The organism is Janthinobacterium sp. TPC_1 (assembly GCF_056037845.1).
Map to the genome: position 1 here is coordinate 3711457 of NZ_CP195157.1, position 57671 is coordinate 3769127.

At 63.9% G+C, this 57671-nt stretch carries 46 protein-coding genes, 4 tRNA genes and 7 pseudogenes (2 of these 57 only partly in view); 34 read left to right on the forward strand and 23 right to left on the reverse strand.

The window, feature by feature from the left end; genetic code table 11:
* Positions 1–882, forward strand: partial view of a bifunctional acetate--CoA ligase family protein/GNAT family N-acetyltransferase gene (locus ACQVLG_RS18225; protein ID WP_474290521.1) — the end only. It extends 1377 nt beyond the left edge of the window; only the last 882 of its 2259 coding nucleotides appear in the window; the start codon falls outside the window, past its left edge; the stop codon is at positions 880–882.
* Positions 883–998: 116 nt separating this feature from the next.
* Positions 999–1640 (forward strand): hemerythrin domain-containing protein, encoded by a 642-nt coding sequence (locus tag ACQVLG_RS18230; RefSeq protein WP_230541005.1) that lies wholly within the window; start codon positions 999–1001, stop codon positions 1638–1640.
* 108 nt (positions 1641–1748) lie between these two features.
* On the opposite strand, the gene ACQVLG_RS18235 is transcribed toward ACQVLG_RS18230, so the two are convergent.
* Positions 1749–2249: a hypothetical protein gene (locus ACQVLG_RS18235; protein ID WP_474290522.1), complete on the reverse strand. Its 501-nt coding sequence runs from the start codon at positions 2247–2249 to the stop codon at positions 1749–1751.
* 835 nt (positions 2250–3084) lie between these two features.
* Between ACQVLG_RS18235 and ACQVLG_RS18240 the strand changes: the two are divergent.
* The 6 genes and pseudogenes from ACQVLG_RS18240 to ACQVLG_RS18265 form a co-directional block, all read left to right on the forward strand.
* Positions 3085–3333 (forward strand): annotated as a pseudogene (locus ACQVLG_RS18240) (DUF349 domain-containing protein); the annotation flags it as partial.
* Between the two features lie 319 nt (positions 3334–3652).
* Positions 3653–3790: pseudogene (locus ACQVLG_RS18245) on the forward strand (hypothetical protein); the annotation flags it as partial.
* Between the two features lie 384 nt (positions 3791–4174).
* Positions 4175–4414, forward strand: coding sequence for a hypothetical protein (locus ACQVLG_RS18250; protein ID WP_474290523.1), 240 nt, complete (start codon positions 4175–4177; stop codon positions 4412–4414).
* Positions 4411–4884 carry a molybdopterin synthase catalytic subunit MoaE gene (gene moaE / locus ACQVLG_RS18255; protein ID WP_230541003.1) on the forward strand — a complete coding sequence of 158 codons (474 nt, stop codon included), beginning with the start codon at positions 4411–4413 and terminating at the stop codon, positions 4882–4884. The genes ACQVLG_RS18250 and moaE overlap by 4 nt, the downstream gene beginning before the upstream one ends.
* A 121-nt stretch (positions 4885–5005) precedes the next feature.
* Positions 5006–7681, forward strand: coding sequence for an ATP-dependent chaperone ClpB (clpB, locus tag ACQVLG_RS18260; protein ID WP_474290524.1), 2676 nt, complete (start codon positions 5006–5008; stop codon positions 7679–7681).
* Between the two features lie 98 nt (positions 7682–7779).
* The gene (locus ACQVLG_RS18265; RefSeq protein WP_474290525.1) at positions 7780–8895 is read left to right on the forward strand and encodes a polyamine ABC transporter substrate-binding protein; all 1116 of its coding nucleotides are present in this window, start codon (positions 7780–7782) and stop codon (positions 8893–8895) included.
* 83 nt (positions 8896–8978) lie between these two features.
* Here ACQVLG_RS18265 and ACQVLG_RS18270 read toward each other — a convergent pair whose 3' ends face one another.
* The 3 genes and pseudogenes from ACQVLG_RS18270 to ppk1 form a co-directional block, all read right to left on the reverse strand.
* Entirely contained in the window at positions 8979–9104 is a 126-nt protein-coding gene (locus tag ACQVLG_RS18270; protein ID WP_254926692.1) for a hypothetical protein, read from the reverse strand.
* Positions 9105–9302: 198 nt separating this feature from the next.
* Positions 9303–9761 (reverse strand): phosphohistidine phosphatase SixA, encoded by a 459-nt coding sequence (sixA, locus tag ACQVLG_RS18275; RefSeq protein WP_230541001.1) that lies wholly within the window; start codon positions 9759–9761, stop codon positions 9303–9305.
* Between the two features lie 34 nt (positions 9762–9795).
* A pseudogene (gene ppk1, locus ACQVLG_RS18280) lies at positions 9796–11891 on the reverse strand (polyphosphate kinase 1).
* A gap of 271 nt (positions 11892–12162) precedes the next feature.
* Between ppk1 and pstS the strand changes: the two are divergent.
* The 14 genes and pseudogenes from pstS (at position 12163) to ACQVLG_RS18350 (ending at position 26530) form a co-directional block, all read left to right on the forward strand.
* Entirely contained in the window at positions 12163–13212 is a 1050-nt protein-coding gene (gene pstS / locus ACQVLG_RS18285; protein ID WP_230540999.1) for a phosphate ABC transporter substrate-binding protein PstS, read from the forward strand.
* A 207-nt stretch (positions 13213–13419) separates the two neighbouring features.
* Positions 13420–14391 (forward strand): phosphate ABC transporter permease subunit PstC, encoded by a 972-nt coding sequence (pstC, locus tag ACQVLG_RS18290; RefSeq protein ID WP_230540998.1) that lies wholly within the window; start codon positions 13420–13422, stop codon positions 14389–14391.
* Positions 14388–15287, forward strand: coding sequence for a phosphate ABC transporter permease PstA (gene pstA / locus ACQVLG_RS18295; protein WP_474290526.1), 900 nt, complete (start codon positions 14388–14390; stop codon positions 15285–15287). Before pstC ends, pstA begins: the two co-directional genes overlap by 4 nt.
* Before the next feature lie 38 nt (positions 15288–15325).
* Positions 15326–16110 (forward strand): annotated as a pseudogene (gene pstB, locus ACQVLG_RS18300) (phosphate ABC transporter ATP-binding protein PstB).
* Positions 16111–16158: 48 nt separating this feature from the next.
* Positions 16159–16869 (forward strand): phosphate signaling complex protein PhoU, encoded by a 711-nt coding sequence (gene phoU / locus ACQVLG_RS18305; protein WP_076570862.1) that lies wholly within the window; start codon positions 16159–16161, stop codon positions 16867–16869.
* A 5-nt stretch (positions 16870–16874) separates the two neighbouring features.
* Positions 16875–17564 carry a response regulator gene (locus ACQVLG_RS18310; RefSeq protein ID WP_034755074.1) on the forward strand — a complete coding sequence of 230 codons (690 nt, stop codon included), beginning with the start codon at positions 16875–16877 and terminating at the stop codon, positions 17562–17564.
* Positions 17565–17575: 11 nt separating this feature from the next.
* Positions 17576–18895, forward strand: coding sequence for a phosphate regulon sensor histidine kinase PhoR (gene phoR / locus ACQVLG_RS18315; RefSeq protein WP_474290527.1), 1320 nt, complete (start codon positions 17576–17578; stop codon positions 18893–18895).
* A 69-nt stretch (positions 18896–18964) separates the two neighbouring features.
* A complete protein-coding gene (gene senA / locus ACQVLG_RS18320) occupies positions 18965–20161 on the forward strand; it encodes a selenoneine synthase SenA (RefSeq protein WP_474290528.1) in 1197 nt (398 codons plus the stop codon).
* A gap of 33 nt (positions 20162–20194) precedes the next feature.
* On the forward strand, positions 20195–22135 hold the full coding sequence (locus ACQVLG_RS18325; protein WP_474290529.1) for a UvrD-helicase domain-containing protein: 1941 nt from the start codon (positions 20195–20197) through the stop codon (positions 22133–22135).
* Positions 22136–22227: 92 nt separating this feature from the next.
* Positions 22228–23142 carry an NAD-dependent epimerase/dehydratase family protein gene (locus ACQVLG_RS18330; RefSeq protein ID WP_474290530.1) on the forward strand — a complete coding sequence of 305 codons (915 nt, stop codon included), beginning with the start codon at positions 22228–22230 and terminating at the stop codon, positions 23140–23142.
* Between the two features lie 382 nt (positions 23143–23524).
* Complete coding sequence (locus ACQVLG_RS18335; RefSeq protein WP_230540992.1) at positions 23525–23908, forward strand: LiaF transmembrane domain-containing protein; 384 nt, start codon at positions 23525–23527, stop codon at positions 23906–23908.
* The gene (locus ACQVLG_RS18340; protein ID WP_474290531.1) at positions 23898–24707 is read left to right on the forward strand and encodes a LiaI-LiaF-like domain-containing protein; all 810 of its coding nucleotides are present in this window, start codon (positions 23898–23900) and stop codon (positions 24705–24707) included. Before ACQVLG_RS18335 ends, ACQVLG_RS18340 begins: the two co-directional genes overlap by 11 nt.
* Positions 24708–24713: 6 nt before the next feature.
* Positions 24714–25790 (forward strand): sensor histidine kinase, encoded by a 1077-nt coding sequence (locus ACQVLG_RS18345; protein ID WP_474290532.1) that lies wholly within the window; start codon positions 24714–24716, stop codon positions 25788–25790.
* A gap of 11 nt (positions 25791–25801) precedes the next feature.
* Positions 25802–26530, forward strand: coding sequence for a LytR/AlgR family response regulator transcription factor (locus ACQVLG_RS18350; protein WP_474295708.1), 729 nt, complete (start codon positions 25802–25804; stop codon positions 26528–26530).
* Here the strand turns inward: ACQVLG_RS18350 and ACQVLG_RS18355 are convergent.
* From ACQVLG_RS18355 to ACQVLG_RS18365, 3 genes and pseudogenes are all read right to left on the reverse strand, one after another.
* Positions 26516–28773: pseudogene (locus ACQVLG_RS18355) on the reverse strand (ATP-dependent DNA helicase). The gene ACQVLG_RS18350 and the pseudogene ACQVLG_RS18355 overlap by 15 nt on opposite strands.
* Positions 28770–30420: pseudogene (locus tag ACQVLG_RS18360) on the reverse strand (VRR-NUC domain-containing protein). The pseudogenes ACQVLG_RS18355 and ACQVLG_RS18360 overlap by 4 nt, the downstream one beginning before the upstream one ends.
* A 95-nt stretch (positions 30421–30515) precedes the next feature.
* Entirely contained in the window at positions 30516–31220 is a 705-nt protein-coding gene (locus ACQVLG_RS18365) for an SMI1/KNR4 family protein (protein ID WP_474290533.1), read from the reverse strand.
* Positions 31221–31372: 152 nt separating this feature from the next.
* Between ACQVLG_RS18365 and ACQVLG_RS18370 the strand changes: the two genes are divergently transcribed.
* Positions 31373–32590, forward strand: coding sequence for an MFS transporter (locus tag ACQVLG_RS18370; RefSeq protein ID WP_474290534.1), 1218 nt, complete (start codon positions 31373–31375; stop codon positions 32588–32590).
* Between the two features lie 116 nt (positions 32591–32706).
* On the opposite strand, the gene ACQVLG_RS18375 is transcribed toward ACQVLG_RS18370, so the two are convergent.
* The 6 genes and pseudogenes from ACQVLG_RS18375 to ACQVLG_RS18400 form a co-directional block, all read right to left on the reverse strand.
* A complete protein-coding gene (locus ACQVLG_RS18375; protein ID WP_474290535.1) occupies positions 32707–33051 on the reverse strand; it encodes a hypothetical protein in 345 nt (114 codons plus the stop codon).
* 222 nt (positions 33052–33273) lie between these two features.
* Positions 33274–33886 (reverse strand): annotated as a pseudogene (gene phaP, locus ACQVLG_RS18380) (TIGR01841 family phasin).
* A gap of 107 nt (positions 33887–33993) precedes the next feature.
* Positions 33994–34188: a hypothetical protein gene (locus ACQVLG_RS18385; RefSeq protein WP_230540983.1), complete on the reverse strand. Its 195-nt coding sequence runs from the start codon at positions 34186–34188 to the stop codon at positions 33994–33996.
* A 47-nt stretch (positions 34189–34235) separates the two neighbouring features.
* Complete coding sequence (locus ACQVLG_RS18390) at positions 34236–35540, reverse strand: sensor histidine kinase (protein ID WP_474290536.1); 1305 nt, start codon at positions 35538–35540, stop codon at positions 34236–34238.
* A 38-nt stretch (positions 35541–35578) separates the two neighbouring features.
* Positions 35579–36487: an ATP-binding response regulator gene (locus tag ACQVLG_RS18395; RefSeq protein WP_474290537.1), complete on the reverse strand. Its 909-nt coding sequence runs from the start codon at positions 36485–36487 to the stop codon at positions 35579–35581.
* Positions 36488–36578: 91 nt separating this feature from the next.
* Positions 36579–37007, reverse strand: a complete 429-nt coding sequence (locus tag ACQVLG_RS18400; RefSeq protein ID WP_474290538.1) for a winged helix-turn-helix transcriptional regulator — start codon at positions 37005–37007, stop codon at positions 36579–36581.
* A gap of 112 nt (positions 37008–37119) precedes the next feature.
* Here ACQVLG_RS18400 and ACQVLG_RS18405 point away from each other — a divergent pair, with 112 nt between their 5' ends.
* Positions 37120–37971 carry an SDR family oxidoreductase gene (locus ACQVLG_RS18405; protein ID WP_474290539.1) on the forward strand — a complete coding sequence of 284 codons (852 nt, stop codon included), beginning with the start codon at positions 37120–37122 and terminating at the stop codon, positions 37969–37971.
* 97 nt (positions 37972–38068) lie between these two features.
* Here ACQVLG_RS18405 and ACQVLG_RS18410 read toward each other — a convergent pair.
* The 4 genes from ACQVLG_RS18410 to ACQVLG_RS18425 all read right to left on the reverse strand — a co-directional run bounded on the left by ACQVLG_RS18410 (position 38069) and on the right by ACQVLG_RS18425 (position 38895).
* Positions 38069–38152: transfer RNA gene (locus ACQVLG_RS18410), tRNA-Leu, on the reverse strand.
* Positions 38153–38234: 82 nt separating this feature from the next.
* A tRNA-Leu gene (locus tag ACQVLG_RS18415) sits at positions 38235–38319 on the reverse strand.
* 77 nt (positions 38320–38396) lie between these two features.
* Positions 38397–38481, reverse strand: a tRNA-Leu gene (locus ACQVLG_RS18420).
* A 329-nt stretch (positions 38482–38810) separates the two neighbouring features.
* Positions 38811–38895, reverse strand: a tRNA-Leu gene (locus ACQVLG_RS18425).
* Here ACQVLG_RS18425 and ACQVLG_RS18430 point away from each other — a divergent pair.
* From ACQVLG_RS18430 to ACQVLG_RS18450, 5 genes are all read left to right on the forward strand, one after another.
* Positions 38866–39318, forward strand: a complete 453-nt coding sequence (locus tag ACQVLG_RS18430) for a hypothetical protein (RefSeq protein WP_474290540.1) — start codon at positions 38866–38868, stop codon at positions 39316–39318. The two genes, ACQVLG_RS18425 and ACQVLG_RS18430, sit on opposite strands and share 30 nt — an antisense overlap.
* Complete coding sequence (gene rnr, locus ACQVLG_RS18435) at positions 39305–41866, forward strand: ribonuclease R (RefSeq protein ID WP_474290541.1); 2562 nt, start codon at positions 39305–39307, stop codon at positions 41864–41866. The genes ACQVLG_RS18430 and rnr overlap by 14 nt, the downstream gene beginning before the upstream one ends.
* A 3-nt stretch (positions 41867–41869) precedes the next feature.
* Positions 41870–42616, forward strand: coding sequence for a 23S rRNA (guanosine(2251)-2'-O)-methyltransferase RlmB (gene rlmB / locus ACQVLG_RS18440; protein WP_474290542.1), 747 nt, complete (start codon positions 41870–41872; stop codon positions 42614–42616).
* A 216-nt stretch (positions 42617–42832) separates the two neighbouring features.
* Complete coding sequence (cysE, locus tag ACQVLG_RS18445; protein WP_099380115.1) at positions 42833–43582, forward strand: serine O-acetyltransferase; 750 nt, start codon at positions 42833–42835, stop codon at positions 43580–43582.
* A gap of 9 nt (positions 43583–43591) precedes the next feature.
* Positions 43592–44290 (forward strand): YceH family protein, encoded by a 699-nt coding sequence (locus tag ACQVLG_RS18450; protein ID WP_474290543.1) that lies wholly within the window; start codon positions 43592–43594, stop codon positions 44288–44290.
* A 16-nt stretch (positions 44291–44306) separates the two neighbouring features.
* Here ACQVLG_RS18450 and ACQVLG_RS18455 read toward each other — a convergent pair whose 3' ends face one another.
* Positions 44307–44675, reverse strand: coding sequence for a tetratricopeptide repeat protein (locus ACQVLG_RS18455; protein ID WP_474290544.1), 369 nt, complete (start codon positions 44673–44675; stop codon positions 44307–44309).
* Between the two features lie 7 nt (positions 44676–44682).
* Complete coding sequence (locus ACQVLG_RS18460; protein WP_230540975.1) at positions 44683–45132, reverse strand: DUF4240 domain-containing protein; 450 nt, start codon at positions 45130–45132, stop codon at positions 44683–44685.
* Between the two features lie 193 nt (positions 45133–45325).
* Here ACQVLG_RS18460 and ACQVLG_RS18465 point away from each other — a divergent pair, with 193 nt between their 5' ends.
* The 5 genes from ACQVLG_RS18465 to udk all read left to right on the forward strand — a co-directional run bounded on the left by ACQVLG_RS18465 (position 45326) and on the right by udk (position 48841).
* Positions 45326–45829 carry a DUF2199 domain-containing protein gene (locus tag ACQVLG_RS18465; protein WP_230540974.1) on the forward strand — a complete coding sequence of 168 codons (504 nt, stop codon included), beginning with the start codon at positions 45326–45328 and terminating at the stop codon, positions 45827–45829.
* Between the two features lie 215 nt (positions 45830–46044).
* Positions 46045–46293, forward strand: coding sequence for a hypothetical protein (locus tag ACQVLG_RS18470; protein WP_474290545.1), 249 nt, complete (start codon positions 46045–46047; stop codon positions 46291–46293).
* Positions 46294–46636: 343 nt separating this feature from the next.
* The gene (locus ACQVLG_RS18475; RefSeq protein WP_474290546.1) at positions 46637–47188 is read left to right on the forward strand and encodes a serine hydrolase domain-containing protein; all 552 of its coding nucleotides are present in this window, start codon (positions 46637–46639) and stop codon (positions 47186–47188) included.
* The gene (locus tag ACQVLG_RS18480) at positions 47146–48087 is read left to right on the forward strand and encodes a serine hydrolase domain-containing protein (RefSeq protein WP_474295710.1); all 942 of its coding nucleotides are present in this window, start codon (positions 47146–47148) and stop codon (positions 48085–48087) included. Before ACQVLG_RS18475 ends, ACQVLG_RS18480 begins: the two co-directional genes overlap by 43 nt.
* Before the next feature lie 109 nt (positions 48088–48196).
* Positions 48197–48841, forward strand: a complete 645-nt coding sequence (gene udk, locus ACQVLG_RS18485) for a uridine kinase (RefSeq protein WP_230540971.1) — start codon at positions 48197–48199, stop codon at positions 48839–48841.
* 28 nt (positions 48842–48869) lie between these two features.
* Here udk and ACQVLG_RS18490 read toward each other — a convergent pair whose 3' ends face one another.
* The 4 genes from ACQVLG_RS18490 to ACQVLG_RS18505 all read right to left on the reverse strand — a co-directional run.
* Positions 48870–50042: an HlyD family type I secretion periplasmic adaptor subunit gene (locus ACQVLG_RS18490; protein WP_474290547.1), complete on the reverse strand. Its 1173-nt coding sequence runs from the start codon at positions 50040–50042 to the stop codon at positions 48870–48872.
* Complete coding sequence (locus ACQVLG_RS18495; protein WP_474290548.1) at positions 50039–52171, reverse strand: ATP-binding cassette domain-containing protein; 2133 nt, start codon at positions 52169–52171, stop codon at positions 50039–50041. Before ACQVLG_RS18495 ends, ACQVLG_RS18490 begins: the two co-directional genes overlap by 4 nt.
* Before the next feature lie 28 nt (positions 52172–52199).
* A complete protein-coding gene (locus ACQVLG_RS18500) occupies positions 52200–53423 on the reverse strand; it encodes a TolC family protein (RefSeq protein ID WP_474290549.1) in 1224 nt (407 codons plus the stop codon).
* A 180-nt stretch (positions 53424–53603) separates the two neighbouring features.
* Positions 53604–57671: the 3' portion of a hypothetical protein gene (locus ACQVLG_RS18505; protein ID WP_474290550.1), read on the reverse strand. The gene runs 2955 nt beyond the window's last position; only the last 4068 of its 7023 coding nucleotides appear in the window; its start codon lies off the right edge, out of view; the stop codon is at positions 53604–53606.

The window sequence follows — 57671 nt, forward strand, 5'->3', positions numbered from 1 at the left end:
GTCACCACGGACGCCGCCTTCGGCCCCGTGATCCTGGTGGGGCAGGGCGGCATCGCCGTGGAAGTGACGGCCGATCACGCCATCGGCCTGCCGCCATTGAACATGGTGCTGGCGCGCGACATGCTGGCGCGCACGCGCGTGTCGAAATTGCTGGCAGGCTACCGCAACCAGCCGCCGGCCGACATCGACGCCATCTGCTACACGCTGATCCAGGTGGCCGAACTGGTGGCCGACATCGGCGAGCTGGCCGAACTCGACATCAACCCGCTGGTGGCCGACGCGGACGGCGTGATCGCGCTCGACGCGCGCATCCGCTTGCAGCCGGGCCAGCAGCGCGACCGCCTGGCCATCCGCCCGTATCCGCAGGAGCTGGAAGAGCAGGTGACGTGGATGGGGCAATCGATTCTGCTGCGCCCCATCCGCCCCGAGGACGCGCCGCAGCACATGGACCTGTTCCACGCGCTGGACCCGGACGACGTGCGCCTGCGCTTTTTTACCTCGATGCGCGAACTGCCCGTGTCGCAGCTGGCGCGCCTGACGCAGATCGATTACGACCGCGCCATGGCCTTCATCGCCACGCACACGGGGCCGGACGGCAAGCCGGAAACCCTGGGCGTGGTGCGCGCCGTGGCCGACCCGGACAATATCCACGCCGATTTCGCCATCGCCGTGCGCTCGGCCCTGAAGGGCAAGGGACTCGGGCACATCCTGTTCGAGAAGCTCGTCGACTACTTCCGCAGCCGCGGCACGGAAGCGCTGGTGGGCGAGGCCATGGCGCGCAACAAGGGCATGCAGCGGCTGGTGAAAAGCTTTGGCGGCGAGGTCACGCCGTCGGAAGAGCCTGGCGTCGTCAACTTGCATATCGGCTTGCGCGCGCCGTAAAAAAAGCGCGGGGGGGCTCGCTGCGGGTTTGTGCAGGATCAAACCCATCCCTGTCGGTAGTCTTTACACTTTCACTTCCAGGATCAGATATCCAGCGTATTTTCGGGAGTGAGTGCATGCTTACGGCAACATATATATTGGTTTCCCTGTCGGTGGAACAGGCCAGCATCCGCATGAGCTTGCTGGCTTTTCAGAAATACATGCATGTGCAGTTGCGCCAGCAGAGCAGGCTCAGCATGGCGCAGCTGCAGTACGCGGGCGACTGGCTGAACCGGCTGTACCAGGGCGGCTACTGGCGCAAGGTCGAGATGTATCTGATTCCCGCCATCCGCCAGGCCGCACCGCATGCGGATGGCTTGCTCGATGAGCTCAACGGCTTGAACCACGCGGCGCTGGAAAGCATCAATGTGGTGCAGCAGGGCGCGGGCGCCGCCATCGACCATTCCGAATTGCAGGCCGAGCAGCTGTGCGCCGCCATCGACGCCTTTTGCGCGGCCCTGCTGCAGCGCCTGGAAAAAGAAGAGCGCGAACTGTTCGCGCTGGCGCGCAAGGTCATCGTGGGCGAAGCGTGGTTTGCCATCGCCTACCAGTTCCTCGCCCACGATGCGCGCGCGCAGGAAGCGCGCCGTGGCAAGGCGCAGGTGCTGCCCTTTGTTTTGCCAGCGCCTTTGCCGGCCACCGGCGGCGCTGAAACGGCAGCCGATGAGGCCGCATCCGCGTTGCCCGTGCCGCCACAGCCGCTGCGTGCGCAGGCTTGAACGGGTAGCGAGCGCACACCCCGTCAGGCGGAGTCTGCCGGCGTCGTTTTTGTAATGGTGACTGGCGAGCTGTCATAGGGAAAGATATAGGGAAAAGATTCGTTTTATTCATTTGATAACTTGTTCGGCCCTGTCCGATGCAATACCCCGGGCTTTGTTATGATGGTGGTTTTGATCCACGCGAAACCCGTCATGTTCGAATTTCTCTTCAAGCGTTCTGCCAGCAAGACTGCCGTCCCCGATCCTGTCGTGGCAGAACAGGCCGCCGCCTCGGCGCAGAGCGCATCGCGCCGTGCCGAACAGGTTGCGCGTGCCCATGCCGTGGCGGGCGACGAAGCCGCCGCCTGTGAGTTCATCCTGTCCAGCGAATTTGCCGATGCCCGCCTGATCGCGGCCGAACACGTCCATAGCTTGCCCCTGCTGGAAAAAGTCCACCATGCCATGCGCAACACGGACCGCCGCGTTGCAAAGCTGATGCAGGGCCGTATCGACCTGATCCGTCATCAGGCTGCCGAGACGCAACGCGCCCAGGCCAGCATCGATACGGCCCAGCGCCTGATGAATGATGACAAGCTGAGCCCCAACCAGGTAGCCGAGCTGGACCGCCAATGGCAGGTCATCAAGTCCACGCCCGAGCTGGCGGCCGCCTTTGCCGCGCGCGCGCGCCGCGCTGGCCGCCCGCCTGGAAGCGCAAGTGGTGCTGCAGCGCGCCGTAATCGACGCCGTGGGTGCCATGCGCGCGCTGGCCAGCAATGGCCAGTCCGCAGAAGAACTGGCCCAGTCGCTGGCCCGCCTGGACGCGGAACATGCGCAGCATGCACAGTCGCCCGAGCGCGGCTCGCTGCCGAAACACCTGGAACTTGACTTTGCGCAAGCACGCGAACAGGCGCAGTCCGTCTTGCAGGCGCTGCAGCAGCACCAGGCCGTGTTTGACGCGCGCCAGGCTGCGCTGGCTGAATGGCAGGCGCAGGATGCCGCCACCCTGGACGCCGACGCCTTGAAGCGCGCCTGGCAAGCCTTGCCGCGCCTGCCCGAATCGCCACTGTCGGACAGCTTGCAGCAGCAATTTGCGGCCCTGCTGGCCAGTGCCCCAGCGCCTGTCGTTCCTGCTGCAGACGTGGCTGCGCCAGCGCATGCGGAACCGGCGCCGCGCAAGCCGCGCCAGGAACACGCCCCCGTGTCGAAGGAAGCAACGGAGCAGTTCATCAAGACCCTCGACGCCATGGACGCGGCCTTGCAGGAAGGCTTGCTGCACGTGGCGTCCGAGCACGATAAAACCTTGCGCGATAGCAAGCATGGCCGCTTGACGCCGGCCCAGTCCGACCGCCTGGCCCATGTGCGCGCGCAATTCAAGCAATTGGCCGACTGGGCGCGCTGGGGCGGCAACGTGTCGCGCGAGGAACTGGTCAAGGCGGGCGAAGAATTGCCGGCGCAGCAATTGCCAATGGCCGAGCTGGCCAAGAAAGTGGGCAGCCTGCGCGAGCGCTGGAAGTCGCTCGACACCTTGTCCGGCCCCGCGCCGAAGTCCCTGTGGGAGCGTTTCGACGCCGCCTGCAGCGTGGCGTACGCACCGGCGGCCCAGCATTTCAAGCAGCTGGCGGAAGAGCGCCACGGCAATGCGGCCAAGGCCCAGGAACTGATCGCGGAAACGGCGGCCCTGGCGGCCGAAGAGAGTACCGACTGGAAACATGTTGCTTCCGCTTCGCAGCGCTTGCGCCAGGCGTGGACGCGCCTGGGCACCATCGACCGCAAGGAAAAGAAACGCCTCGATGCGGAATTTGGCGCCGCGCTGGACGCCCTGTCGAAGCCGCTGGATACGCAGCGCCAGATCGAGACGGCGCGCCGCGAGCAATTGATCGTCGAAGTGGGCCTGCTCAAGCCATCGGAGCGCAACACGGTCGACATGCTGAAAGCCTTGCAGGATAAATGGCAGGAACTGGCGAAAGCCCTGCCGCTGGAACGCCGCGCGGAACAGGGCGCTGTGGCAGCGTTTCCGCGCCGCCTGCGACGATATCTTCGCCCGGCGCAAGGAAACGGCCCACGCGGCCGACCACGAGCGCCGCGAACACCTGCATGCGCGCGAAGCCCTGTGCGCCAGCCTGGAAACGGCCGTCGTGCCCGAGGGCGACGACAAGGCCCGCAGCGCCTTCATCAATCACTTGCTGCGCGACACGCGCGCCGCCTGGAACGCCACGGGCCCCGTGCCGCGCGCCAGCGAAGCGAAGATCGAGCAGCGCTACCAGGCGGCTGTTGCCGGCGTGCAAGCGCAGGCGGACGCCATCGCCGAGCGTGCCGGCGCGGCCCAGGCCAACGCCTTGCGCGACAAGCTGCGCCTGGTGCAGGCGCTGGAAGCCGCACTGGCGGACGGCGGCGACGGCGCCAACGCGCAAGCCTGGTCCGAGCGCTGGAGCGCCTTGCCGCCGCTCGACGCCCAGTACGAACGCAGCCTGCAGCAGCGCTTTGCCGCCGCCCAGGCCGCCTTGGGCGAGGGCGCTGCCGCCTACGTGCGGCAATTGCAGGCCAACCAGGAGCGCTTGCTCGCTGAAGTCTTGCGCCTGGAAATCGTCGCCGGCGTCGACAGCGGCGCCGAATTTGCCCGCGACCGCCTGAAAATGCAGGTGGAAGTGCTGCAATCGTCGCTCAAATCGGGCCAGAAGCCGCTCACGCAAGTGTCGCAGCTGATGCAGCTGTGCGCGATTGCCGCCGCTACCGATGCGCGCACGGCCAGCCGCATCGAAACCCTGCTGCGCCGCATCGGAGGCCACGCCAAATGAGTACATCCGTCCGCGTCCAGCACGCTGATTTTGACTTGAGTCAAGAAATCGCACAATTGCGTGCAGGCAACCCCAAGGTAGGCGCCGTCGTCGGCTTCGTCGGCACGGTGCGCGACATGAATGAAGGGCTGGACGTGGCCGCCATGGAGCTCGAGCACTATCCGGGCATGACGGAGAAATCCATCGAAGCCATCGTGGAGCAGGCGCGGGGCCGCTGGCCCCTGTCCGGCGCGCTGGTGATCCACCGCGTGGGGCCCTTGCTGCCGCAGGAGCAGATCGTGCTGGTGGCCGTCTCTTCCGCTCACCGGGGCGAGGCGTTTGCCGCCTGCGAATTCATCATCGATTACCTGAAGACGGAAGCGCCGTTCTGGAAGAAGGAAGACACGCCCGAAGGGGCGCGCTGGGTCGATGCGCGCGACAGCGACGAGACGGCCCTGGACAAGTGGGCCGTAAAAGCAAGCGCCATTTGAAGCGAACGCGCCCCGCACCGTAGCATTTGCCAAAATGCATCAGTTTTCTGCTTTGTGTATGCTTGAAAAGTACTGCCTCACCCCAATTTGGTTAACAACTAATTAACCGGGAGCGCTTTTCATGCGACAAGACAAACTCACTACCAAATTACAGGAAGCCCTGGCCGATGCGCAAAGCTTGGCCGTGGGCAACGACAATCCCTATATTGAACCAGTCCACCTGCTGACGGCCCTGTTGAACCAGGACGACGGCGGCGCCCGTTCGCTGTTGCAGCGGGCCGGCGTCAACGTGGGCGGCCTGTCGAAGGCCCTGGGCGCGTCGATCGAACGCCTGCCGAAGGTATCGGGCACGGGCGGCGATGTGCAGGTCAGCCGCGAATTCGTGGCCCTGCTGAACCTGGCCGACAAGGAATCGCAAAAGGCGGGCGACCAGTTCGTTTCCAGCGAAATGGTCTTGCTGGCCATGACGGACGACAAGTCCGACTGCGGCAAGCTGGCGCGCGAAAACGGCCTGACCCGCAAGGCCCTGGAAGCGGCCATCGACGCCGTGCGTGGCGGCAACAAGGTCGATTCGCAAGAGGCCGAAGGCCAGCGCGAAGCCTTGAAAAAATACACCTTGGACCTGACGGAGCGGGCGCGCAAGGGCAAGCTCGACCCCGTGATCGGCCGCGACGATGAAATCCGCCGCACCATCCAGATCCTGCAGCGCCGCAGCAAGAACAATCCCGTGCTGATCGGCGAACCGGGCGTGGGCAAGACGGCCATCGTCGAAGGCCTGGCGCAGCGCATCGTCAACGGCGAAGTGCCCGAGTCGCTGAAAGGCAAGCGCGTGCTGGCGCTGGACATGGCCGCCCTGGTTGCCGGTGCCAAGTTCCGCGGCGAGTTCGAGGAGCGCCTGAAGTCCGTGCTGAAGGAACTGGCCATGGATGAAGGGCAAACCATCGTCTTCATCGACGAGATGCACACCATGGTGGGCGCGGGCAAGGCCGACGGCGCGATGGATGCCGGCAATATGCTGAAACCGGCCCTGGCGCGGGGCGAACTGCACTGCGTGGGCGCCACCACGCTCGACGAGTACCGCAAGTACATCGAGAAGGATGCCGCGCTGGAACGCCGCTTCCAGAAAGTGCTCGTCGACGAACCGACCGTGGAAGCGACGATCGCCATCCTGCGCGGCTTGCAGGATAAATATGCGCTGCACCACAAGGTGGAAATCACGGACGCGGCCATCATCGCCGCAGCGGAATTGTCGCACCGCTACATCACGGATCGTTTCCTGCCCGACAAGGCGATCGACCTGATCGACGAGGCGGCGGCGAAGATCAAGATCGAGATCGATTCCAAGCCGGAAGTGATGGACAAGCTGGAACGCCGTTTGATCCAGCTCAAGATCGAACGCGAAGCCGTCAAGAAGGAAAAAGACGAAGCATCGCTGCGCCGCCTGGGCCTGATCGAGGAAGAGATCGTCAAGCTGCAGCGTGAATACAATGACTTCGAGGAAATCCTGAAGGCGGAAAAAGCCGTGGTGCAGGGCAGCACGCACATCAAGGAAGAGATCGAGCAAGTCAAGCTGCAGATGGAGCAGGCCACGCGCGAGAGCAACTGGCAGAAAGTGTCGGAATTGCAATACGGCAAGCTGCCGCAGCTGGAAGCCCAGCTCAAGCAAGCCGACAGCGGCATCCCGAAACTCGATCCTGACCAGCCGAAACTGCTGCGCACGGAAGTGGGCGCCGAGGAAATCGCCGAAGTGGTGTCGCGCGCGACGGGCATTCCCGTGTCGCGCATGATGCAGGGCGAACGCGACAAGCTGCTGCACATCGAAGAGAAGCTGCATGAGCGCGTCGTGGGCCAGGATGAAGCGATCACGGCCGTGGCAGACGCCATCCGCCGCTCGCGCGCCGGCCTCTCCGACCCGAACCGGCCGTATGGTTCCTTCATGTTCCTGGGACCGACGGGCGTCGGCAAGACCGAGCTGAGCAAGGCGCTGGCGACTTTCCTGTTCGATACGGAAGAATCGATGATCCGCATCGACATGAGCGAGTTCATGGAGAAACATTCCGTGGCCCGCCTGATCGGCGCGCCGCCAGGCTATGTGGGCTACGACGAGGGCGGCTACCTGACGGAAGCCGTGCGCCGCAAGCCGTACAGCGTGATCCTGCTCGACGAAGTGGAAAAGGCGCATGCCGACGTCTTCAACGTGCTGCTGCAAGTGCTCGACGATGGACGCATGACGGACGGCCAGGGCCGCACGGTGGACTTCAAGAATACCGTCATCATCATGACCTCGAACCTGGGTTCGCACAAGATCCAGGCCATGGAAAGCGATGATCCCGGTGTCGTGAAGCTGGCCGTGATGGCCGAGGTACGCTCGCACTTCCGTCCCGAATTCGTCAACCGCATCGACGAAATCGTCGTGTTCCACGGCCTCGACGAGAAGAATATCGGCGCGATCGCGAAGATCCAGCTGAAGATCCTCGAAGAACGCCTGGCGCGCATGGACATGGCGCTGAGCTTGACGGACGCGGCCTTGCAGCAAATCGCCGAGGCGGGCTACGACCCGGTGTATGGCGCCCGTCCGTTGAAACGGGCAATCCAGCAGCAGATCGAAAATCCGCTGTCGAAGCTGATCCTCGAAGGCCGCTTCGGCCCGAAAGACGAGATCCGCATCGACGCCCAGAACGGCAACCTGGTGTTTACGGGGGCGCAGGTGGGGCTGGACAAGGTTAATTTACCCCAAAGGCGAAAGGCTGGGGTCGGACCCTCAGGGTCCGACCCCGGTGTTTGCGGTGGGGGTTGATTTAGCAGTAATAAGCAGGGCGGTATCAGGCTAGACCTGATGCCGCCCTTCTTGCTATCATCGTCACTATTTTCTGACTAATTTTCGGAGGCGGTACGATGGCAAACACATGGCAAGCAGGGCGGCGCATTGGAGTGGGACTGGCCTTGGCGGCGGCCGTGCTGGCATTGCCTGCGCACGCCCAGGAAGAGAAGGTCCTGAACATCTATAACTGGTCGGACTATATCGGTGACGATACGATCAAGAATTTTGAGAAGGAAACGGGCATCAAGGTGCGCTATGACGTTTTCGATAATAACGAAATCCTCAACGCGAAACTGGTGGCGGGCAAGTCCGGCTACGACATCGTCGTGCCGACGGCCCAGTGGGCGCGGTTGCAGATCGATGCGGGCCTGTTGCGCAAGCTCGACAAGAGCAAGCTGACGAACCTGGGCAACCTGGACCCGAACCTGCAGGCGAAATTGTCGAAGATCGACCCGAACAACGATTACCTGGTCGACTGGCTGTGGGGCTACACGACGGTGGGCATCAACGTCAACAAGGTCAAGGCCGCGCTGGGCGGCATGCCCATGCCCGACAACGCCTGGGATTTGATCTTCGACCCGAAATATGCGGCGAAGCTGAAATCGTGCGGCGTGTCCTTCCTCGACTCGCCGTCGGAAGTGCTGCCGGCAGCCCTGCAATACCTGGGCAAGCCCGCGTACTCGAAAACGGCTGCCGATTACCAGGAAGCGGGCAAGGTGCTGCAGGCGATCCGCCCCTACGTGACCCTGTTCAGCTCGTCAGGCTACATCAATGACATGGCCAACGGCTCCGTCTGCGTGGCGCTGGGCTGGTCGGGCGACATCAATATCGCGCGCCAGCGCGCCATCGACGCGAAGAATGGCAATGTGATTCAGGTGCTGGTGCCGAAGACGGCCGCCCTGATGTTCGACACCATGGCCATTCCCGCCGACGCGCCGCACCCGAACAATGCGCACCTGTTCATCAATTACATTTTGCGTCCGCAAGTGCATGCCAGCCTGAGCAACAAGGTGTTCTACGCGAATCCGAATCCGGCCAGCATCAAATATGTGCGCAAGGACATCGGTGAAAACAAGGCCATCTTCCTGTCCGACGCCGACAAGCAGCGCATGGCCGCGCCAGAAGCGACCACGGCCGATATCCGCCGCCTGATGACGCGCATTTATACGAAGTTCAAGACGGGAGTGTAATACGGGAGCGTAAAAACAAGGATGGCGCGAGGGACGGGCCTGTAGGCCGTCGCTGGCGCCATGCGATATTGCCGAGGTGAACACTACTCGTGGTAGCGGTCCATCAGCTTGTGGTGACTGCCGCGCATTTCTTCGATCAGTTCAAAGGCGACGAAGCCGATGATGGCGGCGAAGATGGCGATGAAGAGAAAAACGAGGAAGGTTAACATGGTCTTTCAGCCGCCGTTGGACGGCTGTCCGCTGGGTTGCTCAATGTGCCAGAGCAGCGCTCCAACACGTAGTTGATGCAATTAAACTCTAGCAGATCGGCAGCGCTTTGCAAGGCTGCCGAGTTGTAATTCTTACTAGCATTTGTCCCAGCGCACTTTTTGCGCATTTTCTGCTTCAGCTCCCTTATTTCACCACCCTTATTTCACCACTAGGTCATGCGCCATCACGGCCTTTAAATAGACGCTGATGGGGTCGCCCGGTTCGCGCTGGGAAAACCACCACGCGCTGGCCTTGCGCATTTCCCATTCCTGCTCTTCACCCGTCAGCAGCAGGGCGGCCGCCTGGCCCAGGGTGGGCTGGTGGCCGACGATGAGCACGCTTTCCTTGCCTCCGGGCCAGTTCGCCGCCTTCAGGATGTCTTCCGCCTCGGCGCCCGGTGCCAGTTCCGGCATCAGCTTGAACTTGCGGCCCAGCGCTTCGGCCGTTTGCAGGGTGCGCAGGGCGGGGCTGACGAGGATACGGCAATTTTCCGGTAGTTGCGAGGCCAGCCATTCGCCCATGCGGCGCGCCTGTTTCTGCCCTTTGACGGTCAGGGCGCGTTCCAGGTCGGGGACGCCCGGCTCCGCTTCTGCGTGCCGCCACAAGATGAGATCCATGCTGTGCTCCTCTGTGTTGAAAGTCGAAAGCTGTCTATTCGCCGACCTCCGCGCCCGGCGTGCCCAGTGTGTGCATCAGGTATTGCTGGGCGCTGAACGGCGTTTGCTTGCCGCGCGGCTTGCGGCGCGCGTAATGGCCCGTCGGCTCCAGTTCCCATGCATTCGTATTATCCTTCAAATACGGATTCAGGCCCTCGGCGATCACGCGCCGCTTCAGCGCCCGGTCCAGCACGGGGAAGGCCACTTCCACCCTGCGGAACAGGTTGCGGCTCATCCAGTCGGCGCTGGCCAGGTAGACATCGTGCGCCAGATCATTGCGGAAGTAGTAAATACGGCTGTGTTCGAGGAAACGCCCGATCACGGAGCGCACCTTGATGTTTTCCGACAAGCCCGGCACGCCCGGCTTCAGGGTGCAGGCGCCGCGCACGATCAGGTCGATCTTCACGCCATCGGTCGAGGCCGCATACAGGGCGCGGATCACGGATTCATCGACCAGCGCATTGACTTTCACGATGATGCGTCCGCGCCGGCCGGAGCGGGCGATCTTCGCCTCGTTGCGGATCGCCTTGATGATCTCGCTTTGCAGGCCGAACGGCGCCAGCCACAAATGGTTCAGGTTGTGCGGCTTGGTCAGGCTGGTGAGATGAATGAACACCTCATTGACTTCCACGGCCAGGTCCTGGTTGGCCGTCAGCAAGCCGAAATCCGTGTACAGCTTGGTTGTCGTGGGGTGGTAGTTGCCGGTGCCCAAGTGGGCGTAGAAGCGCAGCGCGCCTTCTTCGCGGCGGATGACGAGCGCCACCTTGGCATGGGTTTTCAGGCCCACCACGCCGTACACGACTTGCGCGCCGCCCGCCTGCTCCAGCTTGTCGGCCCAGTTGATATTGGCTTCTTCGTCGAAACGCGCCATCAATTCCACGATGACCGTCACTTCCTTGCCCATCTTCGCCGCCGTGATCAAGGATTCCATCAGGTCGGAGTTCATGCCGGTGCGGTAGATCGTCTGCTTGATGGCCACGACGGACGGATCGTAGGCGGCGCTGCGGATGAAGTCGATGACCGTCTGGAACGATTGATACGGGTGGTGCAGCAGGATGTCGTGCTTGGTCAGCGCGGCAAAGATGTCGTTGCCGATGGCTTTATGGGCCAGGCCGGGGAAGAACGGCGGGAAGCGCAGCTCGGGCTGCTTGACGTGGTCGATCATCTCCGACAGGCGCACCAGGTTGACGGGGCCGTTGACGCGGTAGAGGCGGCTTTGATCCAGATTAAACTGGTCGAGCAGGAATTGCGACAATTCTGGTGGGCAATTGCGCGCCACTTCCAGGCGCACGGAGGTGCCGAACTGGCGGCCCACGAGTTCGCCTTTTAACGCCTGGCGCAGATTCTTGACTTCGTCTTCATCGACCCACAGGTCGCTGTCGCGCGTGACGCGGAATTGCGAATAGGCAATCACCTCGCGCCCGGCGAACAGGTCCGAGATGTGCGCATGGATGACGGACGACAATAAACAGAAGGAGACGCCGTCGCCCGATATGTCGTCCGGCAACTTGATGACGCGCGGCAAGACGCGGGGCGCCTTGACGATGGCGATCGCCGTGCCGCGCCCGAACGCATCCTTGCCGCTCAGCGAAACGATGAAATTGAGGCTTTTATTCACCACTTGCGGGAACGGATGGGCCGGGTCGAGGCCGATCGGGGTCAGCAGGGGGCGCACTTCGCGGTCGAAATACTGCTTGACCCAGGCGCGCTGCGCCTCGTTGCGGTCGCTGTCGCGCAGCAAATGCACGCCCGCTTCACGCAGGGCCGGCAAGACTTCGCTATTTAATATCTCGTACTGGCGTTCCCCAGTGCATGGCATTCCTTGCCGATGCGCTCCAGGTTGGCCGCCAGGGCAGGGTGGCCGGCCAGCGAACCGCCGATGCTGCCGGCCGCCAGCAGGCTGGCCACGCGCACCTCGAAGAACTCATCCATGTTACTGCTGACGATGCACAGGTAGCGCAGGCGCTCGAGCAGCGGAATGTTCGGGTCTTCCGCCTGCGCCATCACGCGCCGGTTGAAAGTCAGTTGCGACAGCTCGCGGTCAAGCAGGATGCCCGATTTGGTCACTTCCGTGTGCAGTTCAGGTTTCATATTCTTTTGTCTTTGCAGATAGTTAATTCTAGCCGTATTTCATCATGTATGACGCGTTGTGAGTGTAATCATGAAATATGACGTAAGCGTGACATAAGCTGTCATAAAGCGTCGCCCGTCCTGTCATTTTTCGCGCCAAAAAGGGCGATTCCCCGGGCGTAGCCAATTATTTCAGGATTTTTTACCCATGTCATAAAGCTGTCATATTCGCTTGCTAGACTGCGCAGCATTCAACCGGGACTTTGAGCCCTAACAACCCTGAGGACTTGATATGCAAATGAAGCAAATGTTCAAATTTATCGTCGTGGGTGCTTCGGCAGCGATGGCATTTTCTTCCGCTTCCGTCATGGCGGCAGATATGACAGGTGCTGGTGCAACCTTCCCGTACCCGATCTACGCCAAATGGGCTGAGACGTACAAAGCCAACACGGGCAACGGCCTGAACTACCAGTCCGTCGGTTCCGGCGCCGGCATCAAGCAAATCAAGGCCAAGACTGTTGAATTCGGCGCTTCGGACATGCCTTTGAAGGCGGAAGAGCTGGAAGAAGCGGGCCTGATGCAGTTCCCGGCCATCATGGGCGGCGTGGTCACCATCGTCAACCTGGACGGCGTGACCCCAGGCCAGCTGAAAATGACGGGCAAGGTCGTTGGCGACATCTACCTGGGCAAGATCACCAAGTGGAGCGCTCCCGAGATCGCCGCACTGAACAGTGGCGTCAAGCTGCCGGACACGGAAATCACCGTGGTGCACCGCGCCGACGGTTCGGGCACGTCCTTCCTGTTCACCGACTTCCTGTCGAAAACCAACCCGGAATTCAAATCGAAAATCGGCGCTGGCTCGGCTGTGAAATGGGCTGTCGGCGTGGGCGGCAAGGGTAACGAAGGCGTCGCCGCCAACGTACAGCGTATCAAGGGTTCGATCGGCTACGTCGAGTGGGCTTACGCCAAGAAAAACAAGATGTCGCACACCCAGCTGCAAAACAAGGACGGCAACTTCCTGCAGCCTGACGACGAAAACTTCAAGGCAGCTGCCGCTTCGGCACCCTGGACGCAAACCCCAGGCTTCGGCGTGGTTCTGACCGACCAGGCTGGCAAGAACAGCTGGCCGATCACGGGCGTGTCGTTCATCCTGATGCATAAAGTCCAGGCTGACGCAGCCAAGGCAAAAGAAGTCCTGAAATTCTTCGACTGGGCCTACAAGAACGGCGGCCCTGCTGCCGTCGAACTGGACTACGTGCCGATGCCGGCATCGGTCGTGAAACTGGTGCAGGAATCGTGGAAAGCCAATTTGAAAGATGCATCGGGCAAGTCGATCTATTAATCCGATAGTCTGAATACAGCAATATCCATCCTTGTCTCCGCCAGCAGCACGGCGGGGCAGGGAGTTAGCCAGGACCGCCCGCAAGCCCTTGCAGGCGTTCCCGGCTAAAAGAGCAAAATAAAAATAGCAGTACCTGCAGTACCACCCACATGGCACATTATGAGCGCACAATCTACCTCCTCCACGATCCCCATGCCAGGCGGCACCATGACCGATTCCATCAGTCACGCGCAAATGCTTTCCACCATGCGCAAGCAGCGCATCCAGGATTTCATGTTCCACAAGGTGACGATGCTGTTCGCCCTGTCGGTGCTGATCGTCCTGGTCGGCATCATCATTTCGCTGATCATGGAATCGATACCGGCCTTCAAGACCTTCGGCCTGCACTTCATCGTCTCGGCCGAGTGGGACCCCGTCAATGACCAGTACGGCGCCCTGATTCCCATCATCGGCACCCTGGTGACGTCCGTCATCGCCTTGCTGATCGCCTTTCCCGTCAGCTTCGGCATCGCCCTGTTCCTCACGGAAATCTGCCCGGCCTGGCTGCGCCGCCCGCTGGGCACGGCTGTCGAGCTGCTGGCCGGCGTGCCATCGATCATCTACGGCATCTGGGGCCTGTTCGTATTTGCCCCCCTGTTTGCCGACCACGTCCAGCCTATCCTGAAAGCCACGCTGGGCAACGTGCCCGTCATCGGCCAGCTGTTCAGCGGCCCCATGATGGGCATCGGCTTGCTGACGGCCGGCCTGGTGCTGGCCATCATGATCATCCCCTTCATCGCTTCCGTGATGCGCGACGTGTTCGAAATCGTCCCTGCCGTGCTGAAGGAATCCGCATACGGCCTCGGCTGCACGCGCTGGGAAGTGGTGCGCAAGATTGTCTTGCCGTACACCAAGACCGGCGTCGTCGGCGGCGTCATGCTGGGCCTGGGCCGCGCGCTGGGCGAGACCATGGCCGTGACCTTCGTCATCGGCAATGCGAATAAACTGTCGTGGTCGCTGTTTGCCGCCGGTAACAGCATCACCTCGCTGCTGGCGAACGAATTCGGCGAAGCGCAATCCGAACTGCACGTGGCGTCGCTGTTCTCGCTGGCCCTGATCCTGTTTGTCATCACCTTTATCGTCTTATCCGCCGCCAAGCTGATGCTGGCTGGCATGTCCCGCAAGGAAGGCACGAAATGAGCCAGCTCAGCCAAGTTAGTACCCACGACGCTCCGGCCAAGCCGGCCATGAACCCCGTCTACCGCAAGCGCCTGCTGATGCACCGCATCGGCATCGCCCTGTCGGTGGCCGCCATGGCCCTGGGCCTGGCCGTGCTCGTGTGGATCCTGTTCACCCTGGTGATCAAGGGTTTCGGCGCCTTGTCCGTCGACCTGTTCACGCAAACGACGCGGCCGGCCCCCGGCAGCGAAGGCGGCGGCCTGATCAATGCCATCGTCGGCAGCGCCCTGATGGTGGGCCTGGCGACGGTCGTCAGCACCCCGATCGGCATTCTGGCCGGCATCTACCTGGCCGAATACGGCGAAGAAAACAAGCTGGCGCAAGTGACGCGCTTCGTCACCGACATCATGCTGTCGGCCCCATCGATCGTCATCGGCCTGTTCGTGTATGCGCTGTACGTGGCGCACGTCAAACATTTCTCCGGTTATGCGGGCGCCATCGCCCTGTCGCTGATCGCCGTGCCGGTGGTGGTGCGCACGACGGACAATATGCTGCGCCTGGTGCCGAACAGCCTGCTGGAAGCCGCATTTGCCCTCGGTGCGCCGCGCTGGAAGGTGGCGACACTCGTGCGCTTGCGCGCCGTCAAGGCGGGCGTCATCACCGGCGTACTGCTGGCCTTGGCCCGCATCGCCGGCGAAACGGCGCCGCTGCTGTTCACGGCCCTGAATAACCAGTTCCAAAGCTTCAACATGAATGCGCCGATGGCCAACTTGCCGTCCGTCATCGCATCGTTTGCGATGAGCCCGTACGACAACTGGCGCTCGCTGGCCTGGGGCGGCGCACTGCTGATCACCTTCAGCGTGCTGGCCTTAAATATCCTGTCGCGTACCGTGTTCAGCCAAAAAGTCCCACATTAAACAGATACCGAGCGAAGCGAACCCATATGAATACGCAAATGAATCCAGCCCAAGACCTGGCACCAAAGAAAAAAACCATCGAGATTTCGGGCCTGAACTTTTTTTACGGCAAAACGCAAAGCTTGCATAACGTCAACCTGGACATCCACGAGAAGAAGGTTACCGCCTTCATCGGCCCGTCCGGTTGCGGCAAATCAACCCTGCTGCGCACCCTGAACCGCATGTATGACCTGTATCCGGGCCAGCGCGCGGAAGGCTCGATCCTGTACCGCGGCCGCAACGTGCTCGACGCGGACCAGGACGTCAACATGCTGCGCGCGCCAAGGTCGGCATGGTGTTCCAGAAGCCGACGCCGTTCCCCATGTCCGTGTACGACAACATCGCCTTCGGCGTGCGCCTGTATGAAGACCTGTCGAAGGGCGAGATGGATGAGCGCGTCGAGTGGGCCCTGAAAAAGGCGGCGCTGTGGGGCGAAGTCAAGGACAAGCTGACGAAGAGCGGCCTGTCGCTGTCGGGCGGCCAGCAGCAGCGCCTGTGCATCGCGCGCGGCGTGGCCGTGAAGCCGGACGTCTTGCTGCTCGATGAGCCGACCTCGGCGCTGGACCCGATCTCGACGTCGAAGGTGGAAGAGCTGATCAGCGAACTGAAACAGGATTACACGATCGCCATCGTGACGCACAATATGCAACAGGCGGCGCGTTGCTCCGACTACACGGCGTACATGTATCTGGGCGAACTGGTGGAATTCGGCGAAACGGACCAGATTTTCATGAATCCGGCCCGCAAGGAAACGCAGGATTACATCACGGGCCGCTTCGGCTGATCCGAACAGAATAACGATATACAAGATAACTGAATACGGAGAGACAGCATGTTAGGCGAACATTCATCCAAGCAATACGATAACGAACTCGAAGCGATCCGCTCGAAAGTGCTCCTGATGGGCGGCATCGTTGAAACCCAGTTCCTCGACGCGATGACGTGCTTTCGCATCGGCAATGCCGAGCGTGCCGACCGCGTGATGCGCGAAGACGACGTCGTCAACCAGCTGGAAGTGTCGCTCGACGACGCCTGCAGCCATCTGATCGTGCGCCGCCAGCCGGCCGCCAACGATTTGCGCACCATCATGGCCACCATCAAGGTGATTACCGACCTCGAACGCGTAGGCGACGAGGCGACTAAAATCGCCCGCGTGGCGAAGAACCTGCACAAGCGGGGCAACGGCGTCGTCAACCATTACGAGATGGTGCGCGGCATCGCCAACACGGCCACCGACATGCTGCACGACGCGCTCGACGCCTTCGCCCGCAACGATGGCAAGCTGGCCTTACAATTAATTGCACAAGATGCCATCATCGACCATGAGTTTCGGTCTATCATGCGCAACTTGATTACCTTTATGATGGAAGACCCGCGCACGATTTCGGCGGCGCTCGATACCCTGTGGGTGGCCAAGGCCATCGAACGGATCGGCGACCATGCGAAAAACATCGCCGAATACGTGATTTACGTGGTTGAAGGCAAGGACATCCGCCACACCAAGGTGGCTGCTCCCGCCATTTCCGAGGAGCTCCCTGAGTAAGCTTTATGGCATCTGATAAAACCACGGTATTGATTGTTGAAGATGAGCCGGCCATCGTTGAACTGGTGACCTATTCGCTGCGCGAATCCGGCTGGAATTGCTGTTCCGTACAAAACGTCGCCGATGCCTGGGAATTCATCCAGCACCGCACGCCGCATCTGATCCTGCTGGACTGGATGTTGCCGGACCAGACGGGCTTGCGCCTGCTGTCGCGCATCCGCGCCGACCGCAATTTCGCCGCCATCCCCGTCATCATGCTCACCGCCAAGAGCATGGAAGAAGACAAGCTGGCCGGCCTGAACAGCGGGGCCGACGATTACGTCACCAAGCCGTTCTCGCCGCGCGAGCTGCTGGCCCGCGCCAAAGCCTTGCTGCGACGCAAGAGTCCGGAACATGCGCAGGCGCCCATGCGCGCCGGCAACGTGGCCCTGGACCCCGTCAGCTGCACCGTCATGATGGATGAACAGAAGATCGATATCGGCCATGCCGAATACAAGCTGCTGAAATTCCTGCTGGCCCATCCGGAACGCGTGTTTTCGCGCAGCCAGCTGCTCGACAAGGTGTGGGGCGACCATGTGGTGATCGAGGAACGCACGGTCGATGTCCACGTATTGCGCTTGCGCAAAGCCTTGAAAGAGGCGGAAAGCCTGATCAAGACGGTGCGCAGCGTCGGCTACATGTTGTCTGAAAAGTAAAGCTTGCCTCTATGAATCCGAAATTGCTGTTCTGGGTACCGGCCGCCGCCTTGCGCATGGTGCTGGCGCTGCTGGGCGTGGCCGTCGTCTGGTATCTGTTCGGCGCCACGTATGCGCTGGGCATCGCCTTCGTGCTGATGGCCATGATGGTGTTCGTGCAGCTGTCGTATCTGTTCCAGCTGAGCAACTGGCTGGACAATCCGCAAAGCGCCAGGCTGCCCGACGGCTGGGGCGCCTGGACCAGCATTTTCGCGCGTTTGTACCGCATGCGCCGCGACGACGAGAAAAACCAGGCCGAGCTGACGGAATGGCTGGCGCGTTTCCGCCAGGCCATGCACCTGTTGCCGGACGGCGTCGTCATCATGGACGACGTGCTCTTCCTCGAATGGTGCAATCCTGCCGCCGAGAAACACCTGGGCCTCACCCACGAGCGCGACAAGGGCATGCGCGTGACCAACCTGATCCGCAGCCCCGAGTTCATGGATTACATCATCCTGGGCCGCTACGACCAGCCGCTGACGATCACCTTCCGCAACCGCAAGCTGATCGTGCAAATCATTCCGTTTGAAAACCGCCGCCAGATCCTCGTCACGCACGACGTGACGGAGACGGAGCGCATCGAAATGATGCGCCGCGACTTCATCGCCAACGCCTCGCACGAATTGCGCACGCCGCTGACGGTCATCGTCGGCTTCCTGGAAATCGCTTCCGCCGAGCTGGACCTGGACGCCGCCACGCGCGCCGCCCACCTCAAGCTGATGACGGAGCAGGGCCACCGCATGCAGCATCTGATCGAGGACATGCTGACCCTGTCGCGCCTGGAATCGGTCGATTATCCGCTGCGTCCCGAGCCCGTGGATGTCAAAAAGCTCATGCAGCAAGTCTTGCGTGACGCCAAGGGCTTGTCGGCAGGCAAGCATGAAGTGACCATGGAATGCAACGGCCCCGACGTGCTGGGCAGCTACGACGAGCTGTATAGCGCGTTCGGCAACCTGGCCTCGAATGCCGTGCGCTACACCCCGGCCGGCGGCACCATCACCTTGCGCTGGCAGGATGGCCCGGCCGGACCGCAATTTATCGCGCAAGATACGGGCATCGGCATCAGCCAGGAGCATATTTCGCGCCTGACGGAACGTTTTTACCGCGTTGACAAGAGCCGTTCGCGCGAAACCCAGGGCACGGGCCTGGGCCTGGCCATCGTCAAGCACGTGCTGCTGCGCCACGGCGGGACGTTGGCGATCCAGTCCGTGGCCGACAAGGGCAGCAGCTTTATCGTCAGCATGCCCAAGTCCGTCGTCACGCCGCTGCAGGGCGAATTGCTCGTCAAGTAAGCGGGGGAGGCAGCTCCCTGTTTCCCCGGCGACTGGTGCAAGCTTGGCATAAGTCGTTACAATCAGGCCATGACTTTAATCAACGCCTCTTTTCGCCATGCCGGCGCGCAGCAACTGGCCCAGTCGCTGCAAGCCGCGCGCCAGGATACCCTTTCCCTGTTCGACTGTTATGTCAGTGCCGGCCTGGACGTGGTGGCGGGCCTGCCCCGTCATCCGCGCCTCACGCCGCCCTTGTGGCAACTGGCGCAGATCGCCTGGTTTGCCGAGTGGTACATCCTGCGCGAAGCGGCATCGAGCCACCCGGCCGACGCCATTTATAATTCCCTGCTGACGCGCGGCGACGACTTGTTCGACGCCAATATGGTCGAGCACCGCGCGCGCTGGGAGCTGGAACTGCCCAGTCCCGGCGCCGTCAAAACGTATTGCCGCGAAGTACTTGACCGCGTGCTTGACAAGCTCTCGCGCGAAGCCAATGTCGACAGCGCCCTGGCGCCGTACCGTCTGGCCCTGGCGCATGAAGACCTGTGTGGCGAGGAAATGCTGGCAGGCTTGCAATGGCTGGGCCTGGAAGCGCCGGAATCGCTCGCTGCCAGCCCGGCCTTGCCGCCCGGCGCGGGGGAGATCGCTTTTCCTGGCGGCACCATCGCACTGGGCTCGCCGCGCGGGGACGGGTTTGCCTTCGACAATGAATCGCCGCCTCATAGCTGCTACGTGGCGCCGTTTTCCATCGATGCTTGCGCCGTATCAAACGCCCAGTTTGCCGACTTCGTCGCCGATGGCGGCTACCAGAACCGCCAGTTCTGGAGCGCGGCCGGCAGCGCCTGGCTGATGCGGCAGGAGCGCTCGTCGCCTTTATATTGGCTGCGCGAAGCGACGCAGTGGCGCACCATGCGTTTCGGCCGGCGCACGACCTTGCCGCCGAATGAAGCCGTGCGCCACATCAATCTGTATGAAGCGCAGGCGTACTGCGCCTGGGCGGGCCGCCGCCTGGCGACCGAGGCGGAATGGGAGTATGCTGCGCTGTCCGGCCACCCGCGCTTTCACTGGGGCCAGGTATGGGAGTGGACGGCGACGCCGTTCGAGCCGTATCCGGGCTTTGCGGTGGATGCCTGGCGCGAATATTCGGCGCCGTATTTCATGCAGCACCAGGTGCTGCGCGGCGCCGCCTTTGCCACGCCGCCGCGCCTGCATTCGCCCCGCATGCGCGCCTTCCACGCGCCCGAACGGGGCGACATCTTTGCCGGCCTGCGCACCTGCGCCTGGTAGCGCGCCGAAAACAGACATCATTTCAGGATACCCTTGAGTACAGATAACGCCCCGCAGTTCATTCCCAAACGCATCACGCCCACGCCGGAACAGGTCGCCATCCAGACGGCGCAAAAGAAAGTGGTCTTGATCGACGCCAATGCCGGCGCGGCCAAGACGACGACCCTGGCCCTGCGCCTGGCCGAGGCGCTGCACCGGGGCCGCGCGCCCGAGCGCATGCTGGCCCTCGTGTTCACCGAGGCGGCGCGCGTGGCCCTGCGCCAGCGCCTGCTGGAAGTGGGCGTGCCGCTGGGCGTCGTCAAGCGCCTGACGATCGACACCTTCGACGCCTTTGCCGCCAAGGTGCTGTTGCAGCTGGAAAATATGCAAGTGGCATCCATGCGCAGCGATGAAGAGCTGCGCCCGATTGCCTGGGAAGCGCTGGAAGTGGTGTCTGAGAAATATGCTCACCGCTACCCGCTGGAAATCAATACGACCAACGGCGCCATCGCCGAATTCCTGAAATTGCAGTTGCGCACCAAGGCGCGCCTGGATTTCCAAAATCCCGACTTCGAGAGCAATTCCCTCGACGACAACCTGGAGCTGCTGGGCATGTCGCGCACACACTATCTGTGGCTGCGCGAATACGAAGGCTTGCGCGGCGCCGACACGGGCGATATCCAGTTCCGCGCCCCGTTCGACGCCACCTACGACCTCGTGCGCATGCTCGACGGCGACGAGCCGCTGCGCCAGCAATTGCCGGCCTTCCAGATCATCGTGGCCGATGAATTGCACGACTTGAACGAAGCGTCGTTCCGCCTGCTGACCATGCTGATACGTCGCGGCAATGCGTTTTTCTGCGGCGCCGGCGACAAGGATCAAGTGATTTACACGTGGTCGGGCGCCGACCACCGCTTCCTGCGCCAGCGTTTCGAGCAGGAATTTCCCGCCTTGCAGCGCCTGCCGCTGACGGCGTCCTACCGCTACGGCCCGCAGCTGGCGCAGGCCGTGGGCGTGCTGAAAAACAAGGCCAGCGTGTCGGCCCTGTCGCGCGCCACCCACATCGAACTGCTCGAGTACGACCATGCGCAGCCGCAAGCGTGCAGCGCGCAGCTGATCGCCGCGCTCGAACACGCGCATGCGGGCACGACGGCCATCTTGCTGCGCGACCGCGACCAGGCCATCCGCGTGGAAACGGCGCTGTTCCAGAGCGGCATCGCGTATGGCCTGGTGGATATGAACAGTTATCTGCTGAGCCTGGAAGTATTGATGCTGCGCGGCATGGTCGCCATCGCCCGCAAGGATTTGCACGCGATCAAGAGCGGCCCGCGCCGCGGCGAGATACTCGAAGCCCTGGTGGCCTTCGCGGAAATCCCGTTTACGCGCGCGGAGTTGCAGCAAGCCAAGGCCGACGTGGCCAACTATCCCGACTTGCTGGAAGGCTTCTTGACGAACCAGCTGGCCAAGTCGCAGAACCAGGACAAGGCGGCGCTGACCCTGGCCGCCGTCGACTACCTGCGCGCGCTGCCCCCGGACGCCCTGGCGGGTGATGCGCTGCAGCACATCTTTGGCCTGATGCAGCTGGAACAGACGGCGCGCCGCATCTATGTCGACCCGGCCCAGGCGCGGGTCGTGGCCCGGTCCCTGCACGGTTTTATCGACGTGTGCCGCGAAGCGGGCGTGGCGCTGGGCGGCTTTGCCGGCTGGCTGGGCGAGATGGAAGACGCCGTGACGGTGTCGACCGGCAAGGCCAGACTCGTCATCGCCTGCATCGACCAGATCAAGGGCCTCGAATACAACCACGTGATCTTGCCTTACCTGGCCGTTGATGAGTTCCCGCGCAGCAAGACCGATCCGCTGGAAGAAGAGAACCGTTTTTATGTCGCCGCCACGCGCGCGCGCGACAGGCTCACCTTGCTCACGCCACAAGATCCCGCCTGGCGGAGCCGCTACATCGCCGCCCTGCAGCTCAAGATTGTTGCGTCCAAGTCATAGATCTTTTGCCGTGCGGCCGCTTTCTGCGAAAGACGAAAGCGGGCATACTGGGCTGGTGTGATTGACAGCAATCTAACCAGACAGGAGCAACTATGAAAGTGTTTTTAACGGGCGCAGCAGGTTTCATCGGCAGTTCCATCGCGGCGGGCCTCGTGCGCGCCGGCCACCAGGTGACGGGCCTCGTGCGCAAGCCGGAGCAGGTGGCCGAGCTGACTACCATCGGCGTGCAAGGCATCGTCGGCACCTTGAACGACCGCGAGCTGATCATCGAGCAGGCGAAGGCGGCCGATGCCGTCATCAATGCGGCCAGCAGCGACCACCGGGGCGCCGTCGAAGCCATTATTGAGGCGCTGGCAGGCAGCAACAAAGTGTTTCTGCATACCAGCGGCTCGTCCATCGTGGGCGACGCTTCGGGCGGCGAGGGCACGGAACAGATTTATGTCGAAGACAAGCTGCCGGCGCCCACGGCCGACAAGGCGGCCCGGGTCGCCATCGATGATTTGATCCTGGCCAGCGCCGCGCAAGGCGTGCGCGCCAGCGTGTTGTGCAACACCTTGATCTATGGCCATGGCGCCTTGCCGCGCGACAGCGTGCAATTGCCCCGCTTATTGAAACAGGCGCGCAAGAGCGGCATCGTGCGCCACGTGGGTCCGGGCCGCAATATCTGGTCGAACGTGCATATCGACGATGTCGTCAGCCTGTATTTGCTGGCGCTGGAAAAGTCGCCCGCCGGCACCTTTTACTTTGTCGAGTCGGGCGAGGCGGCTTTCCGCGACATGACGGCCGCCATCGCCCAGGCGCTTGACCTGGGGCCTGCACAGGACTGGCCGCTGCCCGAGGCGATTGCCGAATGGGGCTACGAGATGGCGTCGTATGGCCTCGGTTCCAACAGCCGCGTGCGCGGCGAACGGTCGCGCAAGTTGCTGGGCTGGCAGCCGCAGGGGCCGTCCGTGCTGGCATGGATCAAGCACGACATGCTGCAGCCGCCGCACGCCACGACTGCTTGATGCACCTCAGCAAAACCGCATCTGTGTGCGCTAGCGAACGGTGCTTTTGCCTGATCGGGAGTATGATGGCTTTGCTTGGTTGAGACGCACTGCCGTGAAGTTGGCGGCATGTTCGATCTTCCAGCAGGTCAGCCGGTCGCCTCAAGGATCGGCACCAGATTTCCGCCGCTGGCGCGCTTGCGCCAGGCGGCTGTGCACTGCAACTCCAGGTCGCGGTGTGAACTGCGAACCCCTTCAAGGCCGGCGCTAGCCGGTCTTTTTTTTGCCTGTCGTTTCCGCCGCCGCGCCATTCACCGCCACCTGTCCGCCATTCGCCGAAGCGCCGTTTGCGCGCGGCCCAAATCCGCGTATCTTTACGATCAACCAACTTCAAGGGGTGACCGTGAAACCTGAACCAGCTTATTGCCGCCGTACCCAGCTGCTGTGGGGCGTGCTGCTGATCGCCATCGGCGCCGTCATCCTGCTGGACCGGCTCGATGTGATCTATCTCCACGATTACTATGCACTATGGCATTATTGGCCGCTGATACTGGCCGTCTTCGGCCTCAACAAGCTGCTCACGCCCGTGTCCGCCAAGCAGGTACTGAGCGGCCTGTGGCTGATCTTCTTTGCCGCCTGGTGGTATGTGTCGTATGAAGAACTGTGGAACTTGAATTTCTACAATAGCTGGCCAGCCTTGCTGATCGCCTGGGGCGTGGGCCTCGTGCTGGAACCGCTGTTGAACAAACATTTTATTGCCTACCGGGAGTCCGAGCATGAAAAATAAACCGCCGCTGCACTCGCCATCGCAGATCGTGCTGGGCGTCATCGTTATCGGCCTGGGGCTGCTGTTCCTGCTCGATAACCTCGGTTTCATCAGCGTGCGCTACACCTTCCGCTTCTGGCCCACCATCCTCATCATTTTCGGCTTGCTGAAAATTTCGCAAAGCCATACCCGCTCCGGCTACATTCTCGGCGGCGTGATGGTCTTGCTGGGCTTGAGCTGGACCCTGAAAGCCATGGGCTTGTTCTATATCAATTGGAGCATGCTGTGGCCGCTGCTCATCATCGCCGCCGGCGTGGCCGTGGTGTCGAAATCCTTGCCCGGCGCGCAGCAGCGCCAGCGCCGCCGGCATTTTGCCGCGCCACCCGACGGCACCGCTGCGCCCGACGCATTCGGCCAGCCCAGGAATGGCGCCGTTTCCCTCGACAAGGAAGCAGTATCGGCAGCGCCCGGCGCCAGCGGCCAGGCGGACGACGACAGCATCATCGAAGTGACGGCCATCCTGGGCGGCTACGTGCGGCGCGTGTCGTCGCAGCGCTTCAGGGGCGGCGATATCAATGTCATCATGGCCGGCTGCGAAATCGACTTGCGCCAGGCATCGATCGAAGGCGAAGCCGTGCTCAACGTATTTGCCCTGTGCGGCGGCGTCACCATCAAGATTCCGCCCGACTGGAGCGTTGTGCTGCAGGGCACGCCCATTCTCGGCGGCTTCGAAGAAAAGACCATCGTGCCGCCGAACCAGGCCAAGCGTCTGTACGTGACGGGTTACGCCATCATGGGCGGCCTGGAAATCCGCAACTAGGCGCGCATGTCCGGGTCCTTGTCGAAGCGGCGCGGCGCCGTGGTGGTGTTCCTGGTGTGCATCGCGCTGGGCCTGGCCCTGGCCTGTATTTTGGCCAGGGTGGCCCACGCACCGTGGCTCAACGCCATCGTGCTGGTGGTGCCCGCCACGCTCGTGTATGCGATCGGTTCGGGCTTTTCCGCGTTTTACCTGTGCCGCGCCTACCCCTTGCACGCCCGCCATCCGCTCGCCATCGCCGGCGTGATGGGCGTGGCGGCCCTGTTCGCGGGCTTGCTGTGGGCTACTTTGCTGCAGTTTTTGAACAGCATCAGCCTGTTGCCGGATGTGCGCTGGCTGGGCGTGAACCTGACGCAGTCGCTGCTGGCCCTGTTCTTCGGCCTGGGCGCGCTGCTGTATTGCCTGGCTGCCGCCGTGCATTATTTGTTGCTGGAATTCGTGCGTGCCAGGATGGCCGAACAGCGGGGGCTGGAAGCGCAACTGACGGCGCAGGAAGCGCAATTGCGCATGCTGCGCACGCAAATCGATCCGCATTTCCTGTTCAACAGCCTGAACTCCATCAGCGCCTTGACGTCCATCAATGCGGCGGGCGCGCGCCAGATGACGGTGCAGCTGGCCAGCTTCTTTCGCCAGAGCCTGAGCCTGGAAGCGCACAAGCACATTACCGTGGAGCAGGAACTGGTGCTGATCCGCCACTTTCTCGCCATCGAGCAAGTGCGTTTCGGCGAACGCCTGCAAGTGGCGGAAGCCATCGACGCCGCCGCGCTGGCGTGTTTGCTGCCACCGATGCTGATACAGCCGCTGGTGGAAAATGCCGTCAAGCATGGTATCTGCGGCTTGACGGAGGGCGGGCTGATCGCCATCGAGGCCCGGCGCGTGGGCAGCCTGCTGCAGATTGCCGTGCGCAACCCGATTGATGCGGATCAAGGAACGGCCCGCGGCAATGGCGTAGGCCTGGGGAATGTGCGCCAGCGTCTGGCCGGCGCCTATGGCCACGAGGCCAGCGTGCACTGGGGCCGGCGCGACGGCCATTTCGAAGTGACGATTTCCATGCCGGCGCAGACCGGCGACACGGAGGAAGCATGATGCAGGCAAGAATGCGGGTCGCCATCGTCGATGATGAATTGCTGGCGCGCAGCGTGCTGCGCGAATACCTGGCGCGCCATGACGATATCGACATCGTGGCCGAGTGCGCCAACGGCTTCGACGCCGTCAAGGCCATCGCGGAACTGGAACCGGAACTGGTGTTCCTCGATATCCAGATGCCGCGCCTGGACGGCTTCGAAGTGGCCGAGCTGATCGGCGCGAAGACAAAGTTGATCTTTGTCACGGCCTACGACCAGTACGCCTTGAAAGCGTTCGAATGCCATGCCCTCGATTATCTGCTCAAACCGTTCAGCGAACAGCGCTTCGAGCAGGCGCTGGCCCATGCGCGCGCCAACCGCAGCTTGCCCGAAACTGTGCAAACGCTGGCGCGCGAGGCGGCCACCCGCGCGGCGCCCCTGGACCGCGTGCTGATACGCGACGGCGCCAAGGTCCACGTGATCGCCAGCGCCCGGATCGACTATATCGAAGCGCAGGACGATTACATCAGTATCCGTTCCGAGGGCAAGTCCTACCTGAAAAGCCAAAGCTTATCGGAACTGGAAACCCAGCTCGACCCCGCCAAGTTCCTGCGCGTGCACCGCTCGTACCTGCTCAATATCGACGGCATCCGCCGCATCGAGGCGGCGACGAAAGACAGCCACGTGGCCATCTTGCGCGACGATACGAGGATACCCGTGAGCAAGGCGGGGTATCAGAAGCTGAAGTTACTGGTTGGCTAGCTGCACATCCCACCACGTGGGCAAGAGTTGCCGGATTTCCGGGCGTGAAAAACGGTCGTCGATCAGATACCGACGACGCCCTTGTCCGACTGTGTGCGGATGACCCTGCCGGCGGCCTGCACCACCTTTTGCATGCCCGGATACAGATACGTGTAGTCGTAGCCGGAACCGAAGAGCTCGCCCATGCGCTGGCGGATCTGTTCGTTGACAGGGTTGATCTGCGGCAAACCGAGGGTGGCGATGAAGGCGCCGATCAGGCGCGCGCCGGGCAAGTCGATGCCTTCGCCGAAGGCGCCGCCGAGCACGGCAAAGCCGATGCCGCGCGTGTCCAGGCCGAAACGGCCCAGGAATTGCGCGCGGGCAGCATCGTCCATGCGGCGCGGCTGTTGCCAGAGTGGCACGTCCGGGTAATGCTGGGCGAACAAATGGGCCGTCTTTTCCATGTAGTCGAAGCTGCTGAAGAAGGCCAGGTAGTTGCCCGGCGTTTCTGCGTATTGCTTCGCCATCAATTGTGCGATGGGCAGCAGCGAGGCGGCGCGGTGCTGGTAGCGCGTGGAAATGCTGTCGGCCACGCGCACGGACAGTTGTTCCGCCTGGAATGGCGATTCCACGTCGACCCAGGCCGTGTCGGCCGGCATGCCCAGCGTGTCGCTGTAGTAATTCCACGGACTCAGGGTGGCGGAAAACAGGGCCGTGCTGTGGCTGGCCGCGAAGCGTTCTTTCAAGAACGGCGCCGGGACGATGTTGCGGATGCAGACGGTGGAACCCGTGTCCGTTTTGCTGACGTCGAACAGCGAATGCGCGCCGAAACTCTCCGCCAGGCGGTTGATCAGCAGCACGTCAAAATAAAAGCGCTGCAAGTCCTCGTCCAGCGCGGCAGCGTGCTCGGCCATGTAGTCGCCGATGGCCGTGGCCACGCCTTGCAGGGCGCCAAAGAATTTATCGGGCAAGGCCGCATGCACGTGGTAGTCGCCATCCTGCTCTTTTAATAACGCCGTCCACTGGCGCGAGAGGCGGTCCAGCGGCTTTTTCAAGCCCTCGGGCGCGAATTTGCGCAGCATTTTCAGGTCGGTCTGCGCCAGCTCGGCCGAATACATGCTGCGCGCGCGCGACACCATATTGTGCGCTTCGTCGACCAGCACGTTGACTTTCCAGTCGTGGGCCAATGTCATGCCGTACAGCATGGCGCTGAGGTCGAAATAATAATTGTAGTCGCCGATGACGACGTCGCTCCAGCGCGCCAGTTCCATGCCCAGGTAATAGGGGCAGATACCCTGCTGCAAGGCGATGGCGCGCACGGCTTCCTTGTCCAATATCAAACCGCTGGCCAGCGCCACCTCGCGCGCCAGCGGCAAACGGTCGTAAAAACCCTTGGCCAGCGGACACGATTCGCCGTGGCAGGCTTTGTCGGGATGTTCGCAGGCGCTGGTCTTGGCGCTCAGTTCCAGCACGCGCAAGGGCAGCAGCGGCGCGCTCTCCTTGAGGATGGCGCAGGCGTCGAGCGCCATCTGGCGGCCCGGCACCTTGGCAGCCAGGAAAAACAGTTTGTCGAGGCCATGCGCGGCCGTCGCTTTCAACATGGGGAACAGGCTGCCCACCGTCTTGCCGATGCCGGTCGGCGCCTGCGCCAGCAAGCCGCAGCCGCGGCTGCTGGCCTTGTACATGGCTTCGGCCAGCTGGCGCTGGCCCGGGCGGAAGTCCGCGTGGGGAAAGGCCATGGCCGTGAGCTGCGCGTCGCGGCTGGCCCGGTGCGCCATTTCCTGTTCGGCCCAGTCGAGGAACAGCGCGCAATGCTGCTCGAAGAACAGGCACAGCGCCTCGGCCGTGCATTCCTCGTGCATCACCGTTTCCTTCTGGCTCACGATATCGAAATACACGAGCGCCACGCGCAGCATGGGCAGGTTCAGCTGCTGGCACAGCAAATGGCCGTAGATGCGCGCCTGTGCCCAGTGCAGCTGGCGGTGGTTGGCGGGCATGGCATCGAGCTCGCCGCGGTAGGTCTTGATCTCTTCCAGCTGCCGGCGCGCCGGATCGTAGCCATCGGCGCGGCCGCGCACATGCAGGGGGCCGAAGTCGCCGCACAGGCTGATTTCGCGCTGGTAATCGTCGTCGCGCCGGCTCGTGACGGTGGCGTGGCCGGCCATGCCTTCCTGCGCCGTGGGCGAAGGGGTGAAGCGCAAGTCCAGGTCGCCCACCTTGGCCGTGAATTCGCACAGGGCGCGCACGGCGATCGTGTATTTCATGCCCCCTCCCATTGCAGGTAGCACACGCTGACGGGCATGGCATGCTGGGCGCAATAGGCGATCCAGCGCAGCTGGTTGTCTTGCAGGCGGTCGCCCGGACCCTTGACTTCGATCATGCGGTAGCGCCGTTCCGCCGGCCAGAACTGGATCAGATCGGGCAAGCCGCTGCGGTTGCTTTTGATATCGAGCAAGATGCGTTCGAACGCCTTTTTCAGGTGCGCGGCCGGCATGCAGGCCAGCGCCAGATCCAGCAAGCCGTCGCCCAGCACATCCCAGCTGACGAACGGCGAGACGATGCCGTGCTTGGCGGCAAGCGTGGCGCGTATCGTCGCTTGATAGGTGCCGTCGTCCAGCTGCGCCAGGCAGGCGGCGAAGTCGCTGCTGCGGCGCTGGTAGAAATCGGCGCTGTGCAAGTCGGCCGGGCCACGGTGAAACGGGTGGAAGAAGGCGCCCGGCATGGCCTTGAAGATGGCGGGCCAGCACAGCAGGCCGAACAGCGAGTTGATCAGGGTGTTTTCCACGTAGTACACGGGAGAGTCGTCTTGCATCAGGTGTTGCTGCACCACCCCTTCCACGTAGCACGCTTCGCCCGGATGCGGCAGCAGCAGGTCGATGCGGTCGACGGCGGCGGGGGCGCTGGCCGCCTGCTTCGCATGGCCCAGCTTGCGCCGCAAACGGGGGGCCATGCGCAGCAGCAATTGCTGTTCCGCCTCGCTTTCCGGCGCGGCCAGCGCGTTCGTCAGCCGGTCGTAGGCTGCTTGCGGCTGTTCATCTTTTTCCAGCACGCGGATGGCGCGGCCCCGCGCGCCCGGGTAGCGGCAATCGGGTAGGCGCGGTAGGCGGCGGGCCAGTCCTGGCATTTCTCCAGGTGCTGGGCGATCTGGAAACGCAGCTTGTCGCGTCGGCTGGCCAGCCAGGTATTGTCCTCGGGCAATGGCAGGGCGGCCAGTTCCTGCAGCACTTCGTCCGCCGGCGCGCTGTCGTTGTAGCGTTCGCGGCACTGGTGCAGTACTGCATAGTGTTCGATATCCTGGCGCGTGCGAAAACCGCGCGATTCGGGCGAAAATTCCACCTTTTCGTATTGATATACGCCCAGGTCGGACAGCACGAATTCCGACCAGTCCTGGTGATAGTTGCCAAAGTAAATCAGGCGCAGGCGGTCGCACAGCGCTTGCAGGCCGATGCGGTACAGCACGTCGCCGGAGGCCGGATGCCAGGCGGAAAACGGCTTATTTTCCCCATGCTGCCCGCGCAAGGCTTCGAACTGCTCGGCCTTGCGCGCCGCCTTCAGGGGAGCGGCGAGGTCGAAGGCCTGGGCGATTTCCCCTTTTTCAGCAGTTGCTCGAACAGTTCATCGAGCGCAATGACGGGATCGGCTTCCACCCAGCCCGTGTCCAGCAAGGGCAGGGCGGCCGCGCGCGTGTCGCCGATTTCCGGGTAATTGAGCTTGCTGGCGCGAAACAGACAGCCCTTGCGCATGACGAGGCGCACGAACAGGGCGCGCGAAGGCTGCGGCAGTGCGCCGAAGTCCGTGATGAATTGCGTTTCTTCAGGACTCAGCAGATCGGCGTAACGCGTGCTGATCCAGCTCAGCACGTCCTGGAAATTATCCAGATAGTACAGGGGATTTTCCAGGACTCTCAACATGGGGATGGCAATAGGGCAAGTTGCAAGGTGATGGCTTTTACTGTGTTTATATACAGTTTAAACCTTCAGCTGCCGCTTGCCCAGCGATTTTATGTTCAGTCAGCCGCGCTGTAGGCAAAACCGCTGTCGAACTTTTCGTAGGGAATGAATCTCCCGCGCAGGCTGGCCATTTCCACATCGGTCAGCAAGCCCCGGTGCGCTTCCGTGCGTCCTTTCGGCAGCGCCACCTCGTAATCGATGATGTCCCTGGCCAGCAGCGTGTGCAGGACCTGCGCCTGTTCCGGCGTCAGGTAGCGCGCATGCGTGCCCAGGGTGTTGGCCAGCTGCTCCCTGAATTCCTCGTCGCTGACCTCGTTGTAGGTATCCAGGTCGGCCATGCTGTTCAACAACATGTGGAACAGGAAATCCTGCAGGTTCTTTGCCAGGTATTGGGCTTCATTCTCGTCATGCCACAGCAGCACGACGGGCATGTCGCCGTTCTGTTCGCCTGATGCGAAAAAGCAGTAGTGGTCGCCCGCGCCCGTTTGCGCGAACGGGATGAAGCGCAAGGCGGGGTCGATCTGCCGGTAATCGTCCCCGTCCAGCAAGGTTGCCGCTTCTTCGGCAACGACATTGATATTGAGCAATTCGAAATCATCGGCATGCAGCAGCAGGGTGGGCTTGTCCTTCAATGTGGGATAGACCAGCTTGTACCAGTCGGGACCATATTCGCCCACGGCCAGCATGCCGTCGCGTTCCAGCTGCCGGTACAGCGGGGGATAGGTGAAGCCGTGTTGCTGTTCAATTTCTGACAGTGTCATATTTAACCTGTTAAATAAGATTCATGCGGCAATGATAGCCGAGGCGATGGCTTGCACGTTTCATTGTGACAATGCCCAGCATTAATAAACTTTTTTGTTTACTTATGCAGTATGACCACGTAGCCTTGCCAGACACTATTGATCGAGTCCGCATGAAAAACATCATCCTGATTTCCGCCGCCTGCCTGCTGGCGCTGTTGTCGACCATCGGCGCCTCGCTGCCCTACCCGATCCTGCCGCCCCTGTTCGCGGCCGAAGCGCCGAATGCCTTCAACAATTTCCTCGGCTTGCCGTCGAAATTGCTGTTCGGCCTGGCGCTGACCATCAACCCGCTGGGCTTGCTGATCGGCTCGGCCCTGCTGGGGCCCTTGTCCGACCGCTACGGCCGCCGTCCCTTGCTGATGCGCACGGCCGTGGGCGCCGCCATCGGCCACGCGATCACAGCCTGGGCGCTGGTGATCCAGTCCTACCCCCTGTTCATCGTCGCCCGTTTCATCACCGGTTTGCTTGAAGGCAATGGCGCCGTGGCGCGCGCCATGCTGGCCGACCAGCTGACGGGGCCGTTGCGCCTGCGCGCCATGTCGTGGCTGAACGGCGCGTTTTACCTGGGCTGGCTGGTGGGGCCGATCTTGGCGGGCGCGACCCTGGGCTGGGGCGTGACGGTGCCGTTCTGGATCGCCGCCGCCGCGCTGATGCTCGTCGCCGTGCTGGTGGCCGCGGGCTTGCCGCGCGAAACGCCATCGCTGTTGACGACGTCGTGGTGGCAGGTGGCGCGCGACCGCCATTCGCTGAACCTGCTGCGCCATGAGGAGCTGCGCACCCTGTTCATCGTGCAGCTGGCGCTCACCTGCGGCGTGGCAAGTTTTTATGAGTTCTACCCGCTGTGGCTGGTCGAGACGGCCAATTACCATGCGCAGGAGATTGCCTGGGTAAACGTGGGCCTGTGCGGCACGATGACGGTCACTTCCTTGCTGGCGGGCGGTCCCAGCCGCCATGCGCCGCTGCTGCGCGCCAGCTGGTATGCGTGTGGCGTGGCGCTGGCCGTCGGGATTTTGGCGCTGGGTAACATCTGGGTGGGCATCGCCGCCATCGTGCTGTTCGGCATTCCGAATGCACTGTACAACACGGTGATACAGGGCTGGTGCGCCGAGCGCTTCAGCGCGCACGGGCAGGGCGCCGTGATGGGCTTGCTGGCCACCACCTTTTGCATCGCCAACATCGTCGTCGCCTTGAGCGGCTCCGTGCTGACCCTGATCGACACGCGGCTGATCCTCGTCGCGGGCGCCTTGTCCGCCGCCTGGGCCGCGTGGCGCATGGCGGCCTGGCGCCGCCAGCTGGCCGGCGAGGTTGACGCCAAGGCGGTGGCATGAACACTGCCGAACAGACCCTGTTCCTGCTGAAGATGCGCGGGCCGCAGACGGCGCAGCAGCTGGCGGCCTTGCTCGATATCACCTCCATGGGGGCGCGGCGCCAGCTGGAAGCGGCGCTAGAGCGTGGCCTGGTGGACTTCGAGGACGTGGCCGACAAGGTGGGGCGCCCGTCGCGGCGCTGGCAACTGACACCGGCCGGCCACGCGCGCTATCCCGACCGCCATGCCGGCCTGACCCTGGAATTGATAGCGCAAGTGAAAACCCTGTTCGGCGAGGAAGGCCTGGATAAACTGATCGGCGCGCGCGAGCGCAGCAGCGAAGCCGCTTACGGCAAGCTCATCGACCCGCAGCTTGCGCTGGCGCAACGGGTGGACAGCCTGGCGCGCGCGCGCGATGGCGAGGGCTACATGGCCCACGCGGTGCCGCAGGACGATGGCAGCGTCTTGCTGGTGGAAAACCATTGCCCGATTTGCGCGGCAGCCACGGCATGCCAGAATTTCTGCCGCTCGAGCTGGCCATCTTTCAGCGGGTATTGGGGGACGATTGCACGGTGGAGCGCAGCGAGTATTTGCTGGAGGGAGGGAGGCGCTGCGTGTACAGGATCGTGCCGGTGGGGTAAAACCCGGCGAAGGCTGGGGTCGTACCCTGCAGGGTACGACCCCGGTATCTGCTCCTGGGGCTTGTTACTTTTTAGCCGCCTTCGGCTTGGCCGCAGGCGCCGCCTTTTCAGCCGCGGCGGTGGCGCCGGCCGTGGCTTTTTCCGAGGCCTGCGCCACTTGCGCGCTGGCCTTGGCGATCTGCTCTTCCACGGTCTTCACGGCCTGTTTCGTGGCCTTGGTCACTTGTTCGTAGCCGAGGAAGGCGTTGTCGATGGCGGCCTTGACGATGGCGACGGCGTTTTCCGAGCCGGGCGGCACGTTTTTCGTGACGTCGTAGATCAGGGCGCTCAGATTGCTTTTCGCTTCGGCCACGTGGGCTTCGGCGGCCGTGGTGAATTCCGTGTGGATTTCCCTTGATGATGTCGTCGAGTTGCTGTTTATATGCTTTTGCGCCTGCCACGCCCGGTTGCAGCTGGGCAGCGGCGGCAGCCATGGCGGCCTTCGGATCCTTTGCCTGGCTGATTTCCTTACCGGCGGCAAGGCCATCCTCGATGCCGGACCTGGCGGTAGCCATGTTCAGCGCCAATACCTGCTCCACGCCTTGCACGGCCTTGGAGGTGAGGGTGTTGAAGGTCATCAGCTGGAATTCAAACAGGGCCTTGGTGGCCGATGCGAATTGTTCGGGATTCGTAAACATGTGGTCTCCTCGGTTTGAATAGATACGTTCTTATCGTTCCATACTCTTTCGACGCCGCAATGCCATCGCTTGATCTCAAGCCGGTGCCCCGTGTGGTCATGGCCCCATTATTTAACAAGCGCCGGTTTTTCGCAACGGCTATCTTTGTACGGTCCCGAGGCCAGTTCCCAGCCAAATCCCAGGGTGGACTGGGCGCACGCCAGGGTCCCGTCGATCTTGCTGCGCCATTGGTACCAGGGCGCCGGTCCGGCCGAGGCGTATGCGCAGGCAGCCAGCAGGGCCGTGGCAATCAGGTATTTCATAAGTGCTCCGAAAGAATAGCTTGCCGGCATTGTAGCGCGCCGGCCGTTCAGGGCGCGGGCGATTGCGGCGCCGCGGCGGGCAGTTGCAGGGTGAAGGTGGTGCCGCTGGCGTCGCCGGTGCTGCTGGTGGCGTCGATATGGCCGCCCAGCACGCCCGTGACGATGTTGTGTGCCACGTGCAAGCCCAGGCCCGAGCCGCCGGAACCGAGCTTGGTCGTGAAGAAGGGGTCATAAACGTGCACGAGGTCGTCGGCGGCGATGCCCACGCCCGTGTCGGCGATGGACAGGGTGATCGTCTGCCCGTCGTCGCTGCCGCGCGCGGTAATGGCGATGGTGCCGCCGCTGCGGCCTTCGAAGGCGTGGCGCAGGCAGTTTTCCAGCAGGTTGCTCAGCACCTGGCCCAGCGGCCCGGGATAGCTGTCCATGGCCAGCCCGTCCGGCACGTCCTGCGTCAGGCTCAGGCCGGCGGCCTTGAGCGGCGTGGACATGGGCAGCATCAGCTCGGCGATGAACTGGCGCAGCAGGAAGTGGCGGCGCTGCGAGCTGGCGCGGTCGACGGCGATCTGCTTGAAGCTGGAAACCAGGTCGGCGGCGCGCTGCAGGTTGCGCAGCATGATGGCGTCCGCCTCGCTGGCCTGGGTCAGGTAGGCGCCCAGTTCGGAGCGGCGCAGGCCGTCGAGAAAGCTGGCCTGGATTTCGCGCGTGCGTTCGGCCATCGTGGTGGCCACCACCAGGCCGTTGCCGATCGGCGTATTGAGTTCATGCGCGATGCCGGCCACCAGCGCACCGAGCGCGGCAAGCTTGTCGCGCCGCACCAGTTCTTCCTGCGTGATGGACAGGTTTTCCAGCGCGGCGGCCAATTCGCGGTTCGTTTGTTCCGAGTGTTCCTTGGCCTGCGTCAAGGCAGCCGTGCGTTCGGCCACCAGCTCTTCCAGATGGGCGCGGTGGCGCTGCAGCTCGCGTTCGTGGCGCATGCGGCCGATGGCGATGCCGGCCAGGTCGGTGGCCGTGTCGATCAGCTCCAGGTCGCGCGCGTCGGGCTGGCGCACTTCGCGGTAATACATGGCGAACGAGCCGAGTACATTGCCTTCCTGGCCGAAGATGGGGCGCGACCAGCAGGCGCGCAGGCCGAACGGCGCGGCCAGCTCGCGGTAGGGTGCCCACAGCGGGTCGTGCATGATATCGCTGACCACCACCGGTTCGCGCAGGAACATGGCGGTGCCGCAAGAACCCACGCCGGGGCCGATTTCCACGCCTTCGAGCAGGGCCATGTACTCGGCCGGCAGGCTGGGGCCGGCCGCGCTGTGCATGCGGACGCCGTCGTCGTCGAGCAGCATGATGGAGCAGAGCACGCCGCGCGACTGGCCTTCGATCAGCAGCAGCAGCTGGTTCAGCGTAGGGACCAGGGGCGACCCTTGGCGACCATTTCCAGCAGGGCGCTCTGGCCCGAGCGCATTGCTTCGGCGAGGTTGCGCTCGGTCAAGTCGATGATGCGCGCATGCACGAGCTGGCGGCCCGGCACGGACAATCGCATCAGGCGGATTTCGCAGGCGATCGGGTGGCTGTCGCGGTGGCAGCAGTTGGCGCGGAAAACGACGATCTTGCCTTGCAGGGTATCCTGGATCTTTTCTTCCAGCAATTGCGGCGAGGCGCGGCCATCGCCCTGATGCTGGGGAAACAGCGGCTCCATGCCGCCTTGCAACAGCTCGGCCAGCGGCATGCCGAACAGGTCTTCGGCCAGGTGGTTGGCGTCGATCAGCAGCTTGTTGTCGATATCGAACAGCAGCACGGCGTCGGGCGAACCGGCCAGGATCGAGTGGTAATTGACTTCCAGCGTTTGCGGATGCACGGGGCGCGGCGGCGTGGCGGGAGTGGCGAAGGGACGGGCGGCGGGTGCCTCGGCCTTGTGCAGCGCCAGTTCCATGAGGATTTTTTCCGCCACGTCGCGCGCATTGAAGGGCATCTTGATGTAGTCGGAAGCGCCGGCACCCACGCTGCGCCCCTGCTCCTCGGCGCTGGGGGTGGCCGACATCAGCAGCAGCGGCACGCTGTGGCGGCCGCCCGCATTGCGCAGGCGCATGCAGGTGGCGCCGATATTCGTGCCCGCCAGGGCCGCGTCGAGCAGGATCAGGTCCGTGCCGCCGGCTGCCAGTTCCACGCCTTCGTCGATATCGCCCGCCAGTCCCGTGCCCAGGTTATGCCGGTCCAGCACATACAGCAGTTCGCGCACATCGTTCGGCGAGTTGCTGACCAGTAGCACATTGGCCCGGTCGGTGATGGAAGATATCAACTGATTCATGGTGTCGCGCCCTTACGCGTTTCATGGGCCTAGTATTACATCAAGGCAAGAAGGAGTAAACGATAATTCTTGATGATCAAAAGCAATCCGTTCAAGCCGCATTTTGCGCTGCCGGTGCCGCTTCCACGTCGGCGCGCGCCTGTTCGATGCGCGGATAGTTATCCTCTATCCAGTCGACCAGCACGGCCAGGCGTTCGGCCGCCTCGCGTCCCAGCGGCGTGAGGCTGTATTCCACCTTGGGCGGGATCACCAGATACGCCTGGCGCAGCACGAAACCGTCGCCCGCCAGCGCTTCCAGGGTTTGCGCCAGCATTTTTTCGCTGACGCCGCCCACTTCGCGGCGCAGCTCGCTGAAGCGCCGCGTACCGCTCAGCAGCACTACCAGCACCAGCACGGCCCAGCGGCTGGTGAGATGGCTGAGCACGGCGCGCGACGGGCAGGCCGCCGCCAGCAGGTGCGCGCCCTGGTTCTGGCGGGCGAGGGCGGCGCGCAGGCTGGCGCCGGGAGTGTCTGTGGGCATGATAGTTGGCCTGAAAAAAATTTAATTTACACTTACCAAAAGGTACGTACTTACAATAAGTAAGTAATAGCCCTATTATAGGGTTTTACCACCCACGTACCAAGGAGAAATCATGATCGTCATTACCGGCGCCACAGGCAACCTGGGCCAGCACGTCATCGCCAGCCTGCTGAAATCCGTCCCCGCATCCAGCATCATCGCCGCCGTGCGCAATCCGGCCAAGGCCGCCGGTCTGGCCGCCCAGGGCGTGCAAGTGCGCCAGGCCGATTACAACGACGGCGCCAGCCTCGACGCGGCATTCAAGGGTGCAACGAAAATCTTGCTGATTTCGTCCAGCGAAGTGGGCCGGCGCGCGCAGCAGCACCAGAACGTCATCGATGCGGCCAAGCGCGCCGGCGTGGCCCTGCTGGCCTATACCAGCGTCTTGCGCGCCGACACGTCGCCGCTGGGCCTGGCCGCCGAGCACGTCGTCACGGAAGCGGCCATCCGCGCCTCCGGCCTGCCGTACACTTTCCTGCGCAACGGCTGGTATCTGGAAAACCATACGGAACACCTGGCGCCCGTGCTCGAGCATGGCGTCGTGCTGGGCGCGGCGCAAGACGGGCGTTTCTCGTCGGCCGCGCGCGCGGACTACGCGGCGGCCGCCGCTGCCGTGCTGACGGCGGCACAGCCGCAAGCCATCTATGAACTGGCTGGCGACCACGGCTTTACCCTGGCCGAGTACGCTGCCGAAGTGGCGCGCCAGTCGGGCAAGGTGATCGTCTATAAAGATTTGCCGCAGGCGGACTTCAAGGCGGCGCTGGTGAGCGTGGGCGTGCCGGAAGGCTTTGCCGAACTGCTGGCCGATTCCGATGCGGGCGCGGCCAAGGGCGGCCTGGAAGACAATGGCAGGCAATTGAGCGCGCTGATTGGCCGTCCGACGACGACCCTGCCTGACGCCGTGAAGGCGGCGCTGGCCAGATAAGGGGAGGGTGCCGCAGGTTGGGGAAACCGCGCGGCATTCTGAAATGAAAAAAGCCGCAAACTCGTGAAAGTTTGCGGCTTTTTTGCGAATTAGGTAATGGTGCCCACGAAGGGACTCGAACCCCTACACCGAAGGCACATGGACCTGAACCATGCGCGTCTACCAATTCCGCCACGTGGGCACTGATGCTGCTGCTACTTGTTGCTGTATCTCACTACTGTACTGCTTTACTGCGGACTACAACGAAAACGACTCGTTGCTGGTGGTGCCCACGAAGGGACTCGAACCCCTACACCCGAAGGCACATGGACCTGAACCATGCGCGTCTACCAATTCCGCCACGTGGGCATTGTGCTGCTTTTGCTGCTCGTTGCTACTATCTGCTACTTTACTGCGGATCACAACAATGAACAACTTGTTGCTGGTGGTGCCCACGAAGGGACTCGAACCCCTACACCCGAAGGCACATGGACCTGAACCATGCGCGTCTACCAATTCCGCCACGTGGGCATTGTTACTGCTTGCTGCTTGTCGCTGCGTGTTCTGCAGCGAGGACAAAATCATAAGGGCTGGCGCGCATTCGGTCAATCAACATTTTGCACTTTTCTTCAAGAAACATGTTTTTTGCCTGAAAACGGCTGTTCCCTATGAGAAAAGGCTAAATCTGCCTCTTTTTTCAGCGCTTTTTCGCCTGTTTCTGTCCTTGGGCTTGCCGCGTGGCCCGGTCGCCGCTGTGCGGCCAGTCAAGTTATGTTGGCGGGAGGGGAGGGATGTCTGGCGCGGAAATGAAAAAAGCCGCAAACTCGTGAAAGTTTGCGGCTCTTTTGCGAATTAGGTAATGGTGCCCACGAAGGGACTCGAACCCCTACACCCGAAGGCACATGGACCTGAACCATGCGCGTCTACCAATTCCGCCACGTGGGCACTGATGCTGCTGTGACTTATTACTTTTACTGCTCGAGTACTTGTTGCAAAATAACTTTACAGCAATTCTGCTATTATAGCGGCTTGAAGAGTTTTGCGCCAGATGAGCTTTCGCTCCATACTGCACATCAACCCTGTACCGCTTTCCTGCAACTGCATCCCCGTGAAGGTTTGTCGCTGCAAGAGACCGAGATTATAGAGCAATATTTGCCGAAGTCAAATGCATTGCGCAGCTTTTCTCCTTTTTTTCATCGGCGGGCGTCTTGTACTGTTTCCGACACGCTGTCCGTTAGGCAAACCAAGGCGTCCTCCGGTACACTACCGGACATCACCGTGTCAATATTGACGGTGATGTCATCGGTCTTTGTCTTCCGTTTGATCACTGTCAATAACAACTATAGAAATACTTTTGAGCCAAAATAACCACACCATCCCCAGCCGGGAGGACATTCTCGGCATATTCCGCAGCGTCAACGCGCCTCTCGATCCGCAGTCTCTCGGGAAAACGCTGCAAGTGCATGCCGATTCCATGGATGTCCTGGTCCGTCGCCTGAAGGCGATGGAGCGCGACGGCCAGCTCAAGTCTGATGCCAGCGGTGTTTTCAGCCTGGCCGACCAGAGCGCGCTCGTCGCCGGCCGCGTCACCAGCCACCGCGACGGCTTCGGCTTCGTCATTCCCGATGACGCCAGCGCCGACCTGTTCCTGCCCGAGAAAGAAATGCAGAAAGTACTGCATGGCGACAAGGTCATGGCCCGCATCGTCGGCACGGACCGCCGCGGCCGCCCGGAAGGCACGATCGTGGAAGTCACGCAGCGCGCCAATACCCACGTCATCGGCCGTTTGATCCAGGAAAACGGCACCTGGGTCGTGGCGCCGGAAGACCAGCGCATCGGCCAGGACATCCTCGTCACCGGTTCGCTGGGCAAGGCGAAGGCCGGCCAGATCGTCAGCGTCGAGCTGACCGAGCAGCCGATGCGCTTCAAGCAGCCGGTCGGCAAGATCGTCGAAGTGCTCGGTGCCCTGGATGACCCCGGCATGGAAATCGAGATTGCTGTACGTAAATTCAACGTGCCGCACATCTTTTCTCCCGCCGCCCTCAAGCAAGCTGAAAAACTGCCGTTCGAAGTGCGCGCCGCCGACCTGAAAGACCGTGTCGACCTGCGCGACGTGCCATTGGTAACCATCGATGGCGAGGATGCGCGCGATTTCGACGATGCCGTGTATTGCGAACCCGTCAAGGTTGGCCGCGCCAACTGCTTCCGCCTGATCGTCGCGATTGCCGACGTCAGCCATTACGTGAAGCCGAACGACGCGCTCGATATCGATGCGCTCGAGCGCAGCACCTCCGTCTACTTCCCGCGCCGCGTGATTCCGATGCTGCCGGAAAAGCTGTCGAACGGCTTGTGCTCGCTGAACCCGGCCGTCGACCGCCTGACCCTCGTCTGCGACGCCGTCGTCAGCGACAAGGGCGAACTGAAGGCCTACCAGTTCTACCCGGCCGTGATCCACTCTGCCGCGCGCCTCACGTATGACGAAGTCGCTGCCGTGCTGGGCAACACCAAGGGACCCGAAGCGGCACGCCGCGCGGACATCCTGCCGCACCTGCAAAACCTGGAAGCCGTCTACCGCGCCTTGCTGAAAGCGCGCACGGAGCGGGGCGCCATCGATTTCGAGACGACGGAAACGTATATCGTCTGCAATAGCGCCGGCAAGATCGAAAAGATCATCCCCCGCACGCGCAACGAAGCGCACAAGATCATCGAAGAGTGCATGCTGGCGGCCAACGTCTGCGCGGCCGATTTGTTGCTGCGCAACAAGCATCCTGGCACTTACCGCATCCACGCCAGCCCGACCAAGGAAAAGCTCACGCAAGTGCGCACCTTCCTCAAGCAGGTCGGCCTGAACCTGACGGGCGGTGACACGCCGTCGGCATCCGATTACCAGACCCTGATGCAGCAGATCAAGCAGCGTCCCGACGCGGCCCTGCTGCAGACGATGCTGCTGCGCTCGATGCAGCAAGCCGTCTACAGCCCGGACAATATCGGCCACTTCGGTCTGGCCTACGAGGCGTATGCCCACTTCACCAGCCCGATCCGCCGCTATCCTGACTTGCTGACGCACCGCGCCATCAAGGCCATTCTGCAAGGCAAGAAATACGAGCCGAAGCTGTCCGATAAAGTCGTGCTGAACACGAATGTGTCGAACGCCACGCGCAAGCAGCAGGCGAAGGACAAGGCCGACGGCAAGCCGAAGAAGACCGATTTGACCATCTGGGACGCGCTGGGCGTGCACTGCTCGGCCAACGAGCGCCGCGCCGACGAAGCGTCGCGCGACGTGGAAGCCTGGCTGAAGTGCTACTTCATGCAAGATAAATTGGGCGAAGAGTTCACCGGCACCATCACCGGCGTAACCACCTTCGGCGTGTTCGTGCAACTGGACACCCTGTTTGTCGAAGGCCTGGTGCACGTCACCGAGCTCGGTACCGATTACTTCCAGTACGACGATGCGCGCCATGAATTGCGCGGCGAACGCACGGGCAAGCGTTATCAATTGACCGACCGTCTGACGGTGCAAGTGGCACGTGTCGACCTGGAAACGCGCAAGATCGACCTGCGCCTGGTCACGGATGCGGAACTGGCGGGCGAAGATGCGCCGGCCAAGCCGAACGGCGGCGGCAAGCGCAAGGGCGAAAAGAAATCCATGGTCAAGCCCGGTCCCGCGACCGAGCAGCGCCACGAGATCAAGGCCAGCGTCAGCAACGGCGGCAAATCCGGCAATGGTTCCGGCGGCCGTGCCAATGGCGCCAAGCCTGCCGCCAAGGCGCAAGCCAAGGCAGCGCCGAAGGCGGCAGCAGCGCCCAAGGCAGCCGAGCCGAAGCGCAGCAAGAAACCAGCCGCGGCACCTGCCGCGGTGGCACCACGAGCAGCAAAAACTGTATCTGCATCAAAAACAAGCAAGAAGAAACGATAAATAATGAAGAATAAAATGATTTTCGGCTTCCACGCCGTCACCTCGCGTCTGCGTCATGAAGCGTCGTCCGTGGAAGAAATTTTCGTCGATGCCAGCCGCGTCGACGGCCGCATGAAGGACATGATCGCCGCCGCCAAGGCGGCCAACGTGCGCGTCATGCCCGTCGATTCGTCGCGTCTCGATAAGATCGTCGGCACGCGCCGTCATCAGGGCGTGATCGCGTTTGCTTCGCAATTGTCGCTGGCGCGCAACCTCGACGAGCTGCTGGACGCCATCGACGGCCCGCCGCTGCTGTTGATTCTCGACGGCATCACCGACCCGCACAACCTGGGCGCCTGCCTGCGCGTGGCCGACGGCGTCGGCGCACATGCCGTCATAGTGCCGAAGGACCGCGCCGTGGGCCTGAACGCCACGGCTGCCAAGGTCGCCAGCGGCGCCGCCGAAACCGTGCCTTACATCACCGTGACGAATCTGGCGCGCACCATGCGCGAACTGAAGGAGCGCGGCATCTGGCTGATCGGCACCTCGGACGACGGCGAAAAAGGCTTGTACGAAGCCGATTTCACGGGCCCGACGGCGCTCGTCATGGGTTCCGAAGGCGAAGGCATGCGCCGTTTGACGCGCGACACCTGCGACATCCTCGTCAGCATCCCGATGTTCGGCTCCGTCGAGAGCCTGAACGTGTCCGTGGCATCGGGCGTGTGTCTCTACGAAGCCCGCCGCCAGCGCATCGCGCTGGAGCCGAAATAAGCGGACAAGTCCTCAGCGTGCCGTTTGCTTGATCTATTTTTACCCCAAAAGCAAATCCTGGGGTCGTACCCTCAGGGTACGACCCCGGCACTTTCGCCTTTGGGTTGAGCGTACTTGATAAGCCGCCGCCCTTGAGGCGGCGGTTGTTTATCTGCCTCTCCGGCAGCACGCCGCCGAATACGCTACCATTTGCGTTCCACCTTATCCATTTTCATTATGTTCCACCACCTGCGCGAAGATATCAACAGCATCATTGAACGTGACCCCGCCGCCCGCAATGGCTGGGAGGTGCTGACCTGTTATCCCGGCCTGCACGCCATCGTCATGCACGGCTGGGCGCACTGGTGCTGGACGCGGCGCATGAAGTGGGTGGGGCGCTTCATCTCCTACCTTGCCCGCATCATCACGGGCATCGAAATCCACCCTGGCGCCGTCATCGGCCGCCGCGTCTTCATCGACCACGGCTTCGGCGTGGTGATCGGCGAGACGGCCGTCGTCGGCGACGATTGCACCATCTACCAGGGGGTCACCCTGGGCGGCACCTCGCTGCACAGCGGCGCCAAGCGCCATCCGACCTTGGAGCGGGGCGTCATCGTCGGTGCCGGCGCGCAGGTGCTGGGCAGTTTTACCGTGGGCGAGTACGCCAAGGTGGGCTCGAACGCCGTGCTATTGAAACCCGTGCCGTCGGGCGCGACGGCCGTCGGCAACCCCGCGCACATCGTGCAAAAGGATGTCAGCGCCTTGCGCGAAGGCAGCACGGCGCACCTGTTTGCCGCGTATGGCGTCACGCCCAACGGCGACGATCCCCTGTCGAAAGCCCTGCAGGGCCTGATCACGCATGCTGTGGCGCAGGAGCAGCGCATCGAGACCATCCTCGCCACCCTGAAGGCGGCGGGCATATGCTGCCAGGGCGTGCCTGAATGTGATAAATTTGATTCTGAGCAAATGAACAAGCTGGTTGATTAAGGATACAGGATGAACACTGATGTGACGGCAGGCGAAAAAGGCAATGACAATCCGAATCTGCTCGACCCGTTCGAGATCCGCGTGCTGGCCGTGCTGGCCGAAAAGGAAGCGCTGACGCCGGACAGCTATCCGCTGTCGCTCAACGCGCTGACGAACGGCTGCAATCAATTGTCCAGCCGCGACCCCGTCATGGCCCTGTCCGAGGAAACCGTCTACGACGTGCTGCAGCGTTTGATGCAGCGCAAATTCGTCAACGGCATCACGCAGGCGGGCGCCCGGGTCGCCAAGTACGAACACCGCATGCGCATCAAATGGTCGCTGGAACAGGACAAGCTGGCCATCCTGACGATCCTGATGCTGCGCGGCTTGCAGACGGCGGGCGAAATCCGCAGCCGCAGCGGCCGCGTGCATGAATTCAAGTCCGTGGCGGAAGTGGAATCCGGCCTGCAGTTTCTGATCGACAAATACCCGCCGCTGGTGGCGAAGCTGGCCGTCGCCCCCGGCGCCAAGGAGCCGCGCTACGGCCATTTGCTGGGCGGCGAGGCAGCGCTGGCGCAGAGCGAGACGGCGGCCGGTTTCGCCGGCGCCGTCAGCGCGCCGCAGCAGGGCAGCCGTGTCGCCCAGCTGGAACAGGAAGTGCTGCAATTGCGCAGCGATTTCGATGGCCTGGCGGCGCAGTTCGAGGCGTTCCGCAAGCAGTTCGAATAATTTTCCGGCCACGCGCCTATTGGGCCTGCGCGTCGAAATAGGCGGTCCAGGTGAGGCTGGACGCGGCAAGCCCCTGCGCCTTGCCAAATTGCGCCATGGCCCTGCGGGGTTTTGCCAGTCCCGCCAGGGCCACCCCCAGGTTGTAATGGGTATGGCTGTCCGTCGAGCCCAGCTTGAGCGCCGTTTCCAGTACGTTGACGGCGTCCCGATACTTGCCCTGGTCGCACAGCACGGCGCCCAGGCAAGTGATCAGGGCGGTGTCTTGCCGGGCCCCTTGCCAGGCGCTGCGCAACACGGCTTCCGCTGCCGCCATGTGCGCATCCCATTGCCCGGCATCGCCTTCGGCCAGCGTTATATGAGCCTTGCTCGCGGCGATGGCGTCCATTGCCGCCTTAGTCAGGCCAGGCGGCGGAATTGCTTCCGGTTTCATAATCGACGCTGGCGGTAAACTCCCAGTCATCGGTGTCGCGCCCGGTCTTCTCGGACCAAGCCTCGGGAGCGACGCTCAACAGTTCTTCCAGCCACTCGTCCGTTTGATCGGGCATCAGCGTGGGGTTGGCCAGCACGCTGTCATACGTGGCCTTGCCCGAGCCGACGACGAAACAGCGCGCATGCAGGAAACCGTCATCCGACTTTCCTGAATTGCCGGCATGGTCCGCAAACACCTTGCCATCGAGCTGGTACAGTGCTTGAGCCAGGCACTCTTCGAAGCCCTTGATGTCCTTGACTGGCAACTCGGCGAGTGCTGCGATCAATGGTTCCACCGCAGCATCGGCGTCGCCGTCTTCCAGGGCTGCACGGTCGATTTGTTCTATCAGCTGCCAAAATTTTTCTTCGTTCATTGTTATTCCCTGGTAAATAGTCAATCGATACGGAAAGAGGTCAGGCATGCAATACCGGTGGCGCGAGTCGTCCCGTCTGTGCATCTTGAGCTTGTTTAGAATATCATCTTGCTCGAATGCCAAGCGCGCGGTTTCCCTAAGTAACTATTTTGCGTTCAACACCCCAAACAATTCGAATAAGCGGCTTTTACGCATGAGTTTTTCCTTCCTGTGCCGCTCCTGCGGCGAGACCCACACGGGCATGCCCGGCTTCGGCGCCGACGCACCGTGGCTGTACGAGCAGATGGCGCCCGCCGAACGGACGGCGCGCTGCCAGATGGACAGCGACGCCTGCATCGTCGACGAAGAATATTGCTTCGTGCGCGCCACCATCGACGTCCCCGTGCATGGCTCCGACGAGCCATTCAGCTGGGGCGTGTGGGTGTCATTGAGCGGCGACAGTTTCGACGCCTGGGACGCGTGCTTCCATGAAGCCAGGCGTTCGCACGTCGGCCCCTTCTTCGGCTGGCTCAGCACGCGCCTGCCTGCCTATCCCGACACCTTGAACCTGAAAACCCGCGTGCACCTGCGCGACGACGGCCTGCGCCCGGCGATCGAGCTGGAGCCGACTGACCATCCGCTGGCGGTGGAGCAGCGCGACGGCATCACCGCCGAGCGGGTGGCCGGGCTGTATGCGCAGCTGCTGCATGGCAGCTGACCGCCCGCCAGGTGCCGCTGCCGAGCTCACCGACTGCGCCAGGGGCTCGTCGCGACGGCAGAAGCCGCCATGCATGCGAATGTGACAATGTGTGACTTTTTTTGCATGGCATTTCGTTATGCTCTCGTGCCGCCATCCCATACGGTGAATCATCCGCCACGCTGACGACCAGCCTGGCGGTACAGACATGCATGCAACTACAGGCGGAGAGCGATATGCTAGTGTTAAAGGGTATCTTGTTGTTGTTTATCATCTTTTTTGGCATTCCCAATCAGATCATCGACTACAAGCACCGCAAGAAAAAAGCCTATGAGCCAGGAGATGCGTGGGCTTATTATTCCAGGCTGAGCAAGGAGGGCAGCGCCGAGGGCAAGTTCATGATGTGGTCAACCTACTGCGGCATTGCCTTCATCGTAGTCGTTCTGGCGTATCTCGCCTTGGGTCTGTTTGGGACCCACCGGTGACCGCCTGCGGCCGGCAAGGCCCGGCCGCCCCGTGGTTCGACCAGCACGGCCCCGCCTGCCGTGGCGTTGCCTGCACGCGCATCGGGCATTTACCGCTTCCATACCCCCCTACGGCAAGCAGGTCATCCGCAAGAAGTACAACTCCGCTGCCCAGCTCATCATGCCGGGCATGACGGCGGCCGTTGCGCCGGAAGAAAAGAAGGAGTGCAAGCGGGCCGCGTACGTGCCGGCGAGCACGGAGCTGCGGGCCAGTCTGCCTTGCAGTATGGATAGTAGGTTCTTCCGACGGCATGCAAGCCGCCCTCGGCAACGAATGGGATGCCATATGATGATGCGAAATGTCTTGACCTTGCTGCTGGCGGCAGGGGTGATTGACGTGCATGCGCAGGGCGACAGCGGCGCGGTGACGGCCCGCAAGGCGCGCGTTGAGAGCGGCTTGCTGCAGCCCGTTGCCGTGCGCGGGGCGCCTGTCCATGCCATGCGGCTGGCCGAGCGGATGCATTCCCTGAACGTGCCGGGCGTGAGCCTCGCCGTCATCAATGCCGGCGCGGTGGAATGGAGCGGTTCCTACGGCGTTGCCGACGCGCGGACGGGCCGCCCCGTCACCTCCGGCACGCTGTTTCAGGTAGCCTCGATCGGCAAGCCGGTGGCCGCCCTGATGGCGGTGCGGCTCGCGGCCGAGGGAAAGATCGATCTTGATGAAGACGTCAACCGGCGGCTGCGCCAGTGGCAGGTGCCCGGCGCGCAGCCGGCCGTGACGGCCCGGGCGCTGCTCAGCCATACCGCTGGCATGCAACATTCGGCTTGCCAGGCTACGGCAGCGATGCACCGCAGCCGACGCTGCTGCAGGTATTGGCCGGCTCGCGCCCGGCGACGAATCCGCCCGTCACGGTAGATGCCCGCGTGGGCGGCCGCTACGCGTATTCCGGCCTTGGTTATGTTGTGCTTGAGCAATATCTGAATGACGCGACTGGCCGGCCGTTCGGCGTCCTGGCCGGTGAAACGGTATTTGCCCCGCTCGGCATGCGCGATACGCTCTATGCGCAGTCGCTGCCGCCAGCGCTCGCCACGCGCGCCGCATCTGGCCATGCGGCGGACGGCAGCGTTGTAGCGGGAAACTGGCGCGCCTATCCGGAACTGGCCGCAGCGGGGCTATGGAGCACGGCCCATGACCTGGCGCTGTTTGCGCTCGCCGTCCAGCGCGCTGCATCGGGACAGGATGGGCAGCTGATCACGCCGCAGCAGGCAAGGGCGATGCTGACGCCCGTGCGCGGCAGTTATGGCCTCGGTTTCGAACTCGATCATGCGGCAGCTGAACCGGCATTCCATCACAGCGGCTCGAATGCCGGCTACAAGGCGCTGCTGTTTGCGTATGAGCGTACGGGGCAGGGCGCGGTCATTCTCGCCAATGGGGATAACGGCTGGATGCTGATAGAAGAAATCGCGCGCAGCATTGCTGCCGAGTATGGATGGGAAGACTATCGCCCGAGGGAACGCGTCGCCGCCCAGCCGAATGCCGCCTTATTCGCCCGGTTTGCCGGTGATTTTGGCGTGACCAACACGACGCTGCGCGTCAGCCACGAGAATGGCCGTCTGTATATCGCCGGGCCGCCGGTCGGTCCGGTACCAGTGGAATTGATCCCGGCAGGGGACTACGATTACTTCATGCGTGAAAAGGATGCTACATTGCATTTCGATAAGAATGGCGACGGCAGGATCCAGACCCTTATCTTTGTCGATGGCCGGCCGCGCCAGGGTACGCGGCTTGCCGAGGCAGTGCCGCGCGTCGATTAGCGGATCCAGGGCCAGGGCGGCCGTGCGGCAGGCGCCGCGAAATTGCCGCAACGCTATGTTGCTGCGGCCGCTCCCTGTCGGTACGGCCCCGTTTCCGGTATCATTCGGCATGAATAAGATTTCTTTCCAACCATTTGTCATCGGTGTCGCAGGCGGTAGCGGCAGCGGCAAGTCCACCGTATCCCAGCAAGTGCTCGCTTCGTTCGGCGCCGACATGGTCTCTGTCGTGATGCAGGACGACTACTACCGCGACCAGACCCACCTTTCCCCGGAAGTACGCCGCCAGCAGAATTACGACCATCCGCAGGCGTTCGAGTGGCCATTGCTGGTACAGCACATCCAGGCCTTGCGCAACGGCGAATCGATCGAGATGCCGGAGTACGACTTTACGCTGCACAACCGCTCCGACAGGACCATTCTGGTCAAGCCGGCCCCGGTGATCGTGATCGAAGGCCTGTTTGCCCTGTATGACGAAGACTTGCGCGACATGATGTCGCTGAAGATCTTTGTCGACACGGCCTCCGACGTGCGCTTCATCCGCCGCATGCAACGCGATATCACGGAACGCGGCCGTTCCGTGGAAAGCGTCATCGAGCAGTATCTGGAAACCGTGCGCCCCATGCACAAGCAATTCATCGAACCGACCAAGCGCAATGCCGATGTCATCTTGCCGCACGGCGCGAATGGCCCCGCGGTCGACATGATTACCGCCAAGGTGGCGAGCGTCATCGGCCGCCTGAAGCCGGCCGGCTGAAATTGGCCAGTTGCGGTAGCCCGCTGCCTTACCGCTCCCCCAGCGACTCCGAAAACGTCTTGGTGATCGGTTTTGTGAGGTAGCGCAAGACCGTCTTGCGGCCCGTGTTGATTTCGACGGTGGCCGTCATGCCGGGCTGGATCAGGATCGGCTCGCCATTCTTGCCCATCAGATTGCGCCCGCTGGTCTTGATCTGCACGCGGTAGTAGGGCTGCTCGTTGCCCTTGTTGTCTTCGCTCAAGGTGTCCGCGCTGATGTAGCTGACGGTGCCGCGCAGGCGGCCGTAGATGCCGTAGTCGTAGGCGTCCAGTTTCACGGCCGTGGGCAGGCCCGGCTTGATGAAGGCGATGTCGGCCGGCTTGACTTTCGCCTCGATGATCAGGTCGTCGTCCGTCGGCACGATCTGCAGGATTTCCTCGCCCGGCCTGGCCACGCCGCCCAGGGTGGTGAGCCGCACGTTGCGCACGATGCCGTCCGTGGGCGCGTAGATGTCGGTGGAACCCAGCTGCTCCTTGCGCTGCGTCACCGTCTGCAGCACGCCGGCCAGGTCTTCCTGGGCTTTCACCAGGTCCGTCTGGCTGTCCTGCAGGTATTTGTTGCGCCGGTTGGTGATCTGCGCCTGGATATCGACCACCTGCCGCCGCAGTTTCAGCACCTCGGCGCGGCTGACGTCCCCCGTTTCCAGCAGCGGCAGATTCATTTCCAGCTCTTCCCTGATCAGCTTCATGGCGCTGTCCAGCGAGCCCACCACTTCGGCCTGCACGGCGCCCTGGCGCTTGCTGAACAGGGCCAGCTGGTTGGCGCGAAATTCCGGAAACGCCTGCAGTTCGGGCGGGAACTTCGGCGCGCCGCCAAACACCTCCGCCTGCAGGCGCGCCACGGCCGCCTTCAGCCCAGCCGCCTTGGCCGTGCTTTCCAGGTAGCTCGTCTCGGCCCGCGTGCGGTCGAAACGGGCCAGCAGTTCCCCTTTTTTCACGATGCTGCCTTCATGCACGCGCAGCTCGGCCAGCACGCCGCCGTCGGCCACCTGGATGATCTGGTTGCGCGAACTGGCGATCACCTGGCCGTTGGCGCGCGTGACCTGGTCCAGCTCCGCCCACGACGCCCAGGCGATGACACCCGCCAGCGCCGCCGTGCAGCTCCAGATCAGCACCCGGCCCCGTTTGGCTTCTTCCCGCGCTTCGACCTTGGCCAGTTTCATGCGACGGCTCCTTGCGCCACGGGCGCGGTTGCGGCACTGGGTACGGCCTGCGGCTTGCCCGACAGCTTGGCCAGCACAAAGTCGCGCGGCCCGTCGAGCAGCACGCGGCCCGCCTGCAGCACCACCAGGCGGTCGAGCAGGGGCAAGAGGGCGTTCTTGTGCGTGGTGGCGACCATGGTCACGCCTTCGGCCGCCAGTTCGCCCAACAGTCCGACGATGCGCGCCTCCGTCTTCGCATCCATGGCGCCCGTCGGCTCGTCGAGCAGCCAGATTTTCGGCTTGGCCAGCAGCAGGCGCGTGACGGCGATCAATTGCCGCTGGCCGCCCGATACGCCGCGCCCGCCCTCGGTGATGGCCAGCGCCAGGCCCCGTGGCTGGCCCAGTATCAGCTCGATCAATCCCGTGCGTTTGGCGGCCGCCAGGATCGCTTCCTCGCCCGGGTCGGCCAGTCCCAATAGCAGGTTGTCGCGCAGGGTGCCGCTGAACAGCCGCGTCTCCTGCGGCAGGTAGCCGATCATTTCGCGCACCACGGCCGGCGCCAGCAGGGCCATGTCGACGTCGCCCAGGTACACCTTGCCTTCGGCCGGCTGGTACAGCCCCGAGGCCAGTTTCAGCAAGGTGCTCTTGCCCGAGCCGATGGCGCCCACCAGGCCGACGCGCTCGCCGGGGCGGATGGCCAGGTTGTCCACTTCCAGCGCCACCTTTTGCGCACCGCCATACGTAAAACGGATGCGTTCGAAGCGCAAGCCCGTATCGAGGCTGCGCGGCGTCAGCGCGAACTGCGCGTTGTCCGCTTCGTTGGGCAGGCTGATGACCTGTTCCAGGCCGTCGATCGAGGCGCGCGCATGCGCCCACTGCACCATCACGGCGGGCAGCTGCACGATGGGCATCAGGGCGCGGTTGCTGATGATGGTGCACGCCATCAGGGCGCCCATGGTCATCTGGTTCTCGGCCACGAACCACGCGCCCATGGAGATCAGCGCCACGTTGGTCAGCTGCTGGAAGGCGGCCGTGATGTTTTGCGACAGGGCCGCATAGTCGCGGATATTCTGCTCCGCGTGGCTGGTCTCGGCCACCAGTTCGGCCCAGCGCGCCTGCATCATCCATTCCGCGCTGCTGCCCTTGAGGGTTTCCACGCCATCGACGGCTTCCACCAGCAGGCCCGCCTTGCGGTTGCTGGCGTTGAGGTTCCTGCGCGTGTGATTCTCGATGGCGCGCTGGAACATCAGGCCGCACACGAGGGCCAGCGGCAGGGCCACCAGCGGCACCACCACCAGCGGCCCGCCGATGATGGTGATCATGGCGAGAAAAATCAGCGCGAAGGGCACGTCCGTGAGCACGAACAGCGATGTCGACGTGAGCACGCCGCGCACCATTTCAAAACCTTTTACCTGCGCCGCCAGGGTGCCAACCGAGGCGGGGCGCGCTTCCATGCGGATGCCCAGCATGCGCTGGAAAAACCACTCGGACAGTTCATGGTCGACGTCATTGCACGAGTGGTCGACGATGCGGCTGCGCACCTGCTTGAGGATGAATTCCAGGCCGATCGACAGGGCCACGCCCACCACCAGTACCCACAGGGTGCTGAAGCTCTGGTTCGGGATCACGCGGTCGTACACCTGCATGGAAAACAGCGACGTGGCCATGGTCAGCAGGGTCACCAGCGTGGTGGCCAGCACGGCGTCGATAAACATGCTTTTCTTCAGCCACAGGGCGTTGCGCACCAGCCCCAGTGCGCCGGGACGCGCCGTGCTCTTTTCGGGACGGCGCGGCAGGCCCACGCAATCCAGGCCAGCCAGCGATGCCAGCTGCAAGGTGCGGCCATCGATGCCTTCGCCGCGCCAGGCGCCGTCGGCGCCGCGCGATTGCAGCAAGCCCCAGCCCGTGCTGGCGCTGTAGACGGCGAACGGCAGCTCGCCCGGCGTCGGCGCGTGCAGCGCGCGCGCCGCGCCCTCCAGTCCGGCCGCCTGCCAGATGGCGGTAAGGATCATCGCGGGCGCGCCGTTGTCGTCGACGTCATCGAGCAGGCGCTGTAGGTCGGCCAGGCGTGCGGCGGGCACGTGCTGGCCCTTCAGGCGGGCGGCCCGCTCGATGAGTGTCAGCAAGCCATGTTTGAGGGGGGTATCCACGCTGTCTCCCGGTTAGATTCTGCGGCGGTCAGTTGGCGCGCATCGACGCGGCGGGCGCCGTGCGCCCGGCCAGGGTGCCCGTTTGCGCCGCCAGGCGCAGGCTGGCGGCAATCGCCTGCGCGCGCGTGTCTTCCAGCGAAAATTGCGCCTGGGTCGCTTCGCGCACGGCGTTGAGCACATCGTTCCAGCTCTTGCGGCCGATCACGTACTGGCGTGCGTACGATTCGAATACCTGCGTCGAGGTGGCGCTGGCCTCGCCCGCGTTGCCCAGGCGCTGGCGGCTGGCCTCGGCCTCGTTCCAGTCCAGCGTGAAACGTTCGCGCACATCGCGCTCGGCCGCATCGTGCGCGGCGCGCGCGCCTTCGCGCCGGGCCACGGCGGCATCCACGCCGGCCTTGGCCGACAGGCCGGCGCCCGGCTGCGCCTGCAGCACCAGCATGGCGCGCGTGCGGTTGTCGGCATTCATGCCGCCCGTCGGCTTTTCCATGCGCAGCACCACTTTCGGCATGTAGGCCGAGCGCTGCAGGGTGATGTCCGAGTCGGCGGCCTGCGCCTCGAAAGCGAGGCGGTGCAGGGTGGGGGAGTAGCCGATGGCCTGGCGCATGACCCGCTCCAGGCTGGCGTCGGGCAGCGGTTCGCCCACGCCGATGCCGGTGGCGCTGACGAGGCGCACGGGTTTGCCGGCCAGTTGCGACAGCTGCGCCAGCGCGTTGTCCAGCGCCTGGCGCGCATTCGACACGTCGTTGGCGGCCTGGTAGGCGCGCGATTCGGCCAGGCGCTGATCCGTCTGCGAGCTGACCGACTGCGCCACGCGGCGCTTGATCATGTCCAGCAGGCGCTGGTGCTCTGCCAGGCCCGCTTCCGCCGAGCGCACGCGCGCCGTCTGGCGCAGCGCTTCCGTGTAGGCGGCAATCACGCGCAGGGATAGGCTCAGGCGTTCTTCCTCGATGGCCGCGCCCGCCGCGTCGACCCGGCTGCCGGCGGCATCGATGCCGGCGTCGATGCGCCCGCCGCTCCACAGCGGCTGCTCGATGCGCACCACGCCGCCCGTTTCCTGCGAACCGGCGGGCACTTCCGCCGACAGGCTGGGAAAGCGCTGCCATTGCGCGCCATCGAGCTCGGCGCGCGCGGCCGCCTGCGCCGAGCGCTTGCCCTGGACGGCCGGATGGCTTTGCAGCGCCTGCTGCAAGACCTGGTCGAAGCTCCAGGCGGTGGCGCCCTGGGCGCCGGCGAAAGGGGATGCCGATGCCATGGCCACGGCCGCCAGCAAGGCCGCGATGCGTGGCAGAGAGAATAATGCTGCGGAACCGCTTGATCTCATCCCGTATTTTTCCGGCACCAGGCCTGACGCATTTCAAGGTATGGGCGGGAGCGCGCTGCCGTGCGCTCCCGCTGCCGTGCCAGGCGCGGCGCCTGGCGTGGAACCACGGCGTCAGACCACGAAGTTGGCGGCCGTCAGCTGCGTGATGTTCACCCCGCTCAGCAGCACCAGCGCCGTGTCGATGGCGTTGGCGTTGCTCAGGTCACTCGAGTGATACACCGTCACGGCGCCGCTGTTTTGCGCATCGGCGATGACGATGTAGCCCTGGCCGGACAGGACGCTGTTGTCGGCCGCGATGGCGCTGGCGGCCGCGCCGATCGACACGGCCGTGCCGTCGAAGATGAACAGGTTGTCGTTGCCAAAGTCGGTGCCCACGTTGACGTTCACCGCTACCGATGCCGTCAGGTGGGCGATGGCCGACATGTCGATCACGTCGCCGCCGGCGGCCGGCAGGCCCGTGCTGAAGTCGGCCACCGTCAGCGGGTTGTGCAGGGCGTTCTGGCTGAGCATGAACAACTGGCTCGCATCGGTCAGGTCGGCCTGGGCCTGGGCTGCCGCTGCCGCTGCGGCATCGGCGTTCGCCGCCGCCGTCAGCGCGTTGGCGTCCGTCAGGTCCGCCTGCGCCTGCGCTTGCAGGGCGGCGTTGGCGGCCGCGTCGGCTGCCAGGTGCAGGGCGTTGGCGTCCGTCAGGTCGGCCGTCTGCGCCGCCGCCAGCGCCGCTGCCGCTGCCGCATCGGCGGCCTGGGTGAGCGCCAGTGCGTCGGTCTGGTCGGCCAGCGCTTGCACGGCGGCGGCGTGGGCGGCGTCCGCATTCGACACGACGGCCAGGGCATTGGCGTCCGTTTGCGCGGCGATGGCATTCGCTTGCGCCAGGGCGATGTCGGCTGCCTGCGCGTCGGCATTGGCCTGGGCCGCCGCCGCGTCGTCCGCCTGCGCCGCGTTTGCATTGGCATGCGCTTGTGCCGCAGCCGCTGCCGCGCTGGCGGCGGCGGCATCGTCGGCTTGCGCCGCTTGCAGGGCCAGCAGGGACGCGGCTGCCTGTGCCTGCGCCAGCGGCGCGGCGGCATCGGCTGCATGGGCGGCCAGCGCCGCTGCCGCGGCGTTATTGGCGTTGAGGGTGGCCGCCGCCGCAGCCGCGTCGTCGGCCTGTGCCTGCTGCGTGAGGGCCAGCGAGGCGGCGGCCTGGGCGGCAGCTGCCGCGGCGGCGGCGTCGTCGTTCTGTGCAGCGGTGGCCGCTGCCAGTGCGCTGGCCGCCGTCGCTGCCGTGCTGACGGCAAGGGCGTCGGCGGCGATGGCTGCCGTGTGCGCGGCGGCGGCGGCGGCGGCATTGGCCGCAGCCTGGTTGGCCGCCGTATCGTCGGCTTGCGCTGCCTGCGCGGCGAGCAGTGCGGATGCCGCTGCCGCGGCGCTGGCGGTGGCGGCCGCATCGGCGGCTGCTGCAGCCGTGGCTGCCGCTTGCGCGAGGGAGGCGGCAGCTGCGGCATCCGCTGCAGCCTGGTCGTCGGCGACGGCGGCGTTGTGCGCGGCCTGGGCGTTGGCGGCGTTGGCCGCTGCCAGCGCTGCCGCCGCGTCATCGGCTTGTGCCGCCTGCGTGGCGGCCAGGGTAATGGCGGCGGCCGTCGCTGCCGCTGCTGCAGCGGCATCGTCGGCATGCGCATTTTGCGCTGCCTGCTGGGCGGCGGCTGCCGCGGCGGCGGTGGCGGCGACGTTGGCGTCGGCAGCGAGGGCCGCGTCGAGCGCCAGTTGCGCATTCGCCGCTGCCGTGGCGGCCGCTGCCGCCGTGGCGTCGTCGGCCTGGGCATTGAGGGTGGCGGCAAGGGAAATGGCCGCTTGCGCCGCCGCGGCTGCCGCGGCGGCATCGGCATTTTGCGCCGCCACCGCCGCCGCATGCGCCGCAGCCGCATTCGTGGCAGCGGTGGCGGCCGCCGCATCGTCGGCCTGGGCCGCTGCCAGTGCCGCATGGGCCGCTGCCGCATTGGCATTGGCCTGGGCCGCGTCATCGGCCGCGCTCTGGGCGGCGAGGAGGAGGTTCAATTTCAGGGTCTTGTCATTGTCGGCATCCGTGGCGTTGGTATCGGCCGTCACGGCGGCGTTCAGGTTGGCGATGGCCGCGTTCAGCGCGGCATGGGCATCGAGGGCTGCCGTGTCGGCCAGTTGCGCGGCCAGGGTGGCGGCCGCCGAGAGGGCTGCCGTATGCGCGGCATTGGCGGCGGCATCGTCGGCGGCCAGCGCCGCGCTGGCGGCTGCCAGCGCGTTGTTGGCCGTCGTGGCAAGGGCCGCCAGGGCGCCATCGGCCAGCAAGGCCGCATCGGAAAGGAGCTGGGCCGCCGCTGCTGCCGCCGCCGTGCTTGCCGCCGTGGCGTCGTCGCCCAAGGCGGCATTGGTGGCAGCGAGCGAGGCGCTGGCAGTCAGTATCGCCGCGTTGAGCGTCGTCGTGGCGGCAGTCAGGGCCGCTTGCGCGTTGCTGGCCGCCGTCGCTGCGGCGCTGGCGGCGTTGTCGTCGGCCAGGGCCTGGTTCAGCGCGGCCAGCGCGCTCGCTGCCGTCGCCGCGGTCGTGCCGACGGCGAGATCGGCCGCCTGCGCGGCTTGCGTGGCTGCCAGCGAGATGGATGCCGTGAGGGCGGCCGCGGCGGCCGCGGCATCGTCCGCTTGCGCGTGCTGCGTGGCGGCGGCCGAGATGGCGGCCACGGCGGCGGCAGTGGCGGCAGCCGTGTCGGCGGCGGTAGCGGCGGCGGCGGCCGCCGTTGCATTGGTGGAGTTCAGCACGGCCGCGGCGGCGGCCGCATCGTCGGCCAGGGCCGCATTCAGCGAAGCGAGCGCGTTGGCGGCGATGGTGGCGGCGCTGGCGGCGGCATTGTCGGCGTTTTGTGCTGCCTGCGCAGCGGCCAGCGAGGTGGCGGCCAGAGTCGCTGCCGTCGCTGCCGCCAGGTCGTCGGCGATGGCGGCGGCGGTGGCTGCGTTTGCCGTCACGGCGGCAGCGGCCGTGGCGGCCGCATTCGCGTCAGCGGCCAGTGCCGCATTCAGGGCGGCCAGGGCATTGGCGGCCGTCGCGGCCGTCGCGGCGGCGGCCGCATCGGCCGCCTGCGCGGCCTGGGCCGCTGCCAGCGAGGTGGCGGCCACGCCGGCCGCAGTCGCCGCAGCCGTATCGTCCAGTTGCGCCGCCGTGGCTGCCGCCTGGGAAGTCAGGGCCAGGGTGGCCGCGGCGGTGGCGGCATTGTCGGCTGCCACCGCATTGTTCAGGGCCGTCAGCGAGGCGGCCGCCGTGGCCGCCGCCGAGGCGGCTGCCGCATCGTCCGCTTGCGCCGACTGTGCGGCGGCGAGCGACAAGGATGCCGTGGTGGCGGCAACGGTGGCGGCCAGCGCGGCCACCAGGTCGAGCGGGTGGGCCGCCGAATAGGCTGCCAGGGCAGTGGCATTCGCGGCGTCGTTGTTGGCGACGGTGGTCAGCGCGGCCGCATCCGTCAGGGCGGCCTTGGTGGCGGCCACGGTGGCGGCCGTGACATTGAGCGTATGTTGCGTGCCCAGCAAGACGGCGTCGGTGAGGCCGGCGACGCTGGCGGCGGTCGCGGCGGCGGTGGCATTGACGGTCGCCACCAGGCCCAGGGCGACGGCATCGGTCAGGCTGGCTGTGGTTTGCGCGGCGGTAGCGGCAGCCGCGTCGACGGTTGCCGTCAGCCCCAGGGCGACGGCGTCGGTCAGCGCGGCGGTGGCGGCAGCCGTGTTGGCGGCGGCCGTGGCGGCCGTCGAAACGGTGCCCAGGGCAACGGCATCGGTCAGGTTGGCGGTGGTAGCGGCCAGGCTGGCGGCCGTGCTGGCGGCCGTCGAGACGAGGCCCAGGGCAACGGCATCGGTGAGGTTGGCCGTCGTCTGGGCCGTGGCGGCGAGGGCGGCATTGGCCGTGGCGACCAGGCCCAGGGCCGTGGCATCCGTCAGCGCGGCGGTCGCCGCAGCCGTGTTGGCGGCGGTGGTGGCGGCCGTCGAGAGGGTGCCGAGGGCCACGGCGTCGGTCAGATTGGCAACATTGCTTGCCGTATTGGCGGCCGCAGCGGCAGCGGCGGCGGCCAGGCCCAGGGCGGCGGCATCCGTCAGGTCGGCCGTTGTCTGCAAGGCGGCAGCGGCGGCCGCATCGGCCGTGGAGGCAAGTCCCAGCACCGTGGCGTCCGTCAGCGCTGCCAGGCT

Bases quoted from the DNA above. Each gene is read 5' to 3' on its own strand.
- ACQVLG_RS18330 (WP_474290530.1), top strand. From the start codon at position 22,228: ATGAAAGTGTTTTTAACGGGCGCAGCAGGTTTCATCGGCAGTTCCATC.
- pstC (WP_230540998.1), top strand. From the start codon at position 13,420: ATGACCGATTCCATCAGTCACGCGCAAATGCTTTCCACCATGCGCAAG.
- udk (WP_230540971.1), top strand. From the start codon at position 48,197: ATGAATAAGATTTCTTTCCAACCATTTGTCATCGGTGTCGCAGGCGGT.
- ACQVLG_RS18350 (WP_474295708.1), top strand. From the start codon at position 25,802: ATGCGGGTCGCCATCGTCGATGATGAATTGCTGGCGCGCAGCGTGCTG.
- pstA (WP_474290526.1), top strand. From the start codon at position 14,388: ATGAGCCAGCTCAGCCAAGTTAGTACCCACGACGCTCCGGCCAAGCCG.
- ACQVLG_RS18405 (WP_474290539.1), top strand. From the start codon at position 37,120: ATGATCGTCATTACCGGCGCCACAGGCAACCTGGGCCAGCACGTCATC.
- ACQVLG_RS18345 (WP_474290532.1), top strand. From the start codon at position 24,714: ATGTCCGGGTCCTTGTCGAAGCGGCGCGGCGCCGTGGTGGTGTTCCTG.
- ACQVLG_RS18375 (WP_474290535.1), bottom strand. From the start codon at position 33,051: ATGGTTTTCCACCAGCAAGACGCTGCCATCGTCCTGCGGCACCGCGTG.
- ACQVLG_RS18265 (WP_474290525.1), top strand. From the start codon at position 7,780: ATGGCAAACACATGGCAAGCAGGGCGGCGCATTGGAGTGGGACTGGCC.
- cysE (WP_099380115.1), top strand. From the start codon at position 42,833: ATGTTCCACCACCTGCGCGAAGATATCAACAGCATCATTGAACGTGAC.
- ACQVLG_RS18500 (WP_474290549.1), bottom strand. From the start codon at position 53,423: ATGGCATCGGCATCCCCTTTCGCCGGCGCCCAGGGCGCCACCGCCTGG.
- ACQVLG_RS18310 (WP_034755074.1), top strand. From the start codon at position 16,875: ATGGCATCTGATAAAACCACGGTATTGATTGTTGAAGATGAGCCGGCC.
- phoU (WP_076570862.1), top strand. From the start codon at position 16,159: ATGTTAGGCGAACATTCATCCAAGCAATACGATAACGAACTCGAAGCG.
- ACQVLG_RS18430 (WP_474290540.1), top strand. From the start codon at position 38,866: ATGCGCGTCTACCAATTCCGCCACGTGGGCACTGATGCTGCTGTGACT.
- phoR (WP_474290527.1), top strand. From the start codon at position 17,576: ATGAATCCGAAATTGCTGTTCTGGGTACCGGCCGCCGCCTTGCGCATG.
- ACQVLG_RS18230 (WP_230541005.1), top strand. From the start codon at position 999: ATGCTTACGGCAACATATATATTGGTTTCCCTGTCGGTGGAACAGGCC.
- moaE (WP_230541003.1), top strand. From the start codon at position 4,411: ATGAGTACATCCGTCCGCGTCCAGCACGCTGATTTTGACTTGAGTCAA.
- ACQVLG_RS18450 (WP_474290543.1), top strand. From the start codon at position 43,592: ATGAACACTGATGTGACGGCAGGCGAAAAAGGCAATGACAATCCGAAT.
- ACQVLG_RS18460 (WP_230540975.1), bottom strand. From the start codon at position 45,132: ATGAACGAAGAAAAATTTTGGCAGCTGATAGAACAAATCGACCGTGCA.
- ACQVLG_RS18490 (WP_474290547.1), bottom strand. From the start codon at position 50,042: ATGAAACTGGCCAAGGTCGAAGCGCGGGAAGAAGCCAAACGGGGCCGG.
- ACQVLG_RS18455 (WP_474290544.1), bottom strand. From the start codon at position 44,675: ATGGACGCCATCGCCGCGAGCAAGGCTCATATAACGCTGGCCGAAGGC.
- senA (WP_474290528.1), top strand. From the start codon at position 18,965: ATGACTTTAATCAACGCCTCTTTTCGCCATGCCGGCGCGCAGCAACTG.
- ACQVLG_RS18370 (WP_474290534.1), top strand. From the start codon at position 31,373: ATGAAAAACATCATCCTGATTTCCGCCGCCTGCCTGCTGGCGCTGTTG.
- clpB (WP_474290524.1), top strand. From the start codon at position 5,006: ATGCGACAAGACAAACTCACTACCAAATTACAGGAAGCCCTGGCCGAT.
- ACQVLG_RS18270 (WP_254926692.1), bottom strand. From the start codon at position 9,104: ATGTTAACCTTCCTCGTTTTTCTCTTCATCGCCATCTTCGCCGCCATC.
- ACQVLG_RS18400 (WP_474290538.1), bottom strand. From the start codon at position 37,007: ATGCCCACAGACACTCCCGGCGCCAGCCTGCGCGCCGCCCTCGCCCGC.
- ACQVLG_RS18465 (WP_230540974.1), top strand. From the start codon at position 45,326: ATGAGTTTTTCCTTCCTGTGCCGCTCCTGCGGCGAGACCCACACGGGC.
- ACQVLG_RS18340 (WP_474290531.1), top strand. From the start codon at position 23,898: ATGAAAAATAAACCGCCGCTGCACTCGCCATCGCAGATCGTGCTGGGC.
- rlmB (WP_474290542.1), top strand. From the start codon at position 41,870: ATGAAGAATAAAATGATTTTCGGCTTCCACGCCGTCACCTCGCGTCTG.
- ACQVLG_RS18470 (WP_474290545.1), top strand. From the start codon at position 46,045: ATGCTAGTGTTAAAGGGTATCTTGTTGTTGTTTATCATCTTTTTTGGC.
- ACQVLG_RS18385 (WP_230540983.1), bottom strand. From the start codon at position 34,188: ATGAAATACCTGATTGCCACGGCCCTGCTGGCTGCCTGCGCATACGCC.
- ACQVLG_RS18395 (WP_474290537.1), bottom strand. From the start codon at position 36,487: ATGAATCAGTTGATATCTTCCATCACCGACCGGGCCAATGTGCTACTG.
- pstS (WP_230540999.1), top strand. From the start codon at position 12,163: ATGCAAATGAAGCAAATGTTCAAATTTATCGTCGTGGGTGCTTCGGCA.
- ACQVLG_RS18365 (WP_474290533.1), bottom strand. From the start codon at position 31,220: ATGACACTGTCAGAAATTGAACAGCAACACGGCTTCACCTATCCCCCG.
- sixA (WP_230541001.1), bottom strand. From the start codon at position 9,761: ATGGATCTCATCTTGTGGCGGCACGCAGAAGCGGAGCCGGGCGTCCCC.